Source organism: Salicibibacter cibi (assembly GCF_016495865.1).
Lineage (GTDB): Bacteria > Bacillota > Bacilli > Bacillales > Marinococcaceae > Salicibibacter > Salicibibacter cibi.
In genome coordinates this window covers 1,150,442-1,208,112 of the sequence record NZ_CP054706.1, presented here as the reverse complement: position 1 = coordinate 1,208,112, position 57,671 = coordinate 1,150,442, and the positions used below count along the sequence as shown (strand labels likewise).

General features: G+C 44.9%; 49 protein-coding genes, 16 tRNA genes, 2 rRNA genes and 3 pseudogenes (2 of these 70 running past the window's edge). 18 read left to right on the top strand and 52 right to left on the bottom strand.

What is annotated here, in order from left to right; genetic code table 11:
* The 3 genes in view from HUG20_RS06115 to HUG20_RS06105 are tightly spaced (at most 22 nt apart) and all read right to left on the bottom strand, a layout consistent with a single transcriptional unit that may run on beyond the window.
* Window positions 1-253, bottom strand: partial view of an arylamine N-acetyltransferase gene (locus HUG20_RS06115; RefSeq protein ID WP_200089187.1) — the 5' portion only. Its footprint begins 593 nt before the window's first position; only the first 253 of its 846 coding nucleotides appear in the window; its start codon is at window positions 251-253; its stop codon lies beyond the left edge, outside the window.
* Window positions 254-269: 16 nt separating this feature from the next.
* The gene (locus tag HUG20_RS06110; RefSeq protein WP_200089185.1) at window positions 270-2,015 is read right to left on the bottom strand and encodes a phospho-sugar mutase; all 1,746 of its coding nucleotides are present in this window, start codon (window positions 2,013-2,015) and stop codon (window positions 270-272) included.
* 22 nt (window positions 2,016-2,037) lie between these two features.
* On the bottom strand, window positions 2,038-3,498 hold the full coding sequence (locus tag HUG20_RS06105; protein WP_200089183.1) for a phospholipase D family protein: 1,461 nt from the start codon (window positions 3,496-3,498) through the stop codon (window positions 2,038-2,040).
* Window positions 3,499-3,663: 165 nt separating this feature from the next.
* On the opposite strand from HUG20_RS06105, the gene msrA reads away from it, so the two are divergent.
* From msrA to HUG20_RS19940, 4 genes are all read left to right on the top strand, one after another.
* On the top strand, window positions 3,664-4,197 hold the full coding sequence (gene msrA, locus HUG20_RS06100; RefSeq protein ID WP_200089181.1) for a peptide-methionine (S)-S-oxide reductase MsrA: 534 nt from the start codon (window positions 3,664-3,666) through the stop codon (window positions 4,195-4,197).
* Between the two features lie 279 nt (window positions 4,198-4,476).
* Window positions 4,477-4,553: transfer RNA gene (locus HUG20_RS06095), tRNA-Pro, on the top strand.
* Between the two features lie 499 nt (window positions 4,554-5,052).
* Window positions 5,053-5,196, top strand: a complete 144-nt coding sequence (gene sda / locus HUG20_RS19945) for a sporulation histidine kinase inhibitor Sda (protein ID WP_200089179.1) — start codon at window positions 5,053-5,055, stop codon at window positions 5,194-5,196.
* A gap of 78 nt (window positions 5,197-5,274) precedes the next feature.
* A complete protein-coding gene (locus HUG20_RS19940) occupies window positions 5,275-5,505 on the top strand; it encodes a helix-turn-helix domain-containing protein (RefSeq protein ID WP_425504098.1) in 231 nt (76 codons plus the stop codon).
* A 966-nt stretch (window positions 5,506-6,471) separates the two neighbouring features.
* On the opposite strand, the pseudogene HUG20_RS19105 reads toward HUG20_RS19940, so the two are convergent.
* Window positions 6,472-8,372: pseudogene (locus tag HUG20_RS19105) on the bottom strand (penicillin-binding transpeptidase domain-containing protein).
* A 391-nt stretch (window positions 8,373-8,763) separates the two neighbouring features.
* Between HUG20_RS19105 and HUG20_RS19415 the strand changes: the two are divergent.
* Window positions 8,764-8,895 (top strand): hypothetical protein, encoded by a 132-nt coding sequence (locus HUG20_RS19415; RefSeq protein ID WP_281392523.1) that lies wholly within the window; start codon window positions 8,764-8,766, stop codon window positions 8,893-8,895.
* Window positions 8,896-9,192: 297 nt separating this feature from the next.
* On the opposite strand, the gene yhbH is transcribed toward HUG20_RS19415, so the two are convergent.
* Both yhbH and lepB read right to left on the bottom strand, forming a co-directional pair.
* On the bottom strand, window positions 9,193-10,365 hold the full coding sequence (yhbH, locus tag HUG20_RS06070) for a sporulation protein YhbH (protein ID WP_200089172.1): 1,173 nt from the start codon (window positions 10,363-10,365) through the stop codon (window positions 9,193-9,195).
* 163 nt (window positions 10,366-10,528) lie between these two features.
* Window positions 10,529-11,068, bottom strand: coding sequence for a signal peptidase I (gene lepB, locus HUG20_RS06065; RefSeq protein WP_246476559.1), 540 nt, complete (start codon window positions 11,066-11,068; stop codon window positions 10,529-10,531).
* A 234-nt stretch (window positions 11,069-11,302) separates the two neighbouring features.
* Here lepB and HUG20_RS06060 point away from each other — a divergent pair, with 234 nt between their 5' ends.
* Window positions 11,303-12,226, top strand: coding sequence for a hypothetical protein (locus tag HUG20_RS06060; RefSeq protein ID WP_200089168.1), 924 nt, complete (start codon window positions 11,303-11,305; stop codon window positions 12,224-12,226).
* A 58-nt stretch (window positions 12,227-12,284) separates the two neighbouring features.
* On the opposite strand, the gene HUG20_RS06055 is transcribed toward HUG20_RS06060, so the two are convergent.
* The 6 genes from HUG20_RS06055 to queG all read right to left on the bottom strand — a co-directional run bounded on the left by HUG20_RS06055 (window position 12,285) and on the right by queG (window position 18,420).
* Window positions 12,285-14,186: a PrkA family serine protein kinase gene (locus HUG20_RS06055; protein WP_200089166.1), complete on the bottom strand. Its 1,902-nt coding sequence runs from the start codon at window positions 14,184-14,186 to the stop codon at window positions 12,285-12,287.
* Between the two features lie 222 nt (window positions 14,187-14,408).
* A complete protein-coding gene (locus HUG20_RS06050; protein ID WP_246476558.1) occupies window positions 14,409-14,735 on the bottom strand; it encodes an antibiotic biosynthesis monooxygenase family protein in 327 nt (108 codons plus the stop codon).
* A 356-nt stretch (window positions 14,736-15,091) separates the two neighbouring features.
* Window positions 15,092-15,568, bottom strand: a complete 477-nt coding sequence (locus HUG20_RS06045; RefSeq protein ID WP_200089164.1) for a tRNA (cytidine(34)-2'-O)-methyltransferase — start codon at window positions 15,566-15,568, stop codon at window positions 15,092-15,094.
* Window positions 15,569-15,658: 90 nt separating this feature from the next.
* Entirely contained in the window at window positions 15,659-16,564 is a 906-nt protein-coding gene (locus HUG20_RS06040; protein WP_246476557.1) for an amidase domain-containing protein, read from the bottom strand.
* 166 nt (window positions 16,565-16,730) lie between these two features.
* Window positions 16,731-17,240, bottom strand: coding sequence for a methylated-DNA--[protein]-cysteine S-methyltransferase (locus HUG20_RS06035; RefSeq protein WP_200089162.1), 510 nt, complete (start codon window positions 17,238-17,240; stop codon window positions 16,731-16,733).
* 28 nt (window positions 17,241-17,268) lie between these two features.
* Window positions 17,269-18,420: a tRNA epoxyqueuosine(34) reductase QueG gene (gene queG / locus HUG20_RS06030; protein WP_200089160.1), complete on the bottom strand. Its 1,152-nt coding sequence runs from the start codon at window positions 18,418-18,420 to the stop codon at window positions 17,269-17,271.
* Window positions 18,421-18,682: 262 nt separating this feature from the next.
* Here queG and HUG20_RS06025 point away from each other — a divergent pair, with 262 nt between their 5' ends.
* Window positions 18,683-19,375 carry a B3/B4 domain-containing protein gene (locus HUG20_RS06025; RefSeq protein ID WP_246476556.1) on the top strand — a complete coding sequence of 231 codons (693 nt, stop codon included), beginning with the start codon at window positions 18,683-18,685 and terminating at the stop codon, window positions 19,373-19,375.
* A gap of 348 nt (window positions 19,376-19,723) precedes the next feature.
* On the opposite strand, the pseudogene HUG20_RS19935 reads toward HUG20_RS06025, so the two are convergent.
* A pseudogene (locus HUG20_RS19935) lies at window positions 19,724-20,002 on the bottom strand (acetoacetate--CoA ligase); the annotation flags it as partial.
* Window positions 20,003-20,947: 945 nt separating this feature from the next.
* Here HUG20_RS19935 and HUG20_RS06020 point away from each other — a divergent pair.
* Both HUG20_RS06020 and HUG20_RS06015 read left to right on the top strand, forming a co-directional pair.
* Window positions 20,948-21,682 carry an ABC transporter ATP-binding protein gene (locus HUG20_RS06020; protein WP_200089158.1) on the top strand — a complete coding sequence of 245 codons (735 nt, stop codon included), beginning with the start codon at window positions 20,948-20,950 and terminating at the stop codon, window positions 21,680-21,682.
* Complete coding sequence (locus tag HUG20_RS06015; RefSeq protein WP_200089156.1) at window positions 21,648-22,856, top strand: ABC transporter permease; 1,209 nt, start codon at window positions 21,648-21,650, stop codon at window positions 22,854-22,856. Before HUG20_RS06020 ends, HUG20_RS06015 begins: the two co-directional genes overlap by 35 nt.
* 61 nt (window positions 22,857-22,917) lie before the next feature.
* Here the strand turns inward: HUG20_RS06015 and HUG20_RS06010 are convergent, their stop codons facing one another.
* From HUG20_RS06010 to HUG20_RS05920, 19 genes are all read right to left on the bottom strand, one after another.
* Window positions 22,918-23,541: a TetR/AcrR family transcriptional regulator gene (locus HUG20_RS06010; RefSeq protein ID WP_200089154.1), complete on the bottom strand. Its 624-nt coding sequence runs from the start codon at window positions 23,539-23,541 to the stop codon at window positions 22,918-22,920.
* Between the two features lie 854 nt (window positions 23,542-24,395).
* Window positions 24,396-24,480: transfer RNA gene (locus HUG20_RS06005), tRNA-Leu, on the bottom strand.
* A 100-nt stretch (window positions 24,481-24,580) separates the two neighbouring features.
* Window positions 24,581-25,087 (bottom strand): dUTP diphosphatase, encoded by a 507-nt coding sequence (locus HUG20_RS06000; protein WP_200089152.1) that lies wholly within the window; start codon window positions 25,085-25,087, stop codon window positions 24,581-24,583.
* Window positions 25,088-25,172: 85 nt separating this feature from the next.
* A tRNA-Leu gene (locus tag HUG20_RS05995) sits at window positions 25,173-25,262 on the bottom strand.
* Between the two features lie 19 nt (window positions 25,263-25,281).
* Window positions 25,282-25,356: transfer RNA gene (locus HUG20_RS05990), tRNA-Cys, on the bottom strand.
* 8 nt (window positions 25,357-25,364) lie between these two features.
* Window positions 25,365-25,439: transfer RNA gene (locus HUG20_RS05985), tRNA-Gly, on the bottom strand.
* 2 nt (window positions 25,440-25,441) lie between these two features.
* Window positions 25,442-25,516 (bottom strand) — tRNA-Gln (locus tag HUG20_RS05980).
* A gap of 4 nt (window positions 25,517-25,520) precedes the next feature.
* Window positions 25,521-25,596: transfer RNA gene (locus tag HUG20_RS05975), tRNA-His, on the bottom strand.
* A 17-nt stretch (window positions 25,597-25,613) separates the two neighbouring features.
* Window positions 25,614-25,687, bottom strand: a tRNA-Trp gene (locus HUG20_RS05970).
* A 3-nt stretch (window positions 25,688-25,690) separates the two neighbouring features.
* Window positions 25,691-25,776, bottom strand: a tRNA-Tyr gene (locus HUG20_RS05965).
* A gap of 69 nt (window positions 25,777-25,845) precedes the next feature.
* Window positions 25,846-25,921 (bottom strand) — tRNA-Thr (locus tag HUG20_RS05960).
* Window positions 25,922-25,933: 12 nt separating this feature from the next.
* Window positions 25,934-26,009, bottom strand: a tRNA-Phe gene (locus HUG20_RS05955).
* Between the two features lie 12 nt (window positions 26,010-26,021).
* Window positions 26,022-26,097 (bottom strand) — tRNA-Asp (locus tag HUG20_RS05950).
* Window positions 26,098-26,334: 237 nt separating this feature from the next.
* A tRNA-Met gene (locus HUG20_RS05945) sits at window positions 26,335-26,411 on the bottom strand.
* Between the two features lie 16 nt (window positions 26,412-26,427).
* A tRNA-Glu gene (locus HUG20_RS05940) sits at window positions 26,428-26,502 on the bottom strand.
* Between the two features lie 53 nt (window positions 26,503-26,555).
* Window positions 26,556-26,646 (bottom strand) — tRNA-Ser (locus tag HUG20_RS05935).
* A 4-nt stretch (window positions 26,647-26,650) separates the two neighbouring features.
* Window positions 26,651-26,725 (bottom strand) — tRNA-Asn (locus tag HUG20_RS05930).
* 140 nt (window positions 26,726-26,865) lie between these two features.
* Window positions 26,866-29,787: ribosomal RNA gene (locus HUG20_RS05925) — 23S ribosomal RNA — on the bottom strand.
* A gap of 187 nt (window positions 29,788-29,974) precedes the next feature.
* Window positions 29,975-31,533, bottom strand: a 16S ribosomal RNA gene (locus tag HUG20_RS05920).
* The 16S and 23S rRNA genes sit together here with 14 tRNA genes alongside, the layout of an rRNA operon.
* Before the next feature lie 453 nt (window positions 31,534-31,986).
* Between HUG20_RS05920 and HUG20_RS05915 the strand changes: the two genes are divergently transcribed.
* Window positions 31,987-32,298, top strand: coding sequence for a DUF2614 family zinc ribbon-containing protein (locus tag HUG20_RS05915; protein WP_200090409.1), 312 nt, complete (start codon window positions 31,987-31,989; stop codon window positions 32,296-32,298).
* A gap of 110 nt (window positions 32,299-32,408) precedes the next feature.
* Here the strand turns inward: HUG20_RS05915 and perR are convergent, their stop codons facing one another.
* From perR to bcp, 3 genes are all read right to left on the bottom strand, one after another.
* A complete protein-coding gene (gene perR, locus HUG20_RS05910; protein WP_200090408.1) occupies window positions 32,409-32,852 on the bottom strand; it encodes a peroxide-responsive transcriptional repressor PerR in 444 nt (147 codons plus the stop codon).
* A gap of 103 nt (window positions 32,853-32,955) precedes the next feature.
* Window positions 32,956-33,261 (bottom strand): cyclic-di-AMP receptor, encoded by a 306-nt coding sequence (locus tag HUG20_RS05905; RefSeq protein ID WP_200089150.1) that lies wholly within the window; start codon window positions 33,259-33,261, stop codon window positions 32,956-32,958.
* Window positions 33,262-33,569: 308 nt separating this feature from the next.
* Entirely contained in the window at window positions 33,570-34,040 is a 471-nt protein-coding gene (gene bcp, locus HUG20_RS05900; protein WP_200089148.1) for a thioredoxin-dependent thiol peroxidase, read from the bottom strand.
* A gap of 126 nt (window positions 34,041-34,166) precedes the next feature.
* On the opposite strand from bcp, the gene HUG20_RS05895 reads away from it, so the two are divergent.
* Genes HUG20_RS05895 through HUG20_RS05885 form a run of 3 tightly spaced genes read left to right on the top strand, consistent with a single transcriptional unit; the run spans window position 34,167 to window position 37,846 of the window.
* The gene (locus HUG20_RS05895) at window positions 34,167-35,462 is read left to right on the top strand and encodes a glutamate-1-semialdehyde 2,1-aminomutase (protein WP_200089146.1); all 1,296 of its coding nucleotides are present in this window, start codon (window positions 34,167-34,169) and stop codon (window positions 35,460-35,462) included.
* Window positions 35,463-35,509: 47 nt separating this feature from the next.
* Window positions 35,510-36,733, top strand: coding sequence for a GTPase family protein (locus HUG20_RS05890; protein ID WP_200089144.1), 1,224 nt, complete (start codon window positions 35,510-35,512; stop codon window positions 36,731-36,733).
* A gap of 51 nt (window positions 36,734-36,784) precedes the next feature.
* Entirely contained in the window at window positions 36,785-37,846 is a 1,062-nt protein-coding gene (locus HUG20_RS05885) for an FUSC family protein (RefSeq protein WP_200089137.1), read from the top strand.
* Between the two features lie 243 nt (window positions 37,847-38,089).
* On the opposite strand, the gene HUG20_RS19410 is transcribed toward HUG20_RS05885, so the two are convergent.
* From HUG20_RS19410 to fabL, 3 genes are all read right to left on the bottom strand, one after another.
* Window positions 38,090-38,221 (bottom strand): hypothetical protein, encoded by a 132-nt coding sequence (locus tag HUG20_RS19410; protein ID WP_281392521.1) that lies wholly within the window; start codon window positions 38,219-38,221, stop codon window positions 38,090-38,092.
* 138 nt (window positions 38,222-38,359) lie between these two features.
* Window positions 38,360-38,527: a hypothetical protein gene (locus tag HUG20_RS19010; protein WP_211200010.1), complete on the bottom strand. Its 168-nt coding sequence runs from the start codon at window positions 38,525-38,527 to the stop codon at window positions 38,360-38,362.
* A 58-nt stretch (window positions 38,528-38,585) separates the two neighbouring features.
* Entirely contained in the window at window positions 38,586-39,377 is a 792-nt protein-coding gene (gene fabL / locus HUG20_RS05875) for an enoyl-[acyl-carrier-protein] reductase FabL (RefSeq protein ID WP_200090407.1), read from the bottom strand.
* 209 nt (window positions 39,378-39,586) lie between these two features.
* On the opposite strand from fabL, the gene HUG20_RS05870 reads away from it, so the two are divergent.
* Complete coding sequence (locus tag HUG20_RS05870) at window positions 39,587-39,901, top strand: hypothetical protein (RefSeq protein ID WP_200089133.1); 315 nt, start codon at window positions 39,587-39,589, stop codon at window positions 39,899-39,901.
* A 191-nt stretch (window positions 39,902-40,092) separates the two neighbouring features.
* Window positions 40,093-40,434: a hypothetical protein gene (locus HUG20_RS05865; RefSeq protein WP_200089131.1), complete on the top strand. Its 342-nt coding sequence runs from the start codon at window positions 40,093-40,095 to the stop codon at window positions 40,432-40,434.
* Between the two features lie 11 nt (window positions 40,435-40,445).
* Here HUG20_RS05865 and mutY read toward each other — a convergent pair whose 3' ends face one another.
* Window positions 40,446-41,522, bottom strand: coding sequence for an A/G-specific adenine glycosylase (gene mutY, locus HUG20_RS05860; protein ID WP_200089129.1), 1,077 nt, complete (start codon window positions 41,520-41,522; stop codon window positions 40,446-40,448).
* Complete coding sequence (locus HUG20_RS05855; RefSeq protein WP_200089127.1) at window positions 41,522-41,863, bottom strand: MFS transporter; 342 nt, start codon at window positions 41,861-41,863, stop codon at window positions 41,522-41,524. Before HUG20_RS05855 ends, mutY begins: the two co-directional genes overlap by 1 nt.
* A 121-nt stretch (window positions 41,864-41,984) precedes the next feature.
* Here HUG20_RS05855 and HUG20_RS05850 point away from each other — a divergent pair, with 121 nt between their 5' ends.
* Entirely contained in the window at window positions 41,985-43,004 is a 1,020-nt protein-coding gene (locus tag HUG20_RS05850) for a metal-dependent hydrolase (RefSeq protein ID WP_200089125.1), read from the top strand.
* Window positions 43,005-43,028: 24 nt separating this feature from the next.
* Here the strand turns inward: HUG20_RS05850 and HUG20_RS05845 are convergent, their stop codons facing one another.
* Entirely contained in the window at window positions 43,029-43,346 is a 318-nt protein-coding gene (locus HUG20_RS05845; RefSeq protein WP_246476554.1) for a YfhH family protein, read from the bottom strand.
* Between the two features lie 6 nt (window positions 43,347-43,352).
* The gene (locus HUG20_RS05840; RefSeq protein ID WP_246476667.1) at window positions 43,353-44,108 is read right to left on the bottom strand and encodes a RecX family transcriptional regulator; all 756 of its coding nucleotides are present in this window, start codon (window positions 44,106-44,108) and stop codon (window positions 43,353-43,355) included.
* A 137-nt stretch (window positions 44,109-44,245) separates the two neighbouring features.
* Here HUG20_RS05840 and HUG20_RS05835 point away from each other — a divergent pair, with 137 nt between their 5' ends.
* The gene (locus HUG20_RS05835) at window positions 44,246-45,154 is read left to right on the top strand and encodes a TIGR01777 family oxidoreductase (protein WP_200089123.1); all 909 of its coding nucleotides are present in this window, start codon (window positions 44,246-44,248) and stop codon (window positions 45,152-45,154) included.
* A gap of 43 nt (window positions 45,155-45,197) precedes the next feature.
* Here the strand turns inward: HUG20_RS05835 and HUG20_RS05830 are convergent, their stop codons facing one another.
* The 10 genes and pseudogenes from HUG20_RS05830 to HUG20_RS05790 form a co-directional block, all read right to left on the bottom strand.
* On the bottom strand, window positions 45,198-47,123 hold the full coding sequence (locus HUG20_RS05830; protein ID WP_200089121.1) for an endonuclease MutS2: 1,926 nt from the start codon (window positions 47,121-47,123) through the stop codon (window positions 45,198-45,200).
* 423 nt (window positions 47,124-47,546) lie between these two features.
* Window positions 47,547-48,442: pseudogene (locus HUG20_RS05825) on the bottom strand (macrolide 2'-phosphotransferase).
* Window positions 48,443-48,459: 17 nt separating this feature from the next.
* On the bottom strand, window positions 48,460-49,341 hold the full coding sequence (locus HUG20_RS05820) for a putative RNA methyltransferase (RefSeq protein WP_200089118.1): 882 nt from the start codon (window positions 49,339-49,341) through the stop codon (window positions 48,460-48,462).
* A gap of 10 nt (window positions 49,342-49,351) precedes the next feature.
* Window positions 49,352-50,197: a 23S ribosomal RNA methyltransferase Erm gene (erm, locus tag HUG20_RS05815; RefSeq protein WP_200089116.1), complete on the bottom strand. Its 846-nt coding sequence runs from the start codon at window positions 50,195-50,197 to the stop codon at window positions 49,352-49,354.
* A gap of 143 nt (window positions 50,198-50,340) precedes the next feature.
* Window positions 50,341-50,472 (bottom strand): hypothetical protein, encoded by a 132-nt coding sequence (locus tag HUG20_RS19405; RefSeq protein WP_281392520.1) that lies wholly within the window; start codon window positions 50,470-50,472, stop codon window positions 50,341-50,343.
* Between the two features lie 640 nt (window positions 50,473-51,112).
* On the bottom strand, window positions 51,113-52,408 hold the full coding sequence (locus HUG20_RS05810; RefSeq protein WP_200089114.1) for a transposase: 1,296 nt from the start codon (window positions 52,406-52,408) through the stop codon (window positions 51,113-51,115).
* A 223-nt stretch (window positions 52,409-52,631) separates the two neighbouring features.
* On the bottom strand, window positions 52,632-53,357 hold the full coding sequence (locus HUG20_RS05805; RefSeq protein ID WP_200089112.1) for a DUF998 domain-containing protein: 726 nt from the start codon (window positions 53,355-53,357) through the stop codon (window positions 52,632-52,634).
* A gap of 1,068 nt (window positions 53,358-54,425) precedes the next feature.
* Window positions 54,426-54,686 (bottom strand): hypothetical protein, encoded by a 261-nt coding sequence (locus HUG20_RS05800; protein ID WP_200089110.1) that lies wholly within the window; start codon window positions 54,684-54,686, stop codon window positions 54,426-54,428.
* A gap of 142 nt (window positions 54,687-54,828) precedes the next feature.
* A complete protein-coding gene (locus HUG20_RS05795; RefSeq protein ID WP_246476553.1) occupies window positions 54,829-56,217 on the bottom strand; it encodes a Glu/Leu/Phe/Val family dehydrogenase in 1,389 nt (462 codons plus the stop codon).
* 111 nt (window positions 56,218-56,328) lie between these two features.
* A complete protein-coding gene (locus HUG20_RS05790) occupies window positions 56,329-57,219 on the bottom strand; it encodes an AEC family transporter (protein WP_200089105.1) in 891 nt (296 codons plus the stop codon).
* Between the two features lie 437 nt (window positions 57,220-57,656).
* Here HUG20_RS05790 and ectA point away from each other — a divergent pair, with 437 nt between their 5' ends.
* A protein-coding gene (ectA, locus tag HUG20_RS05785) for a diaminobutyrate acetyltransferase (RefSeq protein WP_200089103.1) crosses the window boundary here: on the top strand, window positions 57,657-57,671 show its start. It continues 495 nt past the right edge of the window; 15 of the gene's 510 nt are visible here — the first part of the coding sequence; the start codon lies at window positions 57,657-57,659; the stop codon falls past the right edge of the window.

The following is a 57,671-nucleotide window of genomic DNA, read 5'->3' as shown; positions in this document are numbered from 1 at the left end:
CTTCCAATAGTTTCGAGAATTGCAGATTGAGGGTAATGCACGTCCCCCCCGTATGAAAACACCGATGACGCCACAGAAAACGTTCAATATCTTCTGTTACACATGCCTGATCATGAAAAACAAGTTTGCCAATGTTTTCAAAAGGAAAGACATGTCGATGTGCGTTTAATAAATGCTTTAAATAAGGCGTAGATGCTTGTTTCTCGGACATTCCCATTAATCTTAAGTAATCATGCACCCATTCCATTTCCATCACCTGGCGCTTTCTTTCAATTAAAGTTGGATAATCGCAGATTAATGTCGGCCATGACGGCTTCTCGAAGTTCCGCAAGTGCTTGATGAGCCGCAGAGGGATTCGGTTCTTTCACTCCGAAATAACATTTCATTTTCGGTTCCGTTCCCGAAGGCCTTACGCATACCCACGATTCATCTTCACATTTGTACTTAAGCACATTCGAAGCAGGTAAATGAATTGGAGTTTGCCTCCCGTTATTCACAGTGACCGCCTCGCCTCGTTCATAATCTTCGATGACGGAAACGATTTGCCCTTCCCCAAAAGATACGGGCGGTTGCGTGCGAAAAGATGCAAGCAACGCTTCGATTTGTTCCTCTCCCTTTTTCCCTTTCAACGTTATTGATTCAATTCCCTCCCGGTAATAACCGAAACTTTCGTAAAGACTTGCTAATTTTTCCGTAAGCGTGTTTCCCTTTTGCTTTTCCGATAAGGCCATCTCAGTTATTACCAACGCCGTCTGTATGGCATCTTTGTCACGCACAAACGGGGCGAGCAAGTATCCATACGATTCTTCATATCCAAATAGGAATGTTCCGTCCTCCGCGCCATCTTCAAAACGCTTCATTTTCTCTGCGATAAATTTAAAGCCGGTCAATGTATCTTCACATGTTACACCGTAATGATCGGCGAGTGCCCGGCCACTTTCAGAGGTGACGATCGTCTTCAGCACCTTTCCGTTGATAGGCAAACCTTCTCTATCTTGTGCCAACAGATAATCGAGGAGCAGAAAGCCGGTCTCATTCCCCGTAAGCAGACGATATCCTCCATCTTCTTGCTTATCGGGAACGGCCACGCCCAGGCGATCTGCGTCAGGGTCAGTCGCAATCAACAAATCCGCATGCTGTTTTCTCCCCAGTTCCTTTGCTAATGCAAACGCTTCTCCCTCCTCAGGATTCGGCTTTGTCACCGTAGAAAAACCAGGGTCCGGTTTTGCTTGCTCAGGCACAATATGTACATCGGTATATCCATTTGTTTCAAATGCGTGCTTTAACGGTTCCAACGCCGTTCCATGGAGCGGGCTGAATACGACTTGGATGGCTGCTCCATTTTTTTTTCCCATCTCTGGCTGCCGGAGAACAGAACCAAGTGCCCGAATGTATTGATGGTCCATTTCCGGAGCCAACGTGTGGATAAGGCCGCCTTCTTCCATCTCTTTTTCATCTGCAATTGGAATCGACAGCTCATCCTCTATAGCCTCCACATACGCAATGAGCTTTTCGGCAGGTTCCGGTGTCAATTGTGCCCCGTCACTGCCATACACTTTTAAGCCATTGTATTCGGCCGGATTATGGCTCGCTGTGATCATGATGCCAGCCGATGCCTCGCGCTCGCGTACGGCAAACGATAACATAGGGGTCGGCCTTAACGAAGAAAAGAGGTCGACATTAATTCCTTCTTTTGCGAGGGTACGGGCAGCCTCCTTCGCAAATAGATCTGAATTTGTACGGGAATCAAACGCAATGACCACACTGGCTGTTCCTTCGGTTGCGTGAAGATAACGCGCCAAGCCTAAAGCAGCTTTACGCACCGTATAACGATTCATCCGGTTCGGCCCCGGGCCAAGCTCTCCGCGCATCCCTCCTGTTCCGAAAGTGAGGGTGCGATAAAAACAATCTTCCAAGGACCCTTCGTCTTCACTTTGAATCATCCTTTCCAGCTCGGCACTTAATTGCCGGTCATTTTGCAATCCGTGCCGCCATCGTTCTATCGTCTTGTGCATGATCTAATCTCCTCTCTTTTTTCTAAAAAGATGAAAGTCCGCTCGATTCTTGCAAACGGTACAACCAATGCTTCCATATCGCTACTTCCCCGTGCTCATTGAAATCATCGGTATAATGGCCTCCATCATTGGTCCACAACATATGAAAATAAGCTTCGACTTCCTGCATGAGTACGTGATCAACGGGAGCTTTGAGCATAACATTCGTTTCAAGGTTGAGGTCATCAAGGTTTCTACGCGTGTAATTCGTTGATCCGCCATTGACCACCGACGTATCCCCGTCCGTCATATAGAACATTTTCGTATGGTATTGCTCCCCACTCGTATTGTACCAACGTACGTCTATTCGCTCGGAGTACTCCTGCAGTTCAATCGCAACCGGTCGGTTAGGGACACCTATTCTCTCATGACCAAAAGATTCATCATTGGCGTCAAGAATCAGCCGGATATTTGCCCCGCGATCCGCTGCATCTTTTAGCGCTTGAATGACATCACGTTCCGAAATATAAAACATCCCAATCCAAATATCATCTCCGTTTCCCGCACGATCAATCGACATCAAGAGCTCCTCTTTCACTGCGCCCTCAGTAATTAATTTTGTATCTAAGCCGTCTGTAGAATCATCCTGCTCCCCATTATACTGCATAGCTTCAAAAGCCGTAGCATCCGCTCCTGACATTTCAGCGACTGCCCGTTCACTTTCAATAAAATCGTTCACGATCTCCCCTCTTACCGATATGGCTGCATTAGAGTGGTGAGCGCTGGCATCATGGGGATTGGCTGACGTAACGAGCGCTTCCCTTTCATTAATAACAACTTTGCGATGGTTCGCTTTAAAATTTAAGACATCCAAATAAGAACGTGCAGTGACAGGTTCAGCTTCAGCATCAAATGGACTTGGCAACCACCCACCCTTTGGGGTGCCAAACCATTGAAAGGCCGTGCGCCACAAGCCGGAATAAATGACGTTGGAATCCCGCAATGGAACCACATCCGTCCAAATTACCTGAATGCCCGCTTCTTCCAAACGTTGAATATGATCCGGCGTGCGTGAGCCATAGAAACTGTTAATGCGATCCGTCGTTACGACGATGGAGAGGTCGGGATTCGCTTTCTTTTTTTCAATTAATTGGTCACTAAACGAAGAAGCAAGATCCGGAAATGACATATCGGGATCGTATTCGTCATTAAATAAAAACATATCAACGACGATGAAATCATCCGCTTCCGAAATCATCTGTTCAATATGTGCAAAGATCTCGTGATCCTCTTGTATGTCCCCATCCTCTTCGTGTGTGATATCAAACAAAATTTCCGCTGCGGTGCCTTCATGCCATCGTCCCTCATAAGAGATATTCGGCGGCAGCGGCTTGAACATGCCATAAAACATAGCCGCGGCATAGGCAACGAGGAATACGCCAATAATCTTCGCGGCTTGATAACGTTTTAAAGGTTTCCGTTCAAGTCTGCGATTCATTTTCATCTCGTACATCCTTTCCAGAGTGGAAACGGTCTGTTTTATCGATGAAGCAATATGTACCTTCTTATTTTAACACGGAAGATACGAATTGTTGTATGATGATTTCATTTAAGCCTTATGTTATGATTTTTTCTAGACTAAAGACACATATAGGAGGAGGTGCACTCCATGAAATACGAAAAGGCCACTTTTGCAGGAGGATGTTTTTGGTGCATGGTGCGACCTTTTGAGGAAATGTCGGGGATCATAAATGTCCGTTCCGGGTATACGGGCGGTCACGTCGATCACCCGTCCTATGAAAGTGTCAAAAATGGACATACCGGCCATTTTGAAGCCGTTCAAATCACATATGACCCAAAACGTTTCTCTTATCAGCAATTGTTGGATCTTTACTGGGCACAAATTGACCCAACCGATGACGGCGGTCAATTCCATGATCGCGGGCCGCAATATAGAACCGCAATTTTTTATCATCATAAAAATCAACTTGATCAAGCGCAAACGTCAAAAGAAGCCATTGAAAAGAGCGGGAAATTTAACGGGGCACCGATCGTTACAGAAATTTTACCGGCAACAACTTTTTATGAAGCCGAAGAAAACCATCAGCAATTTTACAAAAAACAACCGGAAGCGTATAAAGAAGATCGCGCTGCATCCGGTCGAGACGCATTCATCCATGCACATTGGCATGCGATCGAATAAGGTTGGGGAGAGGTTGCTGATGACGCCATTGGAGCTGTGAATCGGCCGATCTTTGGCGTCCAAGGGCTCGGGGGATGCCATTGCCGGGCGTCAATCGGTTCATTTATGGCTTCCAAACGCTCCGATGACGCCATAAAACGCTCGATTCGCACAAGCATTGGCGTCCAAATGCCCGGATAACGCCATCGAAGTCGTGAATTATTAGTATTTGTATGCCGGGATCAAAAAATACTTGCCCCATCCTATCATCCATACTATAATAAGCAATGGAGCAGACGGCGGGATGTAGCTCAGCTTGGTAGAGCACAAGCATGGGGTGCTTGGGGTCGCAGGTTCAACTCCTGTCATCCCGACCATGATAAATGCTTATGTGATGCGGGTTTCGGCAATCAACGAAACCCGTTTTTAGTTTAAAATACGTTTAATTGGTCACCTTTTTTGGGATAAAGTGTTAAATACCATAATTAAACCCTCCTTGCACAAAACGAATGTTCGTCTATAATTAATGAGAACGCACATTCTTCAGGTGGTTATCTTACGTCTTGGAACGTAATTAAAAATTCGCTCTTACTTAAAAAAGCTTAGTGGCATGAATATGGCTTTCTTTTAACACGGAATATAACCCGTGTTTTATTATTTGAAAATTAGGGTATTTAAACTAATTATAAGGCCAGTCTGTAAGGCGGTGTTAGATGGCTTTTAATAATGGATCCGAAAAAATTGAATACGTTAATTTAAAGCGTGAATTCGAAAAGAATCTTAGTCGTGATTTAACAGATAAAGAAAAGGAATTCTTGATCTGGCTCGCTAAGAAGCATGCATGAGGGGAATCTAGTCAATTGTGAGTAGGTGAATATGAGTACCTTAAAAACCTTATCTGATGCATTACTAATTGAAGCTTACAAGAAGGCAAAAAAGCTAAATTTAGACAAAGATTTTATCATGCATTTAAAGAGCGAAATTCATCGTCGAGATTTGAACGACGATGAATTATTATAAGCAACACGGGCTGAGGCTCGTGTTTTTTGTTTGATAAAATCTTTTAAAGACCGTGTATCATGAAAGTCACCACAACCAATGATCGAGAAGGTATTACCGATGGCTCTCACCGATTCTAGCACAGTGGAGCGTAAGAACAAACATCTTAGTCAAACCGAGCATGGCGAAATCCAGGGGCTGCACAAGCAAGGTTTCCGTCTTCGTGCTATTGCCAGGGAACTTGGTCGGGCTCCGAGTACCATCAAACGCGAATGGGACCGGGGAAGCGTGGAGCAGCTCGATTCCAACTTGAAGGTCATACGGAAATAGTTTGCCGACACGAGCCAGCGTGTCTATGAAACGAACCGGCAGAACTGCGGGCGTAAACGTCGCTGGGTAATGGAGGCATCGCGTCCGTTTCTGGATTGGGCAGTAACGAAAATGCTCCAAGAGAAATGGTTCCCGGATGTGTGCGTGGGACGTGCAAAAGCGCAGGGAGACCGGGACGTTCCGATCCCCTGTACGCGGATCCTTTATGCCTATATCGATGATGGGCTCCTTGACGTGAAGAACATGGATCTGCATTTGAACGTGCGCCGTTCCAACAAGCAGCGACAGCCCCGTCAGCACAAAAAGGTGCTGGGTCCGAGCATCGACGAACGTGCGTCGGACGTAGACACCCGCGAAACCATCGGGCATTGGAGATCGACACCGCGAAAGATTTTGGAGCTATCAAACGTCCGACGAGGCTTTTGAGGCCGCGATCCCACAGGCGGGCCAGCCAGCCTGTGGGAAGGAAAACCTTTCCGCTGATACACGGAAATGACAGCCTAGCCCAAGGTGTTGCATTTATACTTGCATTTGAGGTTTGTCATCCGTATGTTTTAGTGTTGACCCTCTTACTGTGGTCTGTTTTTTTAGTTTGACTTGCTCGTCATAATATCCTCGCACACCCGAAGCTGTGCATGAACAAACGATGATATCTTCACGGTCATTAGAGTCGTGGTGTTTACCTAAAACACGCACTGGTCTTTTATGTATTTCCCCGTCTGATAACACGATTTTCGCAAAGAAAAAATCGCAGGTTCAACTCCTGTCATCCCGACCATGATAAATGCTTATGTGATGCGGGTTTCGGCGATTGCCGGAACTCGTTTTGTTTGGAACTAACTTTTGTCCTCAAAACGAGTGGAAATAAGAAAAAAAGAGGAAGGAGTCATCGCTACTCCAACCCTGTATGGCATCTGTATCAAATGCACAAAATTTCAAGCTGCCATTGCGTGCACCCATTCTTCCCTATGATTCATACTCCTCGATGATATCCCCCACTTTCGGGACAACATAACCGCTTCCCCCATCTTCTTGCACGTCTTCAAGCATCATCGTCACTAGCAAGTCAGCCTCGTCTGCGTCAAAAGCGACAAACCAGCCTAATTGATCATTATCTTCATCCTCCAGGCTCTCCTTTAATTCAGCGGTACCGGTTTTTCCGGCAAGCGTTCTCCCGGAAACTTGTGCTTCATGTCCGGTACCATCAGATTCTTCAACCACCTCTATTAAACTTTGTAAAATGGTATCGGCGGTTTCAGGCTCCATCACATCTTCGTTCCACACTTCCGGTTCGCCAGCGTCCTCTGTCAACAAAACAGGTGCCAACATATCTCCTTCATTTAAAAATGGGGTGTAAGTCATGGATAAATGAAGCGGACTCATTTGTACCTCCCCCTGGCCATAGGAACTGTCAGCTAGCATAACCTCATTTTCAAACGTATCATCCTCGGTTAATGTTGAGGATTCTACCGGATATGTGGAGGGAACATCTTCTCCAAAACCAAACTCCCCGATCCCCTCTGCAAAGGTATCCTCTCCCATTTCCAACGCGGTTTGGGCTAAGAATATGTTATCCGAAAACACGAGGGCATCCCTTAGGTCTACTGGTTCTTCAGGATCTGTCACCCGTGTCACCTCGTAATCCCCCATGATTCATCCATTTGCCACTCCAGTCCCTCGATATCAAACGTCTCTTCGGGTGTAATTGTTTCTGATTCCAAAGCGGTGGCGGCTGTCATGTGTTTGAAGGTTGAACCGGGTGAAAACGTATATTGGAAACGATTCAGCAATGGCTGATCCGGATCATCTTCCCATTCAGCATGCATTTCGTCACTCTGATCTGCTACATAAACATTGGGATCATACGCCGGTGCATTAACCATTGCCAGCACTTCACCTGTCGTAGGGTTCACGGCTGTTGCTGTACCGTGATCATCATCAAATTGCTCAAAAATATTCTCCTGCAATTCCATATCAATTGTTAGATGAAGATCTTCACCATCAATGGGTTCCTTTTCATCAATGGTTTCCAGCGGTTCTTCTGCATCTTCCTCATAAGTGTAAATCTCTCCACCTGTTTCTCCTTTCAGTTCATCTTCGAACAAGGATTCTACCCCGGTCACACCGAGTAAATCATGTGAACCGTAACCCTCTTCTTCCAGTTCTTCCAATTCCTCTTCTGTAATCTCCCGGATATACCCCACCAGATGAGCGGCAGATTCTGCATAAGGATAAACGCGTGATTCTTCCGGCTGATACGTGACTCCGGCGATATCCTCCAACAATTCATCTTCTATGTAATCTTGTTCATCTTCCGACATGGTATAGATCGGAACAAAACTATCTGCATTCACCCATTCTTGTTCCAACTGTGATTCAATATCCTCTTCCGAAATATCCAATTCCCCAGCCAAATCCTCAATGGATTGTTCTTCCTCATCTTCCATACGCTCCGGAACAATCCCAACTTGTAAAACCGTTCCGTTTATAGCCAGTCCATCCTCGTTCCGATCATAAATTTCTCCCCGCTCAGCTTCCATAGTGTTTACTCCAATATGATCATCCTCGTCCATTTCCGGAAAAATAAGTTGTTGGTCCCAATGCACATACCAATTTTCCTCATCATCTCGTTCTTCCAAAATCAACTGCACATCATGGCTAAAAGAAACCTCTCCGGCTAACGTTTCCATGGATACGTCAATCGGAAATTGAACCTCCCCTTCTTCGCTCACGTCCCATTCCTCTGGATAGAGTGGTTGTACGGTTAGATCACTCATTTGAATATCCGCATAAATATCTTCATACCGGTCGACAAAATCCTCGGACGAGATATTTTCCAGCGTTTCTGTAGACAATTGTTCAAACATGCTTTCAAAGTTTTCATCTTCCCAATCTGACACATAAGTATCAAAAGCCGCTTCAGGTTGCGGGTCCTCAGAGCAAGCTGCAAGAACCAACATGAAGAGCATGCCAAGAAAAATCTGTACTTTATTTCGCATAAAATACGTATGTGCTCCTCGATTAATGTTCATCATTTTTATCCCCTTTTAAATATTTTCATAGTTGTGATTGTAACTATATGTACGTATTGTTTCAAACAAAAGACCTATGTAATCTTGAGATAATTTAGGGACTGCTGAATAACGGAAAAAGACTGGCACATAAGCATTTTCCGTTGGTGTTGTCAAAGCTGGATGCAAGGAAATCCGTCCTATAAGCAAAAAAACCCTTGCACTTCTGGCAACGTATGGTGGGACGGTGCTGCAATGGCGAGCCTCCAGCGGAAAAACGGACGCGTCAAGCCCCCACAGCGCCGGTTTTGCGCGAGGAGGCTTGACCGTTCGTCCGCGGAAAGCGAAGCCATGGAAGCGGCATCCCGGCTTCAGCTGATAGCTGCATGTTGTTCAGCAATCCCTACTTATGCAAGTAGGAAAGGTGATTTATACTTTCTGACCTGCCAAAAAAAGCACGGCGCTCGCTTTGAGGCCGTGCTTTTTGATTATCCCGGTGGTAAGGTCGGATTCGTGCAAGTGCAGGCGCCATGAACTCGTCATGACGACCGAAAAAGCGATCGGCTCCTGCGTCCGGGCGTCATAACCGTTTTATGGGAACCGTAAAGATCAGACTCGAGCGACCGATTCACTCAACTAACCTTCAGAGGAAAAGCTCTCTGACGGGCGTTTCACTTTATTGTGCCAACGCGTTTTCCTGCTCCTTGCGAAAAAACCACTGTAATGCATTAAAAACGTGTTTTTTCTCTTTTAAAATATAATAACGGAACCTCGGGTCATCAATGGACTGGAAGACATTCATTAACGTAGAATGACGGCTATACGCATTCACTTCCCCGTAGCCAAACATGTTCGCTTTTTCCATAATTTTCTTTAGTAATTGCAAGCAATACTTATTGTCCGATGTTAAATTGTCTCCGTCAGAAAAATGAAAGGGATAAATATTGTACAGTTGCGGATCATAGTGTTGCTCGATCCGTTCCAACGCCAATTCATAAGCGGACGAACAGATCGTGCCCCCGCTCTCCCCCTTTGAAAAAAACTGTTCTTCATCGACCACTTTAGCCTCCGTATGATGGGCGATAAATTCAATTTCCACTGACTCATACTTCGTTCTCAGAAAACGCGTCATCCAGAAAAAGAAACTGCGCGCCATGTACTTCTCCCATTTTCCCATCGAACCGGACGTATCCAACATCGCCAATATAATCGCTTTCGATTCAGGCTTTTCCCGATCATTCCATGTTTTAAAGCGTAAGTCGTCACGATAAATGGGGTTAATGGCCGCTCTTCCTTCCATCGCATTTCGCCTCAACGCCGAGAGAATGGTCCTTTTTTTATCAATGTTCCCCATTAGCCCCTGTTTACGCACATCATTAAATTCGATATCTTCAACGACTAAATGATCATCTTCCTTACGCTGTAAATTGGGCAATTCCAAGTGCTGAAACAACGCTTCTTCAAGATCCGCAATGGACACTTCCGCTTCATAGTAATCTTCCCCTGCCTGATCCCCCGGCTTCGACCCTTTCTGACCGCCTTGCCCTTTTTGTTTCCCCGAACGCGCGACAACATCACCGACTTCACTGTCCCCATCTCCTTGACCGACATGCTTATTCAAGTCATCGCTATATCGGATTTTATACTCATCCAACGATCGAATGGGAACTCGAATGATATCCCTGCCATTGGACATCACGATACTTTCATCTGTGACGAGGTCTTGCAAATTTTTCTGAATCGCATCCTTTACTTTTTCTTCATGCCTGCGTTGATCTTGGTATCCTTTTCTGTGGAGGGACCAATTTTCTTCAGAAATGACAAAGGATGGCTTCCGATTGTTACTCATCTTAAACCCCTCCTTTGGGATTTTTCTAGCCACTGAAAACTTTTATATACCGAGGGAGGCACTCCGTTTCACGACACCTCGGACACATCGTGTTATACCATCCTATGCAGCAAAATCGTAGAATTGTATTAATTCATAAGAAAAAAAAGACCCATTAAAGGTCTTAATCAATAAATGTAAATTCACTGAGCGGCCAATACCTGAAGCTCGCTTTTCCGACTACATCCTCATATGGAACAAAACCGATGTTGCGGCTATCCTGGCTATTGTTTCGATTATCTCCCAACACAAATAAATGATCGTCCGGAACAACCGGTTCGGACGTTAATTCCTCGAGAGTAAAATCTTCCGTAATTTCTCCGTTATACGCGTGGTCTAAAAATGGCTCTTCCACGGCTTCATCATTTATATATAGTGTATCATTTTCGTAGCTCACATCATCTCCGGGGATCCCGATCACCCGTTTTATATAATCGTTTTCCTCGGTCGCGTTAAAGACGATAAGATCGTTTCGGTCCGGTTCAGAGAATTCATAACTAATTTTATTAATAATCAGCCGCTCCTCGCTTTCGATTGTCGGCATCATGGACTCCCCATGGACCATATAGTTTGCAAATAAAAACGTGCGAACAATGAATACGATGATAATGACTACTGCAAACGTTACAACCCAATCCCATAATTCCTTTGCGATCTTGTTCACATCTATTCCCCCATTTTCATTCCACTTATTAATGTACCATTCATTCATTCGCACGACAAACGAAATTGGATTAGTGTTTCAGCAGGATCGGTTTCTTCCCTCGATTTATTACACACTTTTTGACTTTTCACTTGCATTTTTCCTGTTTTTTGTAAAGAATATGGATAGGTATGTAACGCATTTATCTATGTTTGCGACTAATCAAAGAGGGCACCAATGGGGTGAATGAAAACTATGAAGCGTTGGCTCATTTCTATTTTGCTTGTCCATTTATTTACTATTCCCGAGCTTGCCCATTCCCAAGTATCTTACGATCATCCTCCTGCGGTCGAGATGGAACGGGAGGGGGATCAAGTGACGCTTGATTGGGGACCGCATCCAAATACAGGGTACCAAATATCCATTGTCGATTCTTATGAAGGAGACCATGGGTGGAACATCGATTATTCACTCTCTTATCCTCCACAGGATGACCAAGACGGCATTTTGCACACAGAAACCCACCCACAGGCAAAAACGACAGTTCCTGAAGATGTCCAAAATGTGCGATTACATGAAGAAAAAAATGGAATAACTTACGAACAGCTTCCGACCACTGACGTCCACGACCGTTATTCCTGGACGTTGGAATTCGATGAAGATGTGTCGGAGGAGGATGTGAGCAATGATTTGATTTATGTCGTGGACGAAGAAAATGAAAGGCAAGACAATGTCATTCTGATCTCATCTCCGACGCAAATTCAAGTGCTTCCACCGACCGACGGCTATGAAACCGGAGGTTTATACCATTTGTATATCGATCCTTCATTGGAAAGTCAAAGTGGCTCCACATTGGAGCAAGGGTACAAGCAGTCATTCTACATTAATGGGGACCACCATGAATGGCAGCCACCCAACCAAGTAGAAAATCATACCTTTACGTTCGATTCCGGTGAAGAGGATGAAGGTGAAGAAGAAGCTTCAGAAAGCGAGCGAATTTATAGCGTCTTCCCCGTCGATATCGAAGACGAACGTGATGAAGCTTATGTGATTCGCCAGCTTGACCCCTATAATGAAGAAGAAGTCGTCATTCCTCCTGTGACAACTCCGTCGTTTTTCTTGCCGGTTCATCCGCTACTGCCTTACCCGCATCAATATGGAGTATATGAACTGCATTGATTAGGAAAAAATCGAGTTGGGAAAGAGGTCCCACACTCGATTTTTTATCCTTTATGTTTTAGCGATTTAATAAGCTGCCGACATACTTGAGGAGATCATTCGCGGAATGAGTATTGTACCCGTGTTCATCAACAAGACGTGCAATCACTTCGTTGATTTTTTTCAATTGCTCCTCATCCGGTGTTTGTACGGACGTTGTTATTTTCACAACATCTTTTAAATCAGCAAATAATTTCTTTTGAATCGCTTCCCTGAGACGTTCATGGGAATTGTAATCAAATTTGTGTCCTTTACGCGCATAAGCCGATATACGGATGAGTATTTCTTCACGAAATGCTTTTTTTGCATTCTCGGAAATGCCGATTTGCTCTTCAATGGAGCGCATGAGTTTTTCATCGGCGTTTAATTCATCGCCTGTAATCGGGTCATAAATCGTATGGTTGTTACAGTAGGCTTCAACGTTATCCAAGTAATTATTGACGAGTGTTTTTGCCTGTTCTTCATAAGAATAAACAAATGCTTTTTGAACTTCTTTTTTGGCAATTTCATCATATTCTCGGCGGGCGACGGAGATAAAGTCTTTATAACGTTCCCGGTCTTCTTTGCTGATCGATGCATGCTGATCCAAGCCTTCCTTCAATGACCGCAAAACATCAAGGGCGTTAATGGATGCCGCATCTTTGCGAATGATGGCCGATGAAATGCGATTGATGACGTAACGGGGATCGATGCCCGACATGCCTTCATCCTGATATTCATTTTTCAAATCTTTCACGTCTTGATCTTTAAATCCTTCCACGATTTCTCCATCATAAAGGCGGAGTTTTTTCAAGAGATCAATGCCTTGATTTTGCGATTCCTTCAGCCTTGTAAGCACGGAAAATATCGCTGCGGTCCGCAATGCATGAGGGGCAATATGCACGTGCGTCATATCGCTTTCCGCGATCATTTTATCATAAATGCGTTCCTCTTCGGTCACTTTTAAATTATAGGGAACGTTCATGACAATGATTCTCGATTGCAGGGCTTCGTTCTTTTTATTATTGATAAATGACCGATATTCCGCTTCATTCGTATGGGCGACGATTAGCTCATCCGCACTTATCAAAGCAAAACGACCGGCTTTGAAATTTCCTTCTTGCGATAATGAAAGCAAATGCCAAAGAAATTTCTCATCACTCTTAAGCATCTCCTGAAATTCCATAAGCCCGCGGTTTGCTTTATTCAATTCCCCGTCAAAACGATAAGCTCTCGGGTCGGATTCCGAGCCATACTCCGCAATCGTGGAAAAATCAATGCTGCCGGTAAGGTCGGCAATGTCCTGTGATTTGGGGTCGGATGGACTAAAGGTGCCGATGCCGGTTCTGCGATCCTCGGAAAAGAAGATCCGCTCCACCATCACATCTTCTACTCGCCCCCCGTACTCTTGTTCCAAACGCATTGTATTAAGCGGCGAAAGCGCCCCTTCCACTCGAATTCCATACGCTTCATAAAATTCATCACGCAAATGATAAGGGATTAAATGGAGCGGGTCTTCTTGCATCGGACAGCCTTTGATCGCGTACACAGCCCCTTCATCCGTGTAAGAGTATTCCTCCAATCCACGTTTTAATAAGTTTACGATCGTGGACTTTCCGCCGCTTACCGGTCCCATAAGTAACAGGATCCGTTTGCGTACATCAAGGCGTTTAGCCGCAGAATGAAAGTATTCCTCCACTAACTTTTCAATCGAATCTTCAAGTCCGAAAAGATGTTGACTGAAGAACGGATAGCGTTTTACATCTCCTTCCTCGTCTTCTTCCATCCCTTTATTTCTGATCATGTTATATACCCTAGAGTGGGCTGTTTGAGCAATTTCCGGACGTTGTTTCAGCAACTCCAAGTACTCTTTAAACGTACCTTCCCACCTTAAATTCTCTTGATCATTGCGATGCTTCTGCATTTTTTCTAAAATATCCACCGATTGGCCTCCCTTTTAATGAATCTTCCTTGAGTCTAATTGAACGGTGAATGCTTAAGAAACCGGGGATCCTTTTGGCGGAACTCCGGGACTTAGGATGAATTGCTTGTGTCTTTGCATTCTATGCAGGGAAGCCAGACGCAATAACCATTTGAAAAAAAAGGCCGTCCGGGGTTAGAAAAAAAAGAAACCCGGCATATAAGCCGAGTTGTCAAAGGAAACTCACGTATGGAAAACGACGTTAAACGAACGAAGACGGTTCGTCGTTGATGGTTGTTGTTCACCTGAAGATTTGCCGCCGTGTGCTTTCTTGAATGCATCGCTTTCCAGCCAGTTCTCGTAGTTTTCCTTCGTATCCCACTTCGTATAAACGACCAACGTATCCGTTTCTTCTCCGCTTTCCAAGAAAAGAAATTCCAAACAACCCGGCACATCCTTCATCCGATCTTTGCTTTTTTCAAAACGCGCTTTCAAATGATCTTTTTGATCCGGTTCCACTTTAAGCTCATTCATCACCACATACATCGTAGCGACTCCTCCTTTATTCATGTCGTCCACCATCAGTATAGCTTGCCAAGCCACATTTTGGCAACGGATGCATAGGCCGTCTCCTTTTTGTCAAAGCACCCGTATACAATCCGCATCATTTCCGTTATAATAAGTGATAAGAAATTGTTGTACAGGATCTTACATAGCAAAAGGAGGCCACTCGTAATGGACATACTTCTTATACTCGGCGTTTGCCTCGCCTTCCTCATCTCCATTTGGACAGCCGGCCGCAATTCAAAGCCCCATCAACCATAATGGAATGCCGATACCCTTGCTGATCCCAAGGGTATTTTTGTTTACCTGCATAAGTGCAACTAAAGCTTTCGCCATAAAAGCGTGGCGAAAAGCCAAGTTTTCTAATAACGAAGTCCTGGAAACGATTGCTGTTGCAATGCTTCGTAGACAACAACGGCCACGGCATTCGAAAGATTGAGCGACCGCACTTGATCATTTTGCGGCAAACGAATGCAACGTTCCGGATACGCTTTTGCGATATTCGCCGGCAGGCCCTTTGTTTCCTTTCCGAAAATAAAATAATAATCCTGCGTGACATCCCGGTAATCACAGGACGAATACGGCATACTCCCGGTCGTTTCAACAAAATAAAGATTCTCTCGCTTTTTATCCGCTAAAAATGCGTCGAGGGATTCATGGTGCTTAATAAGAACATGCGGCCAATAATCGCAACCGGCACGTTTTAACATGCGATCTTCCGTCGAAAAACCCAAAGGGTGAATTAAATGGAGAAACGTCCCGGTTCCTGCGCTTGTTCTGGCAATATTCCCTGTATTAGCGGGGATTTCCGGTTCATGCAAAACAATATGTAGGCTCATTTCAATTGCCACCTTTGTATAAATTCACGCTAATAGTATAGCATACATGTGACATTTCAAGGCTTCCCGGAACGACCGAGAAGCCTTCTTTCACGTCATTTGATCATTCATTTGAAAAAACTTATAAGCGATATTCGGGGTCCAGGCCGTAGAATCTTCATAGTTCCAATATCGATTACGGCTGTTCTCGGTTTGAGCATTTACAAGCGGCTCATGATTCCCATCTTTCATGACGACAATCGTATTGTGCTCCCAGCGACCGTCGCCATCGAAATCATAACAAATAATATCTCCAGGTTGTAAATCAGTGGCTCTTTCCACCTCTTTTGCCGTCAGCCCCGTCGTAGTGCCACTTAAATGCCAACGCATCGAATGGGCAACCGCCCAACTGTAACTCCAGTTTTCGCCCGTATACCACCAACCCTTTTCCCTGTGAGGAGCACCGTGCATCGGTGCCCCCCCTGCTTTTAAACATTGGGAAATAAAATTCGTGCAATTATCCGTAAAATGACGATATTGGGGATTATAAGCATTCCACCAACGCTCCGCGTATTTCACCGCTTCCAACCGGTTATAGTTAGGCGTTCGTTCAAGAGAATTTCGTGAATCATTCAAGGATTCGAATGCTCCTCTTTTCATCTCACCGGGATTGGGCGCTGGCAGCCGTCTATCTTGAATGATTTTTTTTCCTTTTAAAACCGATCGTCGGTATTCTCTCGATTCCTCAAGATAATAGCTTTCGTTGGCAAGAACAAACCTTGCATAATCATACGTATAATAAACGGTACGATCATGCCCACATGATGTATAGCGATAAGGAACAATCTGCCCGCTCATCTTCAGCACGCGTGTATTGCTTTGCTTCATTCGCTTTTGCTCCCTTTCAAAGCATTTGCGCTCATCATCTGTCATCGCCTTAACCTTCGTTCCATCTAAATGACACTGGTTTAATTGACTAAGATGCTTTTCAAATAGCTGCTTCGTCTCCCTATCCAACCCGCTCCCCCCTTCACGAAATCACTTCTAATCACTACATTATGCCCCGCTGCGAAAAACATCACCGATTAAAAAAACTTGACTTATCGCCAAGAATATCCTAATCATCCATACAATTTATACTTTCTTACCTGCTAAAAAAAGACGGGCCGTAGTTTCAGCCCATCTAAGCACCTTCCAGTTCCAACAGCTGTTTCTTTTTTTCAATCCCGCCACCATAGCCTACAATCGCTCCATTGCTCCCGATCACCCGGTGACAAGGAACAATAATGGGGATCGGATTTTTATTGTTGGCCGCTCCTATGGCACGGACAGCCTTCGGCGAATGAATAGCGACTGCTACTTGTTTATACGACTGTGTTTCTCCATAAGGAATGCGCTGTAATACTTCCCACACGCTTTTTTGAAAAGAGGTGCCCTGCATATCGACCGGTAAATCAAACATTTGCCGTTTTCCTTGGAAATATTCCTGCAGCTGCTTTTTTGTTTCATCAAAATAAGCATCATCCCGGATGATTTCCCGGTGCATATTTCTTTTTGCCATCCACATCCGGATTTTCCCACCCGTTCCGTTAAAATCTCCAAACAGCAATTGGCACAAACCATTCTCGGTGGCAACAAGGGTGAGTGTGCCGATCGGACTTTCCATCTCCGTAAAGATTAATGGTTTATCCATATTTAACACCTTTCTCCCGTGGGTATGTTTATGAATGCTGTCCTTCCTTTTCGAGTTTTAACATTGCTTGTTGAATCTCTTCGCGTACGGAAGCATCGTCTTCTTTTTCATTGGCAGTCTGTAGCGCTGCATGGTTGTCTTCGCTCCCACCTATTTTTCCTAGCGACCAGGCAGCAGAACCGCGAATCACAGGGCGGGGGTCATGAATAAGTAACGACTGCAGTTTGGGAGCGGCTCCTTTTTCACGGAAATGGCCAAGTGCAATCACCGCATTTCGTTGAATCGGTTTTTTTCCCCGCCAAGAACCTGCCATTTTTCCGTATTTTTCCTTGAACTCCCGGTTGGAAATCGAAAGCAATGGCAACAACTCCGGCTTTACCTTTTCCGGGTCCGGTGTAAATTCCGGTTGATATTCTTCTCCCTTTCCCTTATTTTCCGGGCAGACAACTTGGCATGTGTCACAGCCGTACAGACGATTGCCGATTTTCTTCCTGAAACGCTCGGGAATCATTTCTTTTGTTTGCGTTAGAAACGCGATGCATTTATTCGAATCCAATTGACCCCCTTGGACTAGTGCACCTGTCGGACAAGCATCCACACATTTATTGCATGATCCGCATTGATCATCAATCGGTATATCCGGTTCAAATGCAATCGTCGTAATCATATCTCCAAGGTACACATACGAGCCAAATTCAGGGGTGATAATCGCGCAATTTTTTCCGCTCCAGCCGATCCCGGCACGTTCAGCAACCGCTCGGTCCGAGAGAGCACCTGTGTCAACCATGGACGCCATCTTTGCACTCGGCACGCGTTCATGAATAAAGGCTTCTACTTTTTTAAGACGATCATTGAGAACGGTGTGGTAATCTTCACCCCAAGATGCCCGGCAAAAAATGCCCCTTCGCTTGCCTTTCACCCCTTTGGGTGGATTTTCAAGCTTCGCCGGATAAGCAAGAGCGATGCTGATAATCGTTTTTGCATAAGGCAACAAGCGTTCAGGCTCCGTTCGCAGATCAATGTCCTCTTCCTCAAAACCCGACTGGTAACCTAATTGTTGTTGTGTTCTTAACCGTTCTTTCAGTGTCAAAAACGGATCTGCACTGGCAAAGCCAATTTTGTCAATGCCAATGCTTTTACTGTATGCAATCAGTTCTTCTTTTAACTGGGCGTTTGTCACGGGTTTCACCTACTTTCCATTACATCCGTTGTTGATCCTGTGGCATGCGCTCGCTACTCCGGAAGTCAGACGTCGGAAGCCGGAAATCGGAAGATCAGATCATGCTTTCTTTCCTGAAAAAGGCGTTTACGATCTCTGGCATCTGAAATCTGACTTCTGTATAAACGGGCGACTAACACTCCGATTGATCCCTCTGATGAAAGTTTCACTTTATGTTAAAATAAAGGCGTTTACAATATGAGAAGGAGATGTACACTCGGTTATGATTGAAATTTCACTACATCCTGACTTACAGGAATACGTTCCCTCTTTTAAAATCGGTTGTCTCCAATACGAATCAATTGCTATCGATACGCCTCCCAAGGAGCTGAAAGGGCGTATCGAGTTGTTTCAAAAGACCGTCGAGCTAGATTTGTCCGAACAACCTATCACTTATTATGAAGGCGTCAAAGAGTGGAGACAAGTGTTTAAACAAATCGGTGTCGATCCAACACGTTATCGCCCCTCCCACGAGGCACTCTTTCGCCGCCTAAAACAGGGCAAAGGGTTCCCATCATCCGATTCGTCGGCAATCATGCTGAATAACTTCTTTTCCCTTTATTATCAAATGCCAATCGGCTTATATGACCTGGAACAGCTGCAAGGATCTGTTGAAATTCGAACAGGGGAGGAGACGGATGAGTACGAAGGGTTGAACGGAAGGATGAATCATATGAAAGGCAAAATAACAAATGTGGATCAGAATGGAGCCTTCGGAAGCCCGATGGTTGACAGCAAACGCAGCGGTGTCTCTTCAAACACGAAACAAATCTTGCAATTGCTTTACTTGCGTCCTTCACTCTCCGAAGACGATACCCGAACCCTTACAAATAACATCGGGGAAATGTTCCAACAAGTACACGGCGGTCATGTAGAAACGGCCGTGCTGTCCAAGCAGCGACCGCGGATCAAATGATTACTTTTTATACATCAATTCCCGAGCGATGACATACGCTCCGTACGCTACACCCAACACACCCAAAAGCAGGATGGTTAACAATATAAACATATACAAAATGAATAACCCCCTTTTGTGTTATTTTCACTCAAATAAAGGGGGGTTATTCATTAGAAGCGCGTTTATCCGAGACGATGACGTCATACAACACATGATTGCATATGTTTACGGAAACTGACCAGCGCAAAAAATTCATACGCAATCGGAAATTCCATTTTTCACTATTTGACGTGATTAGCACTTCGTTGATAGTGAAAATATCGTTAGGCACGTGTCGCGGTGAGCATTGGCTGCGATTGCCCTGCTGTAAATTTCACTCGTTTCCATACGGATGCCGCCACGATTGATCGTGGAATCGGAACGACCATAGATCTGGCAGCTGCCTTTCGAGGTAATCTTAATCCAGTTTCCGTATCACCAAATGCCTGAAAATGGCTGGTTCCAACAGGACGAACTCCCCGACTTCATCGATAACAGGTACATCGCCTCTGCAGACGCTTATACATTGGCTCCGAGCGCTCGACATTGAATTTCGCTTTCGCCAGCATATACAGGCAAAAGCGATGAGCCGGTAACGAATGCCGAAGAAAACCTTTCATTAGAAGGTGGGTGGATTACGAAATAAAAAAATTGTCATGAAGAGACTTAAAAATATTATCAATAGCCAAATGCCAAGTAAAAGCAGATTAACGTACTTTCCTTTATCTCTCGCTTGCATCTCTTTAATGTGAGCTATAATCAAGCCTATCAAGGGAAAAAAGCCAATCACAAAGAAAACCGAAAACAGACCAATGAATACACTATGTATGAACTGTGCGACGGTGACATTTCGAATGAGGTATACACATAAAAGCACCCCCACGCATAACAAGGATAAAGGGAAAAAATTAATTTTGCCTATCAATGAAGATGCTCCCTTCTTTTCCCTCTTTTCAATGATGGATGGATAGACATATCTTAACAAAAGAACATTCATTTGAGTATTTTCGCGTGTGGATGACCACGATAGATCTATGCCATCATACAGGTAAAAGTTCATATTGTTAAAGATTTTTATAATATATAATAAGTGATGTAGACTGATTATATTACGCATAATAGCGTGGCTTAACTATTTTCCAGAAATCCCGCGCCTTGACGAGGGTGATTCCTTCGTTCAGCCGTTCTGCACTAGTGGGATAATCATTAAAAATAAAATACAATCGTACATTTACCGAATATGGAAACAAATAACAAGGGTAACCTTTCACATAGTATACTAATTTAAAGTGGAAAAGCATATAGATATATAATATCATCTTTATTTTTGCTGATTCTTTTATAAATGAAAAGGTCAGGTTACAAATTAATGGCTTATTAAATTTCCTAAGCTCACATTCATCTGGTGGCATTAAGCGAGTAGACTAGTAAATGGGAAATAGAAATCGATTCAAAACATATCATCTTTAAATATAATTGTCCTCACTCATTTTCTATGTTATCTTAGTGAGTGATTACTTACTTATAAATAATTTAAGGGATGTGATTTAAATGATGAAGATCACCGATATATCCAAAAGTTTCGGAAAGCAAACAATATTGCAAGATATATCCGTCGAAATTCCAAGCAATCAGATCACTGGCTTGATCGGCCCTTCTGGCACTGGCAAAACCACGTTAATTAAATGCTTAATGGGGATGGAGACATATGATACTGGCAGCGTTAGCATTCATAATGCTACTATTCCAAATCGAAAAGTTTTAAACAAAATCGGTTATATGGCTCAAAGTGATTCGTTGTACCATGATTTAACCGGACTGGAAAACATGCAATTCTTTGCCCATATGTATGGAGGGAAAATTTCTAAAAAGTCGGTTCAATCCACTTTGAATCTCGTCCAGCTTACGCAAGAGCAAAATAAATTCGTTCAGCATTACTCCGGAGGGATGAAGCGCCGTCTATCTCTAGCAATCGCTCTACTCAATCGGCCAGAATACTTAATTTTAGATGAGCCGACAGTCGGTATTGATCCTGTTTTAAAATTAAACATCTGGGACCAACTTCACGATTTAAAAAAGAACAGTACACTGTTAATTACCACACATATTATGGACGAAGCTATGAAGTGCGATCAACTTTTATTAATGCAGAATAAAGGAATCGCAGCAAGCGGTGCGCCTCAAGAGATTTTGGAAACGTTCCAAGTTAGTGATATCGATCAAGTCTTTTTGGAATTGGAGGGGAAAGAACATGAAAATGCTTCACTTAATGAAACGAATTTGTAAACAAGTCATCCGTGATAAACGTACGATGGCACTTCTATTTTTAGCCCCTATCTTTATCATCACATTACTCAACTATATTTTTCCTGACCCTGATGATGAAGTCAGTTTGGCAACTGTCAATGTCGATGATGAAGTGATTGATATTTTGGAAGACAACGATATGATCGTAAAAGAAGAAACCGACATTGATCCAACATCCTATCTACAAGAAGGGCATGCCAGTGCTATTTTGGAACAAGCGGAGGATGAATGGACGCTAACCATTCTTAATGACAATCCAATAGATGAAGGGCCTGCCATACAAGGCAGTTCACAAGCAGTGATGGAAAATAACCTGGATGACCTATCAGATAACATTGATGATATGATGAATAATAGGGAAGAAATGTCAGATAACGTGCAAGAAATCATCAATGGTGTCAATGATATGATGGAACAATTGCCTCCGGAATTAGCACAAGATATAGATATAAATACAGATATAGACACAGACGTGGATGCAGAGTTCGAATCCGAGGTGGATATGGATGAAGATCCGATAACAGTTGACTATATTTACGGTGATGAGAGCAATACGTTTTTTGACATTCTAAATCCGATTTTAATCAGCTTCTTTGTGTTCTTTTTTGTATTTTTGATAGCCGGTATGTCGATGCTAAAAGAAAGAAGCAGTGGCACCTTGGAGAAACTATTGTCCACGCCAATCAAAAAATCCGAGATTGTATTTGGTTATTTGTTCGGTTACGGTATTTTTGCGATTCTGCAAACGGCTGTGATTATTTTGTATTCCATATTCATTTTAGATATGGAGATTGCCGGTTCCATAACTAACATGTTTATCATCAATATCTTATTGAGCTTTGTCGCTTTAGGGCTTGGTCTTTTGTTATCTACGTTTGTGGGCAGTGAATTCCAAATGATTCAGTTTATCCCACTAATCATCATTCCACAAATATTTTTCTCCGGCATGCTGAAAGTGGACACAATGGAACCTTGGTTGCAATGGATTGCCCCAATCATGCCGCTATACTATGCCGGAAATACGATGATAGATGTTGTACTGAAAGGACATACGCTCAGCGATATAGCTATACCTTTGCTTGTTTTAGTGCTGTTTATCGTTCTTTTTGTAACGCTAAATATACTTGGGATGCGACGTTATAGGAAGGTATAAAAAAACGGGTGGCTTCAGTCTGAAATGCTGTGAGCCACCCAGCTTAATTTTTAATAGAAGTCTAAATTTTTGGCGCAAGTCCGTTCTCCAGTATTTGAACAATCCTTTCCGTCTCCACTTCTTCTGAATCCCACTCCGCTTCCGGAAGAAGAACATAACGGGCTACAATATATGAAAGGATAGATGATGCAATCGTACGTATAATCGTTTTCGGATCCATCTCCACCAGCTGTCCTTTGTTTTGATAGTACTTGATCATTTGCCCTACCTTCTCAAAAATATCTTTGCCAATATATTCAATAAATTGCTCTTTCAATTCCGGATGAAAAGGAATTTCTTGGATTAATATACGTAACATTGGCAAATTATTTTGGATAAATTCCTTTCTATTTTCAATCATTGCACGAATCAAGTCCTGAAAATATTCAAATTCTTGATCAAGCACTTTATCCAAATCTTTCTTTATCATTGGTGCAAACAGCTTCATCGTCATTGGTGAAACAATCTCCATCAATAAACCTTTTTTCGATTTGAAATGCTTAAAGATAGTCCCTTCTGACACATTCGCTTTATTTGCAATTTCATTTGTGGATGTTCCGGCATAGCCTTTTTCCGCAAACAATTCTGTTGCTGTCTCTATAATCGCTATTTGTTTTTTTGTTAACTTCCGTTCTTTATTTGTCATGATATTTCGCCTCTTATCGCGTTTCAGATGAGTCCAAGCAAATTGATAAAAGAGATTATGGGCTTTTTTTAGACTTGAGTGTTGACTGATATTAGCCGGTATCGTTGAAGATTGATGTAATTCTCCAACCATTTAATAGCTCTCACCGAAATCTATAGTTGACAAATTCACTTTACCCATGTTGATTCCTACCGATGAATAATACCTTGTTTTTTCATTAATTAGGCCGCCCGTTGAAGAATTACACCCATTTTCAGTATAAAACATTGTATTTATGCAAACAACCTTCACCCGGTTATTCCAGCCAAAGTAAACGTTCTTCAAGTCTGGCGTTTGCGCAAAATATCTGCGTAGATCAAGTCATCAATGATGCGCTGCCATTTGCCGAAAAAGCGTCCACAGATGTCGCCACGAAATCGCCCTGTCAAATGTGATTTAATTGATCGACGTCGGGCGCATCGAATAATTGCTTAACCTGATTCATCATAAACGATTCTACGTTGTTAATCCGTTCCTTTATGAACGGATATTTCCATCGGATTCGCGTCATCAAGTATGAGCGAAACGAGTAGCACGCCTTTCGGTAAAACCCAATAATAAACGATTGCAAACCTTTATGCTCATCATCAGTTAAAAATCGGCCTATCGCATCGTCAAACAATATTACAACGGCGGTGATTACTTTGAATACAATCCCTAATTTACGGGAATTAAGTGATTATTCCATCTGAACAAACAAAAAACCGACCCCTTTTTTAAGAGAGCGGTAAGCTCAAGTATATGCAATTTGGCGCCACATATATCATAAAAATAACCGAACTTGTTTGCTACAAGTCCGGTATATGTATATTAATTGGTGGCGATGGTGGGACTCGAACCCACACTCCCGAAGAAACGTGATTTTGAGTCACGCGCGTCTGCCAATTCCGCCACATCGCCGTGCGCTTTTCTCCGACAAGTAATAATATAGCACGAAAAGACCGGTGATTGCAAGCATTTGAACAAATTATTCTTAAGAAAAAAAGTCGACGTTACTCTTTTACCGAGTTCCCGTGGACCCGAATCCACTACTTCCGCGCTTAGTGCTGTCCAGTTCATCAACTTCGGCAAACAGAGCCTGCGGAACTTCATTCAATACACCTTGTGCAACACGGTCATGTTTCCGGATAAAATATGAACCGTCCGGAACTCCGGTAAGATCCCCCATACTGCCGTCAATCAAATAAATGCCTTCCTCTGATGTACTGTCATTACGGTTCTCTAAAGGAACAGCGACCTCGCCACGATAATCAGAATCAATCGTTCCCGGACTGTTCGGTATACGGAGTTTTGTTTTAATTGACACACCGCTACGTGGGCGAACCTGTATTTCAAAACCAACGGGAATGGCAAACGCTAACCCTAAACGAACCTTCTTTGTTTCACCGGGCCCGATGATCATATCCTCAGTGGCATAAAGATCAAATCCGGCGGCAAATGAGCTGCCATACGTTGGAATCACAGCATCTTTGTGCATTTTTTTCACTTGAACACTAATTTTCGTCATGACTGCTCCCTTGCCTCTCGAAAAAAACACCCATCAAACAAATGAGTGTTTTTTTCTTTTATATTGCACGTTTTTGTCTTTATAATGGTACCGAGGGCCGGACTCGAACCGGCACGGTCGTTTACCGACCGCAGGATTTTAAGTCCTGTGTGTCTGCCAATTCCACCACCCCGGCATGATCCTACACATATAAATGGAGGCGGCACCCGGATTTGAACCGGGGCGTAGAGGATTTGCAGTCCCCTGCCTTACCACTTGGCTATGCCGCCACAAAACTTGGAGCGGAAGACGAGATTCGAACTCGCGACCCCCACCTTGGCAAGGTGGTGTTCTACCGCTGAACTACTCCCGCATTGGCTGGGCCAGCTGGATTCGAACCAGCGCATCTCAGGACCAAAACCTGATGCCTTACCGCTTGGCTATGGCCCAATAATGGGGCGGTTGATGGGACTCGAACCCACGAATGCCGGAGCCACAATCCGGTGCGTTAACCTCTTCGCCACAACCGCCATCAGCGATTATAAAATGGCAGGGGTAGTAGGAATCGAACCCACATCGGAGGTTTTGGAGACCTCTGTTTTGCCATTAAACTATACCCCTGAATGGTGGAGGAGGACGGATTCGAACCGCCGAACTCGGAGAGAGCGGATTTACAGTCCGCCGCGTTTGGCCAACTTCGCTACTCCTCCAAATCGGATGACAGATTTCAGAGAAGTTCAGAGTTATTTTCTGACCTCTGATGGCTGTATTCTGATAGATGGTGCCGGCCAGAGGAATTGAACCCCCAACCTACTGATTACAAGTCAGTTGCTCTGCCAATTGAGCTAGACCGGCAGAAAAAATGGATGGTGGCTCGAGACGGAATCGAACCGCCGACACGTAGATTTTCAGTCTACTGCTCTACCGACTGAGCTATCGAGCCAACATATGTAAATGGCGGGCCTGACGGGATTCGAACCCGCGATCTCCTGCGTGACAGGCAGGCATGTTAACCGCTACACCACAGGCCCGGTTATTCATTTATAGAAAATAAAGAGGATCACCGATATGTAATAAAAAAAGAATTTTTTGTTCTCAGTGAACATAGTGGCAGGTTCGTAAATTGATTGCACTTCTGAGCATTCCAGATGTTACTTGCTTCGAAGATAATTCGACGTAGTGACAGGTTCTCAAATTGGTTGCACTCCAAAGCACTTCTGATGTTTGCTTGCTCCGAAGTGAATTCAAAGCTGTTAAGCAAACTATTATGGTTGCGGGGGAAGGATTCGAACCTTCGACCTCCGGGTTATGAGCCCGACGAGCTACCTGACTGCTCCACCCCGCGATATGAAATAATAATATGGTGACCCGTGCGGGATTCGAACCCGCGTTACCGCCGTGAAAGGGCGGTGTCTTAACCCCTTGACCAACGGGCCATAATTGATGTCAGAATTTCTAGTCTTTGATCCCTGAATTCCGTATTTCGGTATGGCGGAGAGCGAGGGATTCGAACCCTCGAGACGGGGTTACCGTCTACACGATTTCCAATCGTGCTCCTTCGGCCACTCGGACAGCTCTCCCTGATGGCTCCACAGGCCGGATTCGAACCAGCGACCCATCGGTTAACAGCCGATTGCTCTACCACTGAGCTACTGTGGAATGTCATGTTGGCCGAACAGACAACATTAGTTTAGTACATTTTCCAATAACTTTCAAGGATTTCTTTTGAAAATAGGATAGACATTCTCCCAAAACTGAATAACGCTTATGCATGAATGCCGGATGTGCATGACCCATTCGTGGATAAACCATTGGACCGATTAGTATCTGTCAGCTTCACGTGTCGCCACGCGTCCACCTCAGACCTATCTACCTTATCGTCTTTAAGGGGTCTCACGGGAAATCTCATCTTGAGGTCGGCTTCGTGCTTAGATGCTTTCAGCACTTATCCGATCCACACGTAGCTACCCAGCGATGCTCCTGGCGGAACAACTGGTACACCAGCGGTGTGTCCATCCCGGTCCTCTCGTACTAAGGACAGCTCCTCTCAAATTTCCTGCGCCCGCGACGGATAGGGACCGAACTGTCTCACGACGTTCTGAACCCAGCTCGCGTACCGCTTTAATGGGCGAACAGCCCAACCCTTGGGACCGACTTCAGCCCCAGGATGCGATGAGCCGACATCGAGGTGCCAAACCTCCCCGTCGATGTGGACTCTTGGGGGAGATTAGCCTGTTATCCCCAGGGTAGCTTTTATCCGTTGAGCGACGGCCCTTCCATGCGGTGCCGCCGGATCACTAAGCCCGACTTTCGTCCCTGCTCGACCAGTACGTCTCGCAGTCAAGCTCCCTTCTGCCTTTGCACGCTTCGAATGATTTCCAACCATTCTGAGGGAACCTTGGGGCGCCTCCGTTACCATTTAGGAGGCGACCGCCCCAGTCAAACTGCCCACCAGACACTGTCCCTGAACCGGCTCACGGTTCGAGGTTAGGATTTTCATATCGCAAGGGCAGTATCCCACCGGCGCCTCCACCGAAGCTAGCGCTCCGGTTTCCTAGGCTCCTGCCTATCCTGTACAAGCCATATCAAAACCCAATATCAAGCTACAGTAAAGCTCCATGGGGTCTTTCCGTCCAGTCGCGGGGGACCTGCATCTTCACAGGTCATATAATTTCACCGGGTCTCTCGTTGAGACAGTGCCCAAGTCGTTGCACCTTTCGTGCGGGTCGGAACTTACCCGACAAGGAATTTCGCTACCTTAGGACCGTTATAGTTACGGCCGCCGTTTACTGGGGCTTCAATTCCGCGCTTCGCCCGCTAGGGCTAACGCGTCCTCTTAACCTTCCAGCACCGGGCAGGTGTCAGCCCCTATACTTCGTCTTTCGACTTCGCAGAGACCTGTGTTTTTGGTAAACAGTCGCTTGGGCCTTGTCACTGCGGCTCCCGCAGGCTTGCACCCGCAAGAGCACCCCTTCTCCCGAAGTTACGGGGTCATTTTGCCGAGTTCCTTAACGAGAGTTCTCCCGCGCGTCTTAGAATTCTCATCCCACCTACCTGTGTCGGTTTGCGGTACGGGCACCGTCGGCCTTCCTAGAGGCTTTTCTCGGCAGCGGAGGTGCGGGGACTTCGGTACTTTAGTTCCCTCGCGGTCACGCCTCAGCCTTTGCGTTGGGCGGATTTGCCTGCCCAACAGCCTCGGTCGCTTCGACGCGCCTATCCATCGGCGCGCTCGCCCTTCCTTTCTGCGTCCCCCCTTCGGTCAAACAGCCTTCGGTGGTACTGGAATTTCCACCAGTTATCCATCGCCTACGCCTTTCGGCCTCGGCTTAGGCCCCGACTAACCCTGAGCGGACGAACCTTCCTCAGGAAACCTTAGGTTTTCGACGGAAGGGATTCTCACCCTTCTTTTCGCTACTCATACCGGCATTCTCACTTCTGTGCGCTCCAGCTGTCCTCACGGTCAACCTTCCCGGCACACAGAACGCTCCCCTACCCAACTCTTCGAGTTGCCACGGCTTCGGTGATGGGTTTAGCCCCGTTACATTTTCGGCGCAGCGTCACTCGACCAGTGAGCTATTACGCACTCTTTCAATGATGGCTGCTTCTAAGCCAACATCCTGGTTGTCTAAGCAACGCCACATCCTTTCCCACTTAACCCATACTTGGGGACCTTAGCCGGTGGTCCGGGTTGTTTCCCTCTTGACGACGGATCTTAGCACTCGCCGTCTGACTCCCGGAGAACAAGTCGCTGGCATTCGGAGTTTGACTGAACTCGGTAATCCTGTGGGGACCCCTCATCCAATCCGTGCTCTACCTCCAGGACTCTTCCCTCCGAGGCTAGCCCTAAAGCTATTTCGGGGAGAACCAGCTATCTCCGTGTTCGATTGGCATTTCACCCCTACCCACCCCTCATCCCCGTCATTTTCAACTGACGTGGGTTCGGGCCTCCAGTCGGTGTTACCCGACCTTCACCCTGGACATGGGTAGATCACACGGTTTCGGGTCGACGTCGACATACTCATGCGCCCGTTTCAGACTCGCTTTCGCTGCGGCTCCGTCTCTTCAACTTAACCTCGCACGTCATCGTCACTCGCCGGTTCATTCTACAAAAGGCACGCCATCACCCATGAATGGGCTTTGACCACCTGTAGGCACACGGTTTCAGGTTCTCTTTCACTCCCCTCCCGGGGTGCTTTTCACCTTTCCCTCACGGTACTGGTTCACTATCGGTCACTAGGTCGTATTTAGCCTTGGGAGATGGGCCTCCCTGCTTCCGACGGGGTTGCTCGTGTCCCGCCGTACTCAGGATCCACGCCGGAGAGGGCGATGTTTCGCGTACAGGGCGCTTACCTTCTGTGGCGGACCGTTCCAAGTCGCTTCCGCTACATCGCCCCTTTGTCACTCCGTATGGCGTGTCCTTCAACCCCGGGCGGACTTGCCGCCCGGTTTGGGCTCGCTTCCGTTTCGCTCGCCGCTACTCAGGAAATCGCATTTGCTTTCTCTTCCTCCGGTTACTAAGATGTTTCAGTTCGCCGGGTTTGCCTTCATCTGCTTATGGTTTCGGCAGATGATCTTCTCCCATGACGGAGAAGGGGTTCCCCCATTCGGACATCTTCGGATCCACGCATACTTACAGCTCCCCGAAGCATATCGGTGTTCGTCCCGTCCTTCATCGGCGCCTAGTGCCAAGGCATCCACCGTGTGCCCTTCCTCGTTTAACCACTTGAGGCATGGGCCTTTCCAAAAAACGCTCGTTTCTTTTCGACACCCGGTGTGTGTCCATTCAAGCTTTATCGCGTTATTCAGTTTTCAAAGAACGTCTCTTGAGCAGTTGCCCGCTCAAAACTGAATGAAAGCCCAAGCGTTTGCCTCCGGTCCCTTCACCGAGGGACCGGTATAGCTCCTTAGAAAGGAGGTGATCCATCCCCACCTTCCGGTAGGGATACCTTGTTACGACTTCACCCCAATCACCAGCCCCACCTTCGGCGGCTGCGTCCCTAAGGTTCGCTCACCGACTTCGGGTGTTGCCGGCTCTCGTGGTGTGACGGGCGGTGTGTACAAGGCCCGGGAACGTATTCACCGCGGCATGCTGATCCGCGATTACTAGCGATTCCAGCTTCATGCAGGCGGGTTGCAGCCTGCAATCCGAACTGAGAACGGCTTTTCCGGGGATTCGCTCCACCTCGCGGCTTCGCTGCCCGTTGTACCGTCCATTGTAGCACGTGTGTCGCCCAGGCCATAAGGGGCATGATGATTTGACGTCATCCCCGCCTTCCTCCGGTTTGTCACCGGCAGTCAATGTCGAGTGCCCAACTTAATGCTGGCAACGACATTCAAGGGTTGCGCTCGTTACGGGACTTAACCCAACATCTCACGACACGAGCTGACGACAACCATGCACCACCTGTCTCTCTGCCCAAAAGGGAAACCTTGTCTCCAAGGCGATCAGAGGATGTCAAGGCCTGGTAAGGTCCTTCGCGTTGCTTCGAATTAAACCACATGCTCCACCGCTTGTGCGGGCCCCCGTCAATTCCTTTGAGTTTCAACCTTGCGGTCGTACTCCCCAGGCGGAGTGCTTATTGCGTTTGCTTCGGCACTACGGGTATCGAAACCCCTAACACCTAGCACTCATCGTTTACGGCGTGGACTACCAGGGTATCTAATCCTGTTCGCTCCCCACGCTTTCGCACCTCAGCGTCAGGTACAGACCAGAGAGTCGCCTTCGCCACTGGTGTTCCTCCACATCTCTACGCATTTCACCGCTACACGTGGAATTCCACTCTCCTCTTCTGTCCTCAAGTCAGGCAGTTTCCAATGCCATTCCGGCGTTAAGCGCCGGCCTTTCACATCAGACTTGCCTCACCGCCTGCGTGCCCTTTACGCCCAATAATTCCGGACAACGCTTGCCACCTACGTATTACCGCGGCTGCTGGCACGTAGTTAGCCGTGGCTTTCTGGTGAGGTACCGGCATACTCTCGGCATTTCCTCCAAAAGCTGTTCTTCCCTCACAACAGAGCTTTACGATCCGAAAACCTTCCTCACTCACGCGGCGTTGCACCGTCAGGCTTGCGCCCATTGCGGATGATTCCCTACTGCTGCCTCCCGCAGGAGTCTGGGCCGTGTCTCAGTCCCAGTGTGGCCGATCACCCTCTCAGGTCGGCTACGCATCGTCGCCTTGGTAAGCCCTTATCCCACCAACTAGCTAATGCGCCGCGGGCCCCTCGTTGAGCGACGGCCTTCCTAAAGACCGCCTTTCTCCTCCTTCGCAGGTGCGAAAAAGGACTTATTCGGTATTAGCACCGGTTTCCCGGTGTTATCCCCAGCTCAACGGCAGGTTGCCCACGTGGTACTCACCCGTCCGCCACTGGCCTCCCGAAGGTGCAAGCACCTTCGGGGCCCGTTCGACTTGCATGTATTAGGCACGCCGCCAGCGTTCGTCCTGAGCCAGGATCAAACTCTCCATAAAAGAAAAGTAGTTCCGCTTCCCACACGGGGGGGTGCCGGAAGCGCTGGCTTCATTTCTTCATTCGTTCGCTTGGCTTTCATTCAGTTTTCAATGGGCAATTGATGTCGTCGCGTCTCAAAGCGACCCATTTATAATAGCAACTAAACATTCTCACGTCAATAGTTCGCATTAACCTTTCCCGTTGACGCGAATACTAAGATATCATGAAGGGCAGATGTCGTCAACTATTTATTTCATTTTTCCTTTTTGATTTTTTTACAAGCAGCCTATATGATTCCGGACTATCATATGTCGAAACCATGAACGTTGTGGCGCTCCTCTTTTTCACTACGTAAACAGCGATGGTTTAGAACTAACAAGATGTGATACAATGGCAGACATGACCCCAAACATGTGGGTTCAGAGCAAGGAGGTAACATCGTGGCGAAAATCAACCGAATTCGTACATTTGCGATGGCGCTAATATTCATCGGGATCTTTATTATGTATATTGCCATCTTCGTATTTAGCAACAGCCCTATCCTAATGTCTATCGCGATGGTCATCGGATTTTTATCCGTTATATCCAGCTCGCTCGTTTATTTGTGGATCGGAATGAAATCAACGAAAACCATCCAAGTTATATGCCCCAACTGTGAAAAGCAAACGAAAATACTGGGACGGGTCGATGCATGCATGCACTGTGATGAACCGCTGACACTTGACCCAAAACTGGAAGGAAAAGAGTTGGATGCGCGCTATAATCGTAAAAACTTCCAACAATAAAAATAGCGATGTTAAAAAACAGGCTTTTCGCCAATTATGGCAAAAGCCCAAGATGTTTCTTGTTCCACCACCCATATAAAAGCCCCGCATCGATAATGGATGCGGGGCTTTTATGCGCGAACCGGCTCATTGCTAGCACACGAAGGGCATCTTCCGTATATCTCCATTCGGTGAGAATCCACTTGGAAATTTGTGACATGTTCTGCTAACGTCTCCACTTCATCCAAGACAGGGTAATGAAAATCTACGATCTTTCCGCAGTCTTTACATATAATGTGGTAATGTGTATCCGTCGCCGCATCGAAACGGCTGGAGGAATCGCCGTATGTCAATTCATTAACAATCCCGACTTCCTTAAATACACGGAGATTATTGTATACCGTCGCTACGCTCATATTCGGAAACTTTTTCTCAAGCGCTTTATAAATTTCATCCGCAGTAGGGTGGCTCATGGTTTCAAACATAAATTCTAAAATCGCATGACGTTGCGGCGTCATTCGAACTTTGGCTGCTTTTAAAGATTCAACCGCTTTTTGAAGATTTTCATTCTCCATTGTCGTCATGCCCCCCTTTTTTAAAAACAATTATTCTAATATAATATACATTTTAACTGTAACGAAATATAATGTTGGTTGTCAACGAAAATGCCTTCTTTCCTTATGATTGATTATACAAGGATAACCAATCTTCTCCTTCCGATGTGTTTAACATAAAGGACGTATAACGATATCGATGGCGCCCTTCGATGTTCTTTTTCTTTTCCAATTGAAGGCAAGCTTCTTTCATGGAGTTTTTCAATTGCTCGACGTCCTGCTCATTGCAACCAATTAAAAACGTTGTATTGCCCTTGCGGCGAAAACCTCCGCTGCTCGCTAATTCCGTAATGCGAAAACCCTCGTTTTGCAACCTGCGTTCCATATGATCCCGATATACATCGTTGACAACGCATACGATTAAATTCATCAGCCCATCTCCCCATTAGAAAGCTTGGCTTTTCGCCAAGCTTTTATGGCGAAAAGCCTTCGTTCCACTTATGCAGGTAAGAAAGTTGATTTATACTTTCTTACCTGCCAAATATAATCTCGTAAAGAGTTAAAAGATCAAACGAAGGTTTCGCCAACTCGGTGGCAACCCTCCCGTTTATTCGATAACCGATTTTTTGATCCCTTACTATAGTATAGCAAATTTCTGCGCTTCATAACCTTTCGAAACATCAACATTCTTAGGGAGACATTTCGGGAACAACCGTTGCCAAATGTCATTCTTTTCAGCTACGCCTCGCTTTTTTCTGTCAAATAAGCGCGGACTTCATCGACATGGCCATCCACACGAACTTTCCGCCATTCTTTTGTAACAACCCCGTCCGGGTTAATCACAAATGTAGAGCGAACAATCCCCATGGATTCTTTTCCAAAGTTCTTTTTCAATTGCCAAACTCCGTATTTATTCGCTGCATCCTGTTCCGGGTCGGATAACAACAAAAACGGGAGTTCATGTTTGCTTGCAAATTTTTCATGTTTCTCTATTGGATCCGGACTAACACCAAGAACGACGACATCTTCCGCTTGCAGATCGGGAATTGCATCCCGAAAATCACATGCTTGTGTCGTACATCCCGGGGTCATGTCTTTCGGATAAAAATACAACACTACCGTCTGCCCACGATAATCGCTTAACGTCACTTCCGTTCCGTCATTTGCTTGCAAAGTAAAATCAGGAGCTTGCTTGTCTGTCAGATCCATTTATTCCATCTCCTTCTTTCTTTTTTTCTGCGTCTCATTCCATTATGCCTGCTTCATCCATGCTTTGTCTAATCATTGTCTGCTAGAATAGATGTGATCGTTAGAAACGTGGTTGGAGGTATTAAAATGAACATTCAGCACTCAAAAGAATTATATAAAGAGGCCGAGTCCCATATCGTCGGTGGAGTAAATAGTCCTTCACGTGCCTTCAAAGGCGTTTCCGGCGGCACTCCCGTGTTTATGGAAAAAGGGGAGGGCGCATATCTTTATGATGTGGACGGAAACAAATATATTGATTATATTGGCGGCTACGGACCAATTATTACCGGACATGCCCACCCACACATTACAAAAGCCATCACCAACGCGGCGCAATCCGGTGTCCTTTACGGCACACCCACTGCTTTGGAAAACAACTTTGCAAAGAAATTAAAGGACGCTGTTCCTTCTCTCGAAAAGGTTCGCTTCGTCAATTCCGGCACAGAAGCCGTGATGACGACGGTCCGTGTTGCACGCGCCTATACCGGACGGGATAAAATCATTAAATTTGCCGGATGCTATCACGGACATTCCGATCCGGTTCTCGTCGCTGCCGGATCGGGTCCCGCAACGTTAGGATCGCCGGATTCTGCCGGCGTTACGAGTAATACAGCAAAAGAAATAATAACGGTGCCTTATAATGATATTGAAAGTTATCGAGAAGCACTTAAATCTTTCGGCGATGACATTGCAGCCGTACTCGTGGAACCAATTGTCGGCAATTTCGGCATTGTGGAACCTAAACCCGGTTTTCTCGAAAAAATTAACGAAATAACCCATGATGCCGGGGCGCTCGTCATTTACGATGAAGTTATCTCAGCCTTTCGCTTTCACTACGGAGCAGCCCAAGATCTTCTCGGCGTTTATCCCGATTTAACTGCGATGGGAAAAATTATCGGCGGTGGATTGCCGATCGGCGCTTACGGCGGGAAAATGAACATCATGGAAGAAGTAGCACCTTTGGGCCCGGCCTATCAAGCAGGAACAATGGCAGGAAATCCCGCCTCCATGAGCGCAGGCATTGCTTGCCTCGAAGTATTAGAGGACAAGCAATTATATGATAAACTGGAAAGACTCGGGAGAAAACTTGAAAACGGGTTACAAAGAAAAGCGGACGACGCGCAAGTCCCCATCCAGATCAATCGCAAAACAGGGGCGCTGACCTTGTATTTCACTTCGCAACCCGTGAAAAACTATGATAATGCAGATGCCACAAACAGCTTGCATTTTTCGACATTTTTTCACTCCATGTTGGCTCAAGGCATTCACTTGGCTCCTTCCAAGTTCGAAGCTTGGTTTTTGACGAGCGCGCATAAGGAAGAAGATATTACTGCGACCCTCGATGCGGCTGAAACTGCTTTTCAAGCAATTAAAAATTCCTGATTAGAAAACCTGGGTTGCATTTATGTAGGTAAGAAAGGATGACACCTATGCATGATGACGAACAAAAAGAATATCTGGAGGAACCGTTACGCTTATTCAGAAAAAAAATGATTCCAAAATTACCTTCGAATATCCAAAAGCGTGTCATCGGCGAGGTGGAGCGGCTCGAAGAGCTTTTTGTAGATTCGCGCGCCCCTCGCTTTGCCATCATCGGAAGGCGAGGCGCAGGCAAATCGACACTCGTCAATGCCATGTTTCAAGCGCCGGTAGCTGAGGTTGGCGCGGTTACCGCGGAAACCGAACGCGGGGGTTGGCATACCTACAAAAATGCATCACAACAAGCCATTATGGAGGTGCTGGATACACGTGGTTTCGGTGAAGGCGATGAAACACGCTTCAACCAAACGGAAGAAGAAGTTTGGCAAGAAGCACTTGCTTCCCGCTACCCCGATGCTATTTTATTCCTTGTGAAAGCAAAAGAGGTAGACGCCCGTGTTACTGAAGATATTGAGCAGTTAAAAAAACTTCGGAAAATCATTAAAAAGAAACATGATTACCTACCTCCGGTGATCGGCATTGTCACCCAAGTAGATGAGCTTGATCCGGTTTATGATACCGATCCTCCCTTTGAAAAAGAAAAAATTGCCAACATTGAACACGCGAGCGAGCATATGAAACGTATGTTAAAGAAGCATTTGCCTGAAGTTGCAGGCATTCTACCGGTTTGTGCTTATATAGCGTTTAAAGACGGAGAAATGGTCTATGACCGACGTTGGAAAATTGATGAGCTGATCGATTTTTTGCTCGAACAGCTGCCGGGGAGCACATGGATGCAATGGGCACGCATTACACAGGCAAAAACGATTCAAAGCCGCATCGCCAAAACAATCGGTAAAAGTGCATCCGCAATTACCGGCGGCGTTGGCGCTCAGCCAATTCCATTAGCAGACTTGCCGGTCATTACCGGCATACAGATGTCCATGATCGCCGGCGTTGCTTACGTATCGGGGAGGAAATTGGACCGAAAATCGATGGCCGAATTTTTGGGCGCGATAGGTGCCAACGTCGGCACCGCTTTCGCGTTTCGACAGTTAGCAAGATCCTTAAGCAAAATAACGTTTCCGGTCGCTGGCCATGCCATCTCCGGAACATTGGCCGCAACAGCTACATGGGGGCTGTGTAAAGCCGCCATCCTTTACTTCATTGAGAAGCGTCCGGTTCACGAAGCAAAAGAGGCTTATAAAAATCAATCGGAACCACCGACAAATTAATCGAATAAGAAGCGGGTACCCTTCCCGCCTCAGAAAGGAGCGCCGCATTCCATGAGATTTGGCGCCCGTATATTTAAGACGGGGCTGGCAGTTATAATCGCCCTATATGCCGCCCATTTACTCGGATTGGAGCCTGCGTTTTTTGCAGGATTAACCGCAGGGTTAACGATCCAACCATCCATTTACCGCACGTATCAAAGAATTCTCCATCAAGTACAAGCAAATCTGATCGGAGCTGCTTTGGCTGTTATTTTCGGGCTCGCCTTTGGGCAGGAGCCTTTCGTGATCGGCGTTGTAGTCATGATCTCGATCGCCATTATATTGAAGCTCGGCCTGGACTCATCTACGATACCGGTTACGATTGTGACGATTGTAATCATTATGGGGAATAGCCCCGATGACGGGTACGCCATGTTTGCCCTCGCCCGTTTTTCTCTGATCATGCTCGGTGTCTTTTCGGCTTTTCTCGTGAATTTGTTTTTCTTGCCACCGAAGTATGAAAACAAACTGTACGACGAGATTTTCGCTACAACAGAGAACGCCGCCCGTTGGATCCGATTAATCACACGCCAGGATACAAATGTTCAAGCAAGGCGGGAAGACTTGGAAGAATCACGCGAAAAACTCGTGGAATTGGACCAACTTTATTTATTTTATAAAGAAGAACGCAATTACTTCAGGAAAACCAAATTTGCAAAAGCAAGGAAAGTTGTTCTTTTTCGGGAAATGTTGACAGCCACAAGGGAACTTGTTCATGTACTCGGTTCCCTCGATGAGCGGGAGAACGATTTTTATCATCTTCCCGAACATATGAAACGGCTCGTCCAACAGCAAATGGACCACCTTACCAATTACCACGGACGGATTTTGGCTCGTTATTCTGGGAAAGTGACGACGCAAATGACTGATTTTATGAGTGAAGAAGCGGATGAAGGCAATGAATCGTTAACAGAGTCATTTATGAATTCGTATGATTATAAAGAGCTCAGCCGAGAAGAGTGGCTGAACCTGCTCCCGCTAATCGCCTACATCATCGAATACAATTCGCAACTGGATCACTTGGATCGACTGGTGGAAAGCTATTTCACTTACCACCAGGAAGACGACAATTGAGATTAGCGATGGAGTAAAAACTGCTCATGCCAATATTCAATAAGCAAATGCGGCGAGTTTCTTTAACGATCGCGCGATCACTGCTTTTCCGAATGAACCTTTGCTAGCGTTGGCTTGAGTCATCGGACCACTTATTAAACTGACCTTGTTTAAAGTAGGGATTGCTGAAACTTGCAGTTATCAGCTGAAGCCGGGATGCCGCTTCCATGGCTTCGCTTTCCGCGGACGAACGGTCAAGCTTCCTCACGCACAACCGGCGCTGCGGGGTCTTGACGCGTCCGTTTTTCCGCTGGAGCCTCGCCATTGCAGCACCGTCCCTCCGTACGTTGCCAGAAGTGCAAGGGTTTTTTGTTTATAGGATGGATTTCCTTGCATCCAGCTTCGACAACACCAACGGAAAATGCTTATGTGCCAGTCTTTTTCCGTTATTCAGCAGTCCCTAAAGTAGATGCATCCTAACGAGAGAAAATGGGAGCCATCCGATAAAGGACGCTCCCATTTCGCTTATGCAGCTTACTGATTGTTGTTGTTTTGTTGGTTTTGTTGTTTGTTTTGCTGGTTGTTTTGTTGATTTTGATTCTCGTTATTCTGCTGATTCTCGTTCTGCTGGTTTTGATTTTGCTGATTGTTCTGCTGTTGGTTTTGGCGCTGTTGATTTTGGTTTTGGTTTTGTCTTGCCATTTCTAATCACCTCCACGTTTATTAACATGCCCGAAGGTAAAAAGAATATACACAAATTTTAAGTAAAAAGTGAAATTCCTCCATCTACGATAATTGTTTGTCCGCGAATCATAGATGCCCGATCTGATAATAAAAACATGACTGCATCCGCGAGGTCGGAACGTTCAACGAGCCTTCCCGCCGGGGTTTTCGCACGGGATTCTTCCAATAATTCATCTCGATTCGGGAAGTGTGCCAACGCATCAGTGTCCACTACCCCCCCGGAAACCGCATTTACACGTATGTTTTTCCCTCCCAATTCAACCGCTAAATAACGGGTCAACGATTCGAGTGCCGCTTTGGAGACGCCAATCGCAGAATAATGCTCCAAGACTCGGATAGAGCCTATGGATGTTAGACTGACGATCCTCCCGCCTCCATTCTTTTCCATAAGAGGAACCGCCTTTTGAGCACAAAATAGCAAAGCCTTTGCATTAATGTTCATCGTCCAATCCCAATGGTTTTCCTCGAGTTCCATTGCCGGGCGCAAAACACCGGATGCAGCGTTATTCACAAACACATCCAATCTTCCGAATTCCTTTTCGATCGTCGTAAACATTTCATCGATTTTTTCCTTTTTGCTTACGTTTGCTTTTACGACTAACGCTTTGGAACCATGCGCTTCTACCTCTTGAGCAGTTTCTTCCGCCCTTTGTTTGCTGCGCGCATAATGGATAATAACGTCATATCCCTCTTGTGCGAGCCGGATCGCCGTTTCTCGTCCGATTCCACGGCTGGAGCCTGTAACAAGTGCAACTTTATTTGTATTTTCCACAGTGTATCCCTCTCTTTCTCGCACCCATTGTACCATCAATTTAAAGTGAAACATCCATCGGAGAGGATTTTAAGGTACACCAGCTAAGCGCCTGTGCGTCGAAATCGGAGTGTTAACCGCCGTAACCTCTGAAATTACGGGGCTGAAGCGAAAGTTTTACAAGCGCTTATCACTGCAGAAAAAAAGGATTATATCCATCCCTACTCGGGAAAAGGATGGATAAAGAATGGTAGGAGGTTGCAATTATGGAACGGAAGAAATACTATGTCACCTTAGACCAAGCGATGACCGGGATTTCGGAAGTAAAAACAGAGGACAATAAAATCCAATATGAAATTAGAGTAACCGAAAGGGAAAAAGAGCAACTTCAACAATTAATAAAAAGAATCAATGAGGAAGATGTGGAACCGCAAGAAATAATACTTCGGCCTTTTAATGAAGAAGCCGCGGATCGCGATAAAGAACAAATGGGAAAAGACATGCAAAAGCTTTACAGTTATTTGTATGATTACGGTACTGAACGAACGCGGTCTTTTCTCGAACAACTGCGAGAAAATTGAAATGCAAATCTGGCATTTTTTTCAACCTATAATCCCCCTCGTATGTTCACATGATAAAGTGAAACTTCCATCAGCGGGGTTTTACATTCCCCGGTTAATAAAGAAGTCGGAAGAAGGATTCTTGCTTCCTGAAAAAAGGGTCCCACCGGGAAAATACAAATCAAAGCATTGGATTACAGGGGGGTTCATCTATGACGAAGCGTACGTATTATGTCAATTTAAATCCAACAAGCATGGAAGATATCACAACATCAAAAATCAATGATCATGAGCTTATTGAATATGAAATAGAAGCGACTGAAGAGGAAATTACCGATTTACAGCAACTGCTATTGGATGTACAAAAACACGACATGGAACTTGCGGATTTATTTTCTTTCCGGCATTTTAATGAACATTTCACAACAGACGATAGTGAACGATTTCAGCACGGCATTAATCAAGTGTACAGAACCATTTATGAGCTTGGAACGCCGGAAACAAAAGAAAAGATGGACAGCATGGATCCATCTCCAATCACAAACGATGAATGAAGGGAAGAGCACTACAATTGCTCTTCCCAAATTTTTTGATGGGATACGGAAAACGCCAACTTCCTTGCTTCTGTTTTCGTTAACCAGCTCCCGGCGGGGCTTGCTGCCTGAACATGAGCAGTGGCACGAAAAACATGAATGTCCCAGATAAGATGGCTAAAAACGTGGTCAAACCTTTGCTCCGTTGCGGCCAATTTGACGTTCACATCATACACTTCTTTTAAATAATCGCTTAACGCTTCCTGTTGCAAAGCAGGCGCTTCCTCTATCATCGGAAATTGCCACATCCCGGCAAGCAACCCTTTGTCCGGACGTTGTTCAATAAGAATTTCACCTTTCTCATTTTCTATCACCGCTGCCGCCATTGTCCGTCGTTGTTGTTTCTTCTTTTTAGCTTTTACCGGCAATTGGTGGACCATGCCCCGTTGATAAGCGCGGCAAACATTTTTTACCGGACAGGCGTCGCAATCAGGATTTTTCGGTGTGCAAACTAACGCTCCCAGTTCCATCAAAGCTTGGTTAAAATCAGCGGGAGAAGTTCCGGCCATAAGCATGCGCACATCTTCTTCTACCTGTTTACGTGTGCGTTGTTTCCCGATATCGTCGCCGATCAACAACACGCGAGCAAGCACACGCATAACATTTCCATCAACGGCCGGCTCTTCAAGATCATAGGCAATGCTCATCACAGCCCCTTTTGTATAGGGGCCGACCCCTTTTAGGGATGCAAAATGATCCGGGCTTTTCGGAATTTCACCGCCATAATCGTGAACCACTTCTTTAACGGCTGATTGTAGGTTTCGGGCGCGCGAATAATAGCCCAATCCTTCCCACGCTTTCATGACTTGGTCTTCCTCTGCCTCGGCTAAAGCTTCGGGGGTCGGAAATTTGTTCATAAAATTTTCGAAATAAGGTTTAACGGTATCGACTTTTGTTTGTTGCAACATGATTTCTGACACCCAGATGCGATAGGGGTCCTTATCTTCCCGCCACGGCAACGGGCGTTTATTATTTTCATACCAATTTAATATTCGCCGGCAGAATTCCCCCATGGGGAACGTTTCCAAACGGCCTGTATAGCTGGTCATTAAAATCGCTTCCTCTCATTTGTAATCGTCGCTGAGCGATCGCGAAAAGCCCAACAGTTGATTTGCTCGAGAGGTTTGTGCACCCAATTTGCCAATTCGCCAAAGCGCGGATGTTCTCCGGATCTTCGCAGGTTCTTTATGGACTCGTACATTTCGACCGAGGGAACCGTAAACAATTCCACATATAACCCGGGTTGCTCCAACGCCTCAAACCAACAAAAATTTTCCGCTCCCATCTCGGTTAATTCATTCGCCATTTCTTTCATCCATGCTTGGTACACGCTTTCCTTTCCTTCCACTATCTTGTATTCCATAAATACTTGAATCGATTGTTCTTCCATCGTATGTACCTCCTTGCTTTCGGGTATATATAGGTAAAAGCACGTTTACTGAAGTCAGAATATCTGCTATGCTGATTTATATAATCAACCAGAAAATTTTAAAAGGAGGAGAATGCCGGGTATGGACACTGCCTCCCACGTGGTTATGGGTATCGGCATCGCCGGCCTATCCACATTGGACCCGGTGATTGCCGAAAACACTGCAACCATGCAAGCTGTTGCGATCGGAGCTATCATTGGATCACTGGCACCTGATTTCGATACGGTGTTAAAAATGAAAAATAATGCATCCTATATTACGAACCATCGAGGAGCCACCCACTCAATTCCAGCCGTTCTCCTCTTGTCTATCGTTATTTCCGCCGTCATCTATTTGTTTTTGCCGGCCGCGAGTTTATTCCATTTATGGTTATGGACGTTTCTTGCCGTCTTCATTCACGTGTTCGTAGATATTTTCAACGCCTACGGCACAAAAGCATTGGCACCGATAAAAGATAAATGGATTGCCATCGGTTCGATCAATATTTTTGATCCGTTTATGTTCATCTTGCATATCGCAGGCATGCTTTTGTGGTTGGTAGGCGCAGATCCCGGATACACGTTCTTGTCCATCTACATGATCCTTGCCGTTTACTATGTATGGAGAATGAAAGTTCGTAACGGGGTGATCCGGCATGCCCGTCAACTCCACCCATACGCTAGCCATATTTTCATCTCTCCGACGTACCGATGGTCCGAGTTTCACCTCGTCATTCGTACGCAAGATTATCTTCATGTCGCCACTTGGAAAAAGAAAACAATTCGCTATCTGGAAAGCTATTTATTTGAACCAATCCCGAATGGCCCAATTATCCAGGCAGCCCTTGAAGACGAAAATTTATCTGCGTTTCTAACTTTTTCCCCCACCTACCGATGGGAAATCGAAGAGCGCCCTTTCGGCTACGACGTGATCTTCACCGACTTGCGGTATCGATCCGCCGGATACTACCCGTTTATATCAGTCGTCCGACTCAATCGGGATCTGACGGTCACGGGGTCGTACACCGGTTGGATTTACGATCTGGAAAAGTTGGAGTACAAACTGCAAACCTCCAGAAATTCCAAAAAGAAAAAAAGAGCACGGCTACTGAACGCAACGTGAACGATGTTTATTATCGTTCACGTTTTATTTTTTAGTCAAAAGCGCGATCGGAATGGCCGACAACGACGCTTCCCCATCCCTGTATCCCCACGCAAAAACGCCATTCATATAAGAGATGACAAAACTGCTTTCATCAACATCAGGCTCACCAACCGTATACGTTTCTCCCGGATTGAAATCATCCGGATTTAACAAATACGATTGCGCGATCACTTTTTTCCGCTCATGAACCGCAAATTCACTAACCATTCCTTTTTGTTCAGCCTTTTTCGCCAATTCATTTAAGCGTGCAACCTCTGCAGTCAGCTCTTGCTTCGTCATTTGCCCGTATCGTTGATTCACCTTGGTTTACCTTCTTTCTTCGTTTAGTGTCTCAAGGTATTCATCAATCATCGCCAATGAAAAACCTTTTTTGTAGAGTTGTTCTTTAAGTTTCTGTTTTACCTTCCCTGGCTCATATCGTCTCTGTAGTTTATTCGCTGCTTTTTCCGCCTGCAAGTGTAATGATTGCCATTCATCGTTTGCATCCCTGCTGAAATCGTGAGCTTCGAATGCTTTGGCAATGGTTGCCTGTTGAAAACCCTTACGCAACAATGCCTCGGTCAACTTTTTCTTTTTCATGGCCAAGCTATCCTTCGAAGTTGTTTTATCTTTTTTTGCGATTACCTTTAAAATAACCTCGATTTGAATTTGCTCATCGTATTGCTCGAGCGCTTCCGTAATGGCAGCGTCACTAACGCCTTTATCTTGCAAATAACGGCGCATGCTCCCCGGGCCTTTATCCGTGGTGCTCATCATGGTACGGACATACGTGTGGGCATACTCCTTATCATTGATAAACCCGCGGTTCTTCATGGTTTCAATCACTGGCTCGATATGATCGATAGGCACCTCGTCATCCTCTAGTTTGGTGCGTACTTCCCTTTCTGTGCGCATACGCCTTGCCAAAAAATGAAGCGCCTTTTTTTTCGCCTTTTCCACATCATCATCTTGAATGATTTCCTCCAGTTCGGCAGCCGTGATCGCTTTGTCCTTCGCCAATTCCCAACGCACAAGAATACTTTCATGCACGCCGCAGGCAAAACGTTCACTATTCTCATCCACTACATACAAATTGTACCGCTCGGCATCGTTTTTTTGTGTTGTAATCCTTGAAATTTTTATATGATCACCTGCTTGTTTTTCTATCGAATAAACAGGGAAAAGAACAATAATATCCCCATGGTTAAGGAGTGATTCCCATGCATGTCGTGATTACAGGAGGAACGGGCCTCGTCGGAAAAGCACTTATGGATAAGCTTCGTTCCCATGACCACTTTGTCTCCATTCTAACAAGAAATTCACAAAACAAACAGAACGAAAACAACTTGCAGTATATCAAATGGTTATCGGGGAACAAACCGGAACAACTACTGGAAAACGTGGATGCGATCGTTAATTTGGCTGGTGCTTCCATAAGCAGCAGATGGACAAAGAAGCATAAAGCACGCATTAAAAACAGCAGAATTGAAGCAACAAGGGAATGCCTTCGTTTGATGGAAAACTTGACCGACGGGCCTCCAAATGTTTTCTTTAGTGCGTCGGCCATGGGTTATTACGGTACCTCGGAAACAGAAGCGTTTACCGAAGAGAGCGCGCCGGCAAATCAAAATTTTTTACAGGAGGTAAGCGAACGGTGGGAACAAGAAGCAAAGCCCGCGGAAGAACTTGGAGTACGTACTGTTTACGGGAGGTTCGGCTTAATTCTCGACCCTAGCGAAGGAGCACTTCCGAAAATGATGGCGCCTTATAAACTCGGTGTCGGTGGTTCGATCGGAAATGGAAAGCAATGGTATTCCTGGGTCCACCGCGATGATGTGGTCGCCTTTATCACCCATGCACTGGAGCATACGAATGTAGATGGCGTTTATAACGTCACTGCCCCAAACCCGGAACGTATGCGTGACTTTGGCAAAAAAATCGCCAATGCCCTGAAGCGCCCCCATTGGCTTCCTGCCCCTGCGTTTGCGGTGCGGGCAGCCCTCGGAGAAATGAGCGTACTCGTTGCCGACGGACAAAAAGTCATGCCGGCGCGCACTCTGGAATCGGGCTATCGATTTAAATTTGAAAAAGCTGAGGACGCGCTAGCCGACTTGTTGGGCAAAGACTAATCGTACGTGGCATTCTTTCGGCTATCAATGTGTTTTCCTTTTATTATTCTTCATCTTCGAGCCAGATCCCTTCAACGTGTTTCCTCGCTTGGTCTTTCTTGATTTTTCGATACGTTTTGCTTTTGAAGATAATATCGAAATCATAATCATCCGGATACAATTCTGACGCAGGGATTGAAAGCGTTAATCGCTTATGATTAAATGTCTTTTTCTCCCCTTTTACTTGCACAACGTAATTTCCCCGCTCATCGGGACCTGTATAGACGATTCCCATCTCATTTGACGCCTGGATCGTAACATTATCCCCTTGGTTAAATATTGCAATGTCTCCAGCTACTTTTTTCTTTTTATGGTGTGCGTAACGGTTCACTGCAACTTGACGCTTGAGCGACTCTTTTTTCAATTCTTTTTCCGAGAACCGCTCCTTGTAAGCACCACTCTCGCCATACGTGATGTTATGAGCCTCTTCGACGAGCGCGGGATGAAGGCCGAGCTTAATCGCAATTTCAAACGCCTGGCTCTTACCGCTTTCACCTAATATCAGTCGGTAGGTCGGTTTAAGTGAATGAAGATCAAACTCCATTGAACCGTTCATAAACCCCTCCGTTTTCTCCGCAAAGCTCTTCATTTCACTATAATGCGTCGTCGCAAACAACGTCGCCCCCTTTTTATAGAGCTGTTTTAAGATCGTGATCGCAAGACCCATCCCTTCACCAGGATCTGTACCCGACCCGAGTTCGTCAAGCAATACGAGAGAATGCTCATTCGCCTCTTCGAGAATTTGAATAATGGATACGAGCCTCGAACTAAACGTACTTAAATTATCCTCAATACTCTGCCTATCACCAATATCAACAAAGACGTTCTGGAAGATTCCTGTTCTACTTCCAGCATCCGCCGGAATTAAAAGACCCGCCTGAGCCATCACCGTTAACAGACCGACCGTTTTCAACGTCACTGTTTTACCGCCTGTATTCGGTCCCGTAATGACGAGTGCCCGCTCACGCTCGCCAAACGATACCGAAAGCGGAACTGCACTTTTAGATAACGCCGGGTGTCGCGCATTCATTAAATCCATCGTCTTATCATTAGAGAGAACAGGTCTTGTCGCTTCAATCTCACGACAATACTTTGCTTTAGAAAAAATGACATCGTAGCTATGCATTACTTCCATCGCGGTATGAATCGTGTGTTCATATGAAGGCAAGACCTCCGTTAACTCAAATAAAATGCGTTCTACTTCTGATTCTTCTGCGACTTTGTAGAGATTGATCTCTTCCTGGATGTCACCAAGCTCGGCGGGCTCAATAAAAACCGTTGAACCGGAAGCGGACGTATCCAGAACCGTACCTTGTACTTTCGAGCGATATTCCTTCTTGATCGGCAACACATAACGTCCACTCCTTTCAGAAACGGTTGTATCTTGAAGATAAGAAGTGTACTTGTTGCCTCTTGCAAGCTGTTGAACTCGCGCTTTTAGGCGATCTGAAAGGGCGTATAGCTGTCGACGTAAATAACTTAAATCTTTCGAAGCATAATCATCAACATGACCATGCCGGATCGCAACGGAGATTTGTTCTTCGAGCGCCGTGACGTCATCAATTGAAAAAGCATACGAACTGACCGTTGGTGCGGCATATTCTTTATCCTTCATAAATCGTTTCAACTTACTGCAATGATCAAGAAATGAAAGTACACGTGTAAACTGATCCGCACGGATGAACAGTCCTTTTTTCGCCTGCGTAATCATTCTCTCAATGTCATCGACGGTGTGGATCGGTACACTGCTGCTAATTTCAAGGATTCGAATCGCTTCTTCGATTTCTTGCATCGATTGCTGAATGCGTTTCTCATTCATCGTCGGCTTTGTGCTTACAATTGTTGCTTTCGCACGTTCAGTTCGGGCGTATTCCGCAATTTCTTGGATAACCGTATTAAATCCAATCGCTTCTAATGTTTGTTCATTCATGACACTTTCCTCCTCGTGTACAAAAAGGGATTCGGCGCCGGAACGATTGTTAAGGCAACCCAAAAAAGACCGCCATGAACAATCGTTCACAGCGGTCATGCTACGGCATGCATAGAAATACTCCAGGCACACCTGTGGCGGGACTCAAAATATCGTAAACGTGTTCTTAACTGCTTGAAATGCACACAACAAAATAAGCGTCAAATTGACACGTGAAAATTGCATTTCAAGTTATCCTATTGATGGATTAGTTAAGAACCGCCAGATACATTAAAACTTCCCCTTGTACGTTCAATATTTTATTCATTTTTTACTATATGTGATGAAGCGTGAAAATGTCAAGGGGAGCTCAAATGAACTCCCCCTAAGCGGATTCAGAAAATGCCACAGATCCAACACTGAATAGCAATCTACTCGGTTTTATTAGATATCATTTATCCCAAGCATTTGTTTGGCCATGTCTTCCATCTCTTTTAATCCGGATGACTGCGCGAATTTAGCAACATCAATAGCATGTGTGGCTTGTAATTCAATAATGTGTTCTTTCATGTGTGACCAGGTTTTACCGCCCGCATTCTCGTAGGCAGCTAATAATTTCTCTAATCCGGTCTCCCCAAAGAGTAAATAGTGGGAAGTGAAATCACGTGATATATCTGTTACAGCCACTTCTGTCCAATCAACCCCGTCACTTCACATTCTTGATTGATGAGAATATGTCCCGGGTGCACATCACCATGGATTAATCCCGTATGATTCGGCCAAAAGCCATCATTAGATAGCCATGCTTGCCAACGATCCCAAAGATCCTGATGAACACCAAAGACATTTTTGACATATTGCATGCTAGCTTTCATTGCTTCTTTTGTTTCAGGAGCATTATCTATTGTAATTCCGGAACTTTTCACATGGCTGACAGGGACTTGATGAAGATCAGCCAACGCACGGCCCAATGAATGATGGTAAGAATCCGGGCTATTTTTGATATCAAATCTCCACACATAATTTTGGATTTCAGGATCAATTGTACTGGCAGGCATGCCATCTAGCTGCTTATATGCAATAAGCTCATTTGTGAAAATATACCATTCCGGAACTTGAATATGCGTCTTGCGATTCACTACATCCAACACTTGGTTCTCTTGCTTCGCTTTCGCCATAGAATCCGGTCTACGGGGAATGCGCAAAATCCATTTCACTCCATCTTCGTCTTCAACATGAGCCACTTGAAAATCAACCCCTGATTCGTTGATTTTTATCGTCTCTTCAACTACGTCTAATCCTTTATCTTTAGCAAGTTTTTTTATCCCCTGTTTTTTCATGAGGCCATCCTCCGATTTCAAATGTTTTTTCCAATTAGAATGTCTAGATCGACGGTTATATTTACGGATTCTTTACTCATAAATTTCCCGATTTTTTCTTGATCAAATGTCCAAGCAAGAGGGGTCATCTGAACCAGCGATTGGATTTCTGATGGGTGGAGTGATTTTTTATAGCTTAAGGGAAAAGTTTTTACTGAATGGAAATGCTCTTTAAAAAGAGATACGGTCTCGTTATTTTTATAATCATGCTCCTCGCTTTCTGCAAAAAATTCTCTTAGTTCCTTGAGATAGTTGGTACGGGGAACAACTTTCACTGCTAACCCTTCCTTCACTAAAATCTTTTTAATGGCTTTATAATTCGAAGGAGATAAGATATTCAAAATGATATTGAACGTTTGATCATGGAAAGGAGGATTAGCCAAGTCACCTACGAGCCAAATATGATTCTCATAGTATCTTGAGGCCATCTTAATGGCTTCTTTGGAAATATCCAGACCAAATCCATGGCTAACTCCTGAATTTTTCGTTCCATGGATCGTCTTGTGTAGATGAGACCCTTCTCCACAACCAACATCAAGTATAGAAACATCCCGTTGTAACTGTTCTATAGCCCCTTTTATAATATCTCTAATGAATTCGTGAAGGGGATGAAACAAGTCACTTTCAGCAATCATCGTCCGCCTTGCTTCAAACAGTTCTTTCCCATAGTTAGCTTTAGGTGAGCACCTCAACAAATTAACATAGCCTTGCTTTGCGAAATCAAACGAGTGGTTATTGGAACAGACGATGCTTTTTAAGTCTGTTGTGACTTCCATAGCGACGTCACAATAAGGACATTTAAATACAAACTGACATTTACTGATAAGTTCTGCTCTTTTTATTCTTAGGCTTTTGGTCAAGAAAGATACCTCACTTATTCCTTTTAGCTCTTGGCCACAATGGCTGTTGAACGTACTGAGTCATCGTATTGAAAACAATCCCCCATTGAATATCTGTTAGGGAACCAATGGGTATTTCGTTCGTAACATCTAATTCTTTTCTTAAATGTTTTAACTGTGGAGGAGTAAATACCCCTTTCAAAGCATTTCCAATTGTAGCCCCGGGTTGTTTGAAAGCATATTGTGCTAATCCCAGGAAAGCTGCATAATCCTTAGCCTGCACGATTGGCTCTTTCCTTCTTGTTATGAGGACCAAAGCAGAATCCACTTTTGGTGGTGGAGAAAAGTTGTTTCTGGATATGCCTTTGACATAACGGATATCAAACCACATTCTCCAAGCCAGCACATATGAATTTTTGACTGGCTTTGCAGTAAAGCGCTTGGCTGCTCCTTTTTCCATTATGATGATACCTTTTTGCAGACCACTTGAAGGATTGTCTAAAAGCATCTTCATAATTGGTGTAGTAATCGAGTAAGGAATATTCGAGACAACAACAAACTTTTCTTCTGGCAAACGAATCTCCATCATGTCCTGATGAATAACTGTGGTGTTAGGTGCTGTCTTCCATTCAAGCGTATCAACTAATTTACCATCGAACTCTACCGCAAGCACCTTTCCGGCACTTTGAGCCAGAATTGTGGTCAAAGCGCCTTTTCCTGCGCCTAATTCTAAAACTGTGTCCCTCTTATTTACATTTGCTCGTTGAACTATGTCATGAAGCAATTTCTTGTTATGCATGAAATGTTGTCCTGAAAAATTGGGAGGTTCGCCACGACTCAACTTTTTGTCATTGTATTTATGAATTTTTTTCGTCATATGATCATCCCTTCAATAAAAAAACCACAGGCTTCTGCCTGTGATTCAGAGTAAGCGGATGACCGATCTTTAATTAAAGCTATAGCAGTCTACACCAAAGCCACATCCCCTATATTTAGGGATTGCTGAACAACTTGCGGCTATCAGCTGAAGCCGGGATGCCGCTTCCATGGCTTCGCTTTCCGCGGACGAACGGTCAAGCCTCCTCGCGCAAAACCGGCGCTGCGGGGGCTTGACGCGTCCGTTTTTCCGCTGGAGTTTCGCCATTGCAGCACCGTCCCTCCGTACGTTGCCAGAAGTGCAAGGGTTTTTTTGTTTATAGGATGGATTTCCTTGCATCCAGCTTTAACAACACCAACGGAAAATGCTTATGTGCCAGTCTTTTTCCGTTATTCAGCAGTCCCTATTCAGCAGTCCCTATTTAGGAGAAGTAAACATAAATAAAGAAAGGTTGGGCTAGCCACCTTTCTTCTCCACATATGATATATTTCTATGCGAAATGAAGATTATTAAAAAAGGGCAGACTTTTCCCGTTTACCCTGCTACACAAGCAGAGCCTTTGAACGTATGAAATTACTTGTTCAAAATTGGAAAACGAAGTCTGATTAAAAACATTTTTTAATAATCCTCCTCAAAACGATTTAACATACATCTCGTATTATAAATGGGTTGGTATTAAAAGTCAAAACCATTTTACATCGAGCTTTTTGCGTTGTAACGATTTTTGCGCTTTAGGCGTAAAAACGGGACCAGGTTCACTCCTGGTTTTTTGTTGAAAACGCCTTAAAATTTCCTTCCACGAACCAAAATCGCTACTATTCGAATATCATTCGTTTTTATACCTCAAAAAAGACACACGTACCCTGTTATCCACAAAAACTGTTTTAAAATTCGGTTTCCCACATGTGGATGCTTTCAGGAAACCAAGCTTCGCATTTTTTCCGGGCGGCCTTCTTGGATATGGCCTAAAGCCATCGCCAACATCGTGCACAGAGCCAACCCAGTTTTCATTTTCATCTTCTTTTGCCCGCGTGTGGTATGCTGTTCGAAGCCAAAGGAGACGTCAAGCCGGCTGTTCACACGTTCCACGGCCGTTCGTTTCGCGTATGCCTTCGCCCATGTGTAACTGGCTCGATCGATCGGCGTGAAGATCCGGCGGTCCTCCTTGAGCGGAATCCGAATTCCTTGGGCAATCGGACACTCCGCTTGTCCTTCACAGGTGATGCCATATTGTTTGGCCGGACAACGCTTTTTGAGGGTGGCTCGATCTTTCTCAAAGCCCCCATTCGCCATTTCGCGCTCTTTCCCGGTCATCGGGCAGTGACAGTACACGGTGCCTTTATAGTCATGCGTGACATTTTCAATGTCCATCAGTTGGCGCGTGTCCTCGCCATCTTTCCACATGTCCCGGATATCAATGACAGGCTTGGTTTGATGGTCATCCCACAGCCGCTCAAGCATTTTGGTGTCATCGTAACCGCGATCACCGGCGAGTGTTTCTGCTTGTCCCAAAAGCCAAGGGCGTTCTTTTTCAAGCTCATTGATCATATCATGACCGGCGTTAATATCGGGCACCGATGCTTTCGTAACTGAATAAGCCACAGGCAATTCATAGGCCGCGTCGACGATCAGGTGGATTTTATAGCCGAACCATTTGATCACTTTGTTCCAGATCGTCCCGTCTTTGTGTTTCCCCTTATATTCTTTCTTCCCATAATCGGCATCGGTATCACGGCGTCCGTCAGGATCCTCATCCTTATGTTTTCCCTTCGCAAAAGAGTCTACTGCCTTACCATCGATCGCAAGGGCCTTCCCGAAATCAGGGAGGAGCTCGCTCAATTGTTCCACCATCGTTTCAAAAATCGCTTCAACCTTTGATTCGTGCGCCCGCAGCTTTTTTAAAAAGCGCGTATATACATAAGCAGGGGGCACGATCACGGTGAGGCCACACAATTCGCGTAGCTGTCCATTGCGGCTCAATTCCCGACGCAATGATTCAATCGATGTGTGCTCAAAGACAACCCCTGCAAGCATCGTATTCCACATCGCGCGAACAGGGTATTCATTTCGCCCTTTATATCGTTTTTTCTCCAACGTTCGCATCAACGCTTCATCCGGTAAATAATCGAGCACCAAACGTAAGCGTTCCAAATCTCCAAGATCCGCAAGATCTTCCCATGAAAATAAGCTCATTTGTGGTATAATAGCCATAACAGGTGACCCTCCAGGGTAATAGTTGGTTTTTTGTCTATAACTATTCTAACCCACTAGTGGAGCGGTTTCACCTGTTTTTTTATGATTTGGGGTCGATGTATCAGGATCCGTGCTTTTGACCTTCGCCAAGCCTTTAATTCCGTTTGATTTTGGGAGAAAATATTTTTTCACGTCACTCGCATCCCTTGTGCGGCAACGGTTTTGACACAGCGCAATTAGCTCACATCTGATGCACCTTATGATACAGAGGCCAAAGAGCAATCGCTGTAATAACCATCCATAAATAAACAGATCCATAAAGTATGCGTTGCAGAAAACCGAAGATGTCGACAAATGGCTGTAAAGACATAAGTATTAGGGCACTTGTGGTGATCAACGTACAAATGAATGTCCAAATCGATAACCTTGGCATTTCTTTGCGAATGGACAAGCCAATCAAGATTAAAGCCGGGATTTGAACAATCATTCCCGGAATGGAAGGAAGGGTGTGCCCAAGAAAATTTACATCAGCAGGGAAGATACCAGCCATTGTATAACTGAGGCCAAAAATGACAAGAAATATGGCAGCCATTCTGGTTTTTCGATTATCCGGCCAAAATTGATGTAAGAAAATTGTTCCAACAAAAATAACAAGGCCTGTCAATGTAAACGTCCAATTCATCAGTAAATGATAGGGTGAACAGATATCTGAAGAGAATAAAGAGGAAAGTTCATATGTATTGTTTCCACATGTGGTTACACCGAGATCACTCATGGGTTGCCCAAGAAAATTGTACGGCACAGTGGTCGTTTGAATAACGATGTAGTCGATAATGAAATATACACTTAATGATATCCAGCATATAAAACCAATCTTTGCATTTATAGTACGCTGATGTCTAAGCAGGAAAGTCACGCATATGACGATAATAGTTAACAAGACCATGAAGAAATAAGGCAGATCCATATATTTATCCTCCACTATATATTCTTTTTATTATGCAGTGAATATAGTTCAAATTCAATCTTTTTCAATACATGTCCAGAATGAACAGCAAGGGCTATCTCTTTTCAAGAGCTCCTTCGTAGTAAGGGTACTATTGATGAAGACTCTTCAACAAAATCTATCGTTGATATCCGTGAATAATTACGGTGATGACACTAGCTAGCGGAGGAAAAACACGGAGACTCCTGTGGGAAAGCGCAGTGGGAAGACCCCGCAGGAAAAAGCGAACGTCTTTTTTCGAGGAGGCTGAGCTTTGGGCCCACGGAAAGCGTAGGGTTTTTCCGTAGCGGCCACTACAAATCATAATTGCCCCTAGTGCAGCCTGTCGGAAATAAGCGATCACACCGAGACGACCAGATTAGGGCTTCAAACTGGGGTTAGTGATCGATTGGATTAAACTGCCACAGCCCGAGTTAAGGTATCAAAGGCTATCGTCAATGACCGAATGTCTTCTTGTGAAGCAGGAATCCCCGGTCACCATGAAACGGTTCATGGTGACCGAACAAGAAAACCAATCGCTCGTTCGGTCGTCATGAGGCAGCCATGCCGACGGAATGCTTTCGATACAAGCCTTTTCGGTCATCATGAAGCGGCTATGACGCCCGAACGCTTTCGATTCAGGCCCATTACGGTCGTCATAAAACGATTATGGCGACCGAATACGAAAACCGACCGCTTTTTCGGTCGTCATGATGCGGTAAATTGTCCGTTAGGAAGGCAGAAGCGTTGACGCCTGAACTTTTTCCAACTGTCCCCGTGATCGGGTAATTAAGCCACCTCGCATTAGTTTATCAACCGTAGATTTTGGTGAAGAGTCTATGTTTAGTAATCCACTCCATTTTTCAGCGCCATAGCTTTATAAGTGCGCAGAGCATGTATTCCATATATTGAGGTAGCAAGTGCTCCTCCAATACCTGCTATAGGCATAAGCAGAAGCCCAATGTGCGTCATAACTTATAGCGAAAACGATGGCAATTAATGCAAATGCGATTGGCAATGGCGCAACAAAATAATCCATTTTTCTACTCATTATTTTCGCTTGTGGAAAAAAATGCATACACCGGTTACGTTATTCTTTAACAACTTGGAATGCTTTATATTCTGAATACTTTTCACAAATAAGAATGATGATAATAGCAAACTTAATACGAAAAGGAACCAACCAATGGCACCCCAAGCAAATCCAAACCATATCGTGTATACAAGCAAAAATACAGCCATAACCATACCAAGTGGTGCGATGTTTTGAGCAGCTTCCCCGTACCAATAAGGCTCCTCAGTTGTGTTCATGTACAATCACCTCGTACCATAAAGTTTATACAACAGTTTGGGCGGGTTTTATACCCGCCCAAAACACCTCTAATCTAGTTTTTATTTTATAAAGATCTTTGAGGTGGCGATCCATACCGGCGCACCTTAAAAAATTGACGATTTAATAAAGTTTCCCATGCCTATATAAAAGCGTAATCAATCTCATAAGGGCAAGTTTATAGCATAACATTCTTGTCGTTTCATGGTTCTCGGAGTAGAAATAATGGTCATAAACCCGGTGGGATACGTCTGTCATTTTATCGGTCAATTCCGCAATAACTTCTTCTTTCGTATACGGCTTGGGAATATTTGACTGCATCCACTCCAGATAAGAGACATGTACACCGCCTGCATTAGCCAAAATATCTGGGATGACAACAATTCCATTGTTTTCAAAATACTCATCGGCAGTCTTGGTAATGGGCGCATTTGCCCCTTCCAAAAGAACTTTCGCCGACACGTCTTTCATATTTTCTTCCGTAATTTGGCTTTCGACAGCAGCCAATATGAGCAAATCGCATTCGCTCGTCAACACGGCCGACGGGGAATCGATGTCCGCTTGAACATTCGCTGCTTTTAATTCTCCTTCTGAACGCGGCAACCGCCGGTGCTGCTCACTATATACCAACAGCCTTTCTATGTCCAAACCTTTTTCGTTATGAAGCGTGACATCTTCATCCGATACGGCAGTCACTATATGTTCGTCTTTACACTTCACTGCTTCATGTGCCGCAATGCTTCCAACATTTCCAAACCCTTGAACCGCCACTTTCGTCGGTTGATCGCTACGGATTAATTTTTCAAGATTTTTCCAACTCTTCGGTCTCGTCACCTTCGACGTCTCCGCATGTTTAAACCATTGGTCCCTCAAATAATAATAACTTAAAAAAGTTCCGATGCCCGTGGCTTCTCTACGGCCGGCAACGCCTCCGTTTACTCCGCTTTTTCCGGTAAATGAATTCACATAAGATTCTCCGGGCGTAATCGTTTTGTACTCGCCAACCATCCAGTCAATCACATTTTCATTTGTTCCCAAATCCGGAGCGGGTATGTCCTTTGTTGGACCCAAATCAGGCTTTAACCGTTGTACATATTTTTTGCTGACCAAGTTCAACTCTCGAAGCGATAAATTTCTCGGATCGACAAACACCCCTCCTTTGGCACCTCCGAAAGGAAGTTCGTGTAAGGCGTTTTTGATCGTCATTAAAATCGCAAGATTTTCCACTTCTTCTTCATTTACAGCAGAGCTGAAACGTATCCCCCCTTTATAAAACCCACTAATGTTATTATGTTGAACGCGATAGGCCGGAATTCTTTCAATCGATCCATTGTCTCTTGAAACACGAATATAACTTTTTATGATTTTATCCGTCGTTTTTATAATTTCGGCTGCCGAATCAAATACTTCTCCATTCTCGTTATTCGTAAATTCATCGCGAAACGGTTCCTTTTTTAACTTATCTACCACTTCCTTAATTAAATTTCGGGTTTCGTCTCGACTCAAATTCATCACGCTCCTTAATGCCAGTTATTTAGACTATCGTCCCTTAAAATATCGCACCAGGGACCCATACTCCTCCATTCCCATATAATCAGGATATAAACATTTTTTACGTAAAAATTAAAGAATCATTAGCAAAACAGTGATCGTCGGAATGCTGATTAAGGTAGTCACAAGTGTAGTGCTCGACACTAACCTCGGCTGCGCATTAAATTGCACCGAAAACATAACGATATTAGCTGCCGTAGGCATGGCAGCTGTTAAAATTAGCACGTTGGCTAGAAGTGTTTCAATGGGGAGCATTCTCGTAAGACCAAAAGCAATCACCGGAGAAATCAGAAGACGTAGCACAGCATTATAACTAATTTTTTTCCACTCAAATCCACGTAAAGGAATTTGCGCCAACTGCATGCCGAGTATAATCATAACAGTCGGAATCGTGGCAGCACCGACAATTTCGGTCACGCCTGTAATCGCAGTAGGTATTGCAGGCAAAAATTGCGCTAGCAACGCCGCTGCCAACGCCCAAGTCGCCGGCATCGTCATGACGACCTTTAGCGCTTGCATCATTGTCCCTCTGCCCTTGGAAGCAAAATAAACGCCAAAACTGTTCATAATTACCGATTGAATTACCATAAGAGACACGGCATAGGCGAATCCCTCTTCCCCAAAAGCAAAAAGAATGATCGGAGCGCCATAATTTCCTGCGTTCATAAAAGCGGTGGAAAGGATCATTCCAGTTTCCGCCTCCGGAGAAAGTTTAAAGAAAAAGGAAACCAGCTTATTTAAAAAGATAAGAATAAATAAAAGCAACATAGCAAAGATCAACATATATGCATATTGCATGTTGAGTGTTGCATTATAAATCGTATCAAACACCAAGCAAGGCGTCATGACGAAAATAGCTACTGTCGATATAGGCTTGATGTCTACATATTTCCATTTCTGAATTAAAAATCCGAGTGCGAATACGAGCACAACCGGAAGAACGACCTCGAAAAAAATTTGCAATTTTCTCCTCCTATCGGGAAATTCTCTCATCTATTGTATGTACTCAATCGCCAAAAACGAAAACTATGGCATTTTGACGAACGAGTATGAGCTCCATGAAACCTTCATAGGTACATATTAAATAAGTATATCAGTTCTTCTCCCAGGATGTCAGAATAAAATTGATAAACACACTTCTCTGTATTACTGTATTGCCATATACATTAGTAATCCCCTCTAACACCTTACGCAAATAACGCCAACTCTTTCTTACGTGCTTAAATCGCGTTTAATCATACATATCGCGAGTTGAATTTTTTAGCAGGCGTGCTATTATAATATGCATGGCCCGATTGGTCTCGATACGCAACTTACTTTTCCCTTTAAAAAGTGGTTTGAATATTCCTCATTAAGGGAATTGAAATCAAGGTGCGTAAATATTTAAAAGGTGTGATAGGATGAGTGCAACTCCA

What these genes read in the sequence shown, in the direction of transcription:
- HUG20_RS06110 (WP_200089185.1), bottom strand. Translation starts at nt 2,015, where the DNA reads ATGCACAAGACGATAGAACGATGGCGGCACGGATTGCAAAATGACCGG.
- HUG20_RS06105 (WP_200089183.1), bottom strand. Translation starts at nt 3,498, where the DNA reads ATGAAAATGAATCGCAGACTTGAACGGAAACCTTTAAAACGTTATCAA.
- msrA (WP_200089181.1), top strand. Translation starts at nt 3,664, where the DNA reads ATGAAATACGAAAAGGCCACTTTTGCAGGAGGATGTTTTTGGTGCATG.
- sda (WP_200089179.1), top strand. Translation starts at nt 5,053, where the DNA reads ATGAGTACCTTAAAAACCTTATCTGATGCATTACTAATTGAAGCTTAC.
- HUG20_RS19940 (WP_425504098.1), top strand. Translation starts at nt 5,275, where the DNA reads ATGATCGAGAAGGTATTACCGATGGCTCTCACCGATTCTAGCACAGTG.
- yhbH (WP_200089172.1), bottom strand. Translation starts at nt 10,365, where the DNA reads ATGAGTAACAATCGGAAGCCATCCTTTGTCATTTCTGAAGAAAATTGG.
- HUG20_RS06060 (WP_200089168.1), top strand. Translation starts at nt 11,303, where the DNA reads ATGAAGCGTTGGCTCATTTCTATTTTGCTTGTCCATTTATTTACTATT.
- HUG20_RS06050 (WP_246476558.1), bottom strand. Translation starts at nt 14,735, where the DNA reads ATGAATAAAGGAGGAGTCGCTACGATGTATGTGGTGATGAATGAGCTT.
- HUG20_RS06045 (WP_200089164.1), bottom strand. Translation starts at nt 15,568, where the DNA reads ATGAGCCTACATATTGTTTTGCATGAACCGGAAATCCCCGCTAATACA.
- HUG20_RS06035 (WP_200089162.1), bottom strand. Translation starts at nt 17,240, where the DNA reads ATGGATAAACCATTAATCTTTACGGAGATGGAAAGTCCGATCGGCACA.
- HUG20_RS06025 (WP_246476556.1), top strand. Translation starts at nt 18,683, where the DNA reads ATGATTGAAATTTCACTACATCCTGACTTACAGGAATACGTTCCCTCT.
- HUG20_RS06020 (WP_200089158.1), top strand. Translation starts at nt 20,948, where the DNA reads ATGATGAAGATCACCGATATATCCAAAAGTTTCGGAAAGCAAACAATA.
- HUG20_RS06015 (WP_200089156.1), top strand. Translation starts at nt 21,648, where the DNA reads ATGAAAATGCTTCACTTAATGAAACGAATTTGTAAACAAGTCATCCGT.
- HUG20_RS06010 (WP_200089154.1), bottom strand. Translation starts at nt 23,541, where the DNA reads ATGACAAATAAAGAACGGAAGTTAACAAAAAAACAAATAGCGATTATA.
- HUG20_RS06000 (WP_200089152.1), bottom strand. Translation starts at nt 25,087, where the DNA reads ATGACGAAAATTAGTGTTCAAGTGAAAAAAATGCACAAAGATGCTGTG.
- HUG20_RS05915 (WP_200090409.1), top strand. Translation starts at nt 31,987, where the DNA reads ATGGCGCTAATATTCATCGGGATCTTTATTATGTATATTGCCATCTTC.
- perR (WP_200090408.1), bottom strand. Translation starts at nt 32,852, where the DNA reads ATGGAGAATGAAAATCTTCAAAAAGCGGTTGAATCTTTAAAAGCAGCC.
- HUG20_RS05905 (WP_200089150.1), bottom strand. Translation starts at nt 33,261, where the DNA reads ATGAATTTAATCGTATGCGTTGTCAACGATGTATATCGGGATCATATG.
- bcp (WP_200089148.1), bottom strand. Translation starts at nt 34,040, where the DNA reads ATGGATCTGACAGACAAGCAAGCTCCTGATTTTACTTTGCAAGCAAAT.
- HUG20_RS05895 (WP_200089146.1), top strand. Translation starts at nt 34,167, where the DNA reads ATGAACATTCAGCACTCAAAAGAATTATATAAAGAGGCCGAGTCCCAT.
- HUG20_RS05890 (WP_200089144.1), top strand. Translation starts at nt 35,510, where the DNA reads ATGCATGATGACGAACAAAAAGAATATCTGGAGGAACCGTTACGCTTA.
- HUG20_RS05885 (WP_200089137.1), top strand. Translation starts at nt 36,785, where the DNA reads ATGAGATTTGGCGCCCGTATATTTAAGACGGGGCTGGCAGTTATAATC.
- HUG20_RS19410 (WP_281392521.1), bottom strand. Translation starts at nt 38,221, where the DNA reads ATGCAAGGAAATCCATCCTATAAACAAAAAACCCTTGCACTTCTGGCA.
- HUG20_RS19010 (WP_211200010.1), bottom strand. Translation starts at nt 38,527, where the DNA reads ATGGCAAGACAAAACCAAAACCAAAATCAACAGCGCCAAAACCAACAG.
- fabL (WP_200090407.1), bottom strand. Translation starts at nt 39,377, where the DNA reads ATGGTACAATGGGTGCGAGAAAGAGAGGGATACACTGTGGAAAATACA.
- HUG20_RS05870 (WP_200089133.1), top strand. Translation starts at nt 39,587, where the DNA reads ATGGAACGGAAGAAATACTATGTCACCTTAGACCAAGCGATGACCGGG.
- HUG20_RS05865 (WP_200089131.1), top strand. Translation starts at nt 40,093, where the DNA reads ATGACGAAGCGTACGTATTATGTCAATTTAAATCCAACAAGCATGGAA.
- mutY (WP_200089129.1), bottom strand. Translation starts at nt 41,522, where the DNA reads ATGACCAGCTATACAGGCCGTTTGGAAACGTTCCCCATGGGGGAATTC.
- HUG20_RS05855 (WP_200089127.1), bottom strand. Translation starts at nt 41,863, where the DNA reads ATGGAAGAACAATCGATTCAAGTATTTATGGAATACAAGATAGTGGAA.
- HUG20_RS05850 (WP_200089125.1), top strand. Translation starts at nt 41,985, where the DNA reads ATGGACACTGCCTCCCACGTGGTTATGGGTATCGGCATCGCCGGCCTA.
- HUG20_RS05835 (WP_200089123.1), top strand. Translation starts at nt 44,246, where the DNA reads ATGCATGTCGTGATTACAGGAGGAACGGGCCTCGTCGGAAAAGCACTT.
- HUG20_RS05830 (WP_200089121.1), bottom strand. Translation starts at nt 47,123, where the DNA reads ATGAATGAACAAACATTAGAAGCGATTGGATTTAATACGGTTATCCAA.
- erm (WP_200089116.1), bottom strand. Translation starts at nt 50,197, where the DNA reads ATGACGAAAAAAATTCATAAATACAATGACAAAAAGTTGAGTCGTGGC.
- HUG20_RS05810 (WP_200089114.1), bottom strand. Translation starts at nt 52,408, where the DNA reads ATGGCTATTATACCACAAATGAGCTTATTTTCATGGGAAGATCTTGCG.
- HUG20_RS05805 (WP_200089112.1), bottom strand. Translation starts at nt 53,357, where the DNA reads ATGGATCTGCCTTATTTCTTCATGGTCTTGTTAACTATTATCGTCATA.
- HUG20_RS05800 (WP_200089110.1), bottom strand. Translation starts at nt 54,686, where the DNA reads ATGAACACAACTGAGGAGCCTTATTGGTACGGGGAAGCTGCTCAAAAC.
- HUG20_RS05795 (WP_246476553.1), bottom strand. Translation starts at nt 56,217, where the DNA reads ATGAATTTGAGTCGAGACGAAACCCGAAATTTAATTAAGGAAGTGGTA.